Source organism: Caballeronia jiangsuensis, from assembly GCF_046030135.1.
Classification (GTDB): Bacteria; Pseudomonadota; Gammaproteobacteria; order Burkholderiales; family Burkholderiaceae; genus Caballeronia; species Caballeronia jiangsuensis.
The window spans coordinates 55,558-113,228 of sequence record NZ_JAQQDB010000009.1 but is presented as its reverse complement, the minus strand read 5'-3'; the positions used below and the strand labels follow the sequence as shown (position 1 = coordinate 113,228).

General features: G+C 64.8%; 41 protein-coding genes and 1 pseudogene (1 of these 42 running past the window's edge). 18 read left to right on the top strand and 24 right to left on the bottom strand.

Annotated elements, in window-relative coordinates; genetic code table 11:
• Positions 1–49 precede the first annotated feature (49 nt).
• Complete coding sequence (dnaE, locus tag PQR08_RS11890; protein ID WP_187609485.1) at positions 50–3,583, top strand: DNA polymerase III subunit alpha; 3,534 nt, start codon at positions 50–52, stop codon at positions 3,581–3,583.
• Between the two features lie 36 nt (positions 3,584–3,619).
• On the opposite strand, the gene PQR08_RS11885 is transcribed toward dnaE, so the two are convergent.
• A complete protein-coding gene (locus tag PQR08_RS11885) occupies positions 3,620–4,381 on the bottom strand; it encodes a glycosyltransferase family 2 protein (RefSeq protein WP_250483354.1) in 762 nt (253 codons plus the stop codon).
• 265 nt (positions 4,382–4,646) lie between these two features.
• Here PQR08_RS11885 and waaC point away from each other — a divergent pair, with 265 nt between their 5' ends.
• From waaC to PQR08_RS11860, 5 genes are all read left to right on the top strand, one after another.
• Positions 4,647–5,615, top strand: a complete 969-nt coding sequence (gene waaC, locus PQR08_RS11880) for a lipopolysaccharide heptosyltransferase I (protein ID WP_250483355.1) — start codon at positions 4,647–4,649, stop codon at positions 5,613–5,615.
• Entirely contained in the window at positions 5,612–6,739 is a 1,128-nt protein-coding gene (locus PQR08_RS11875) for a glycosyltransferase family 4 protein (protein WP_250483356.1), read from the top strand. The genes waaC and PQR08_RS11875 overlap by 4 nt, the downstream gene beginning before the upstream one ends.
• Before the next feature lie 150 nt (positions 6,740–6,889).
• Positions 6,890–8,200: an O-antigen ligase family protein gene (locus PQR08_RS11870; protein ID WP_408161308.1), complete on the top strand. Its 1,311-nt coding sequence runs from the start codon at positions 6,890–6,892 to the stop codon at positions 8,198–8,200.
• A gap of 93 nt (positions 8,201–8,293) precedes the next feature.
• The gene (gene msbA, locus PQR08_RS11865; protein WP_187609449.1) at positions 8,294–10,078 is read left to right on the top strand and encodes a lipid A export permease/ATP-binding protein MsbA; all 1,785 of its coding nucleotides are present in this window, start codon (positions 8,294–8,296) and stop codon (positions 10,076–10,078) included.
• A gap of 618 nt (positions 10,079–10,696) precedes the next feature.
• Positions 10,697–11,098 (top strand): hypothetical protein, encoded by a 402-nt coding sequence (locus PQR08_RS11860; protein WP_250483358.1) that lies wholly within the window; start codon positions 10,697–10,699, stop codon positions 11,096–11,098.
• Between the two features lie 29 nt (positions 11,099–11,127).
• On the opposite strand, the gene rng is transcribed toward PQR08_RS11860, so the two are convergent.
• From rng to upp, 9 genes are all read right to left on the bottom strand, one after another.
• Positions 11,128–12,597 carry a ribonuclease G gene (gene rng, locus PQR08_RS11855; protein WP_035510405.1) on the bottom strand — a complete coding sequence of 490 codons (1,470 nt, stop codon included), beginning with the start codon at positions 12,595–12,597 and terminating at the stop codon, positions 11,128–11,130.
• Positions 12,598–12,604: 7 nt separating this feature from the next.
• Positions 12,605–13,219, bottom strand: a complete 615-nt coding sequence (locus tag PQR08_RS11850; RefSeq protein ID WP_187609447.1) for a Maf family protein — start codon at positions 13,217–13,219, stop codon at positions 12,605–12,607.
• Between the two features lie 55 nt (positions 13,220–13,274).
• Positions 13,275–13,745 (bottom strand): 23S rRNA (pseudouridine(1915)-N(3))-methyltransferase RlmH, encoded by a 471-nt coding sequence (rlmH, locus tag PQR08_RS11845; RefSeq protein ID WP_035510408.1) that lies wholly within the window; start codon positions 13,743–13,745, stop codon positions 13,275–13,277.
• A gap of 14 nt (positions 13,746–13,759) precedes the next feature.
• Positions 13,760–14,212, bottom strand: coding sequence for a ribosome silencing factor (gene rsfS, locus PQR08_RS11840; protein ID WP_250483359.1), 453 nt, complete (start codon positions 14,210–14,212; stop codon positions 13,760–13,762).
• Between the two features lie 2 nt (positions 14,213–14,214).
• A complete protein-coding gene (locus PQR08_RS11835; RefSeq protein ID WP_250483360.1) occupies positions 14,215–14,925 on the bottom strand; it encodes a nicotinate-nucleotide adenylyltransferase in 711 nt (236 codons plus the stop codon).
• Positions 14,916–15,875 carry an oxygen-dependent coproporphyrinogen oxidase gene (gene hemF, locus PQR08_RS11830; RefSeq protein ID WP_187609444.1) on the bottom strand — a complete coding sequence of 320 codons (960 nt, stop codon included), beginning with the start codon at positions 15,873–15,875 and terminating at the stop codon, positions 14,916–14,918. Before hemF ends, PQR08_RS11835 begins: the two co-directional genes overlap by 10 nt.
• Before the next feature lie 137 nt (positions 15,876–16,012).
• A complete protein-coding gene (purD, locus tag PQR08_RS11825) occupies positions 16,013–17,314 on the bottom strand; it encodes a phosphoribosylamine--glycine ligase (protein WP_250483361.1) in 1,302 nt (433 codons plus the stop codon).
• Positions 17,315–17,571: 257 nt separating this feature from the next.
• Positions 17,572–18,300 (bottom strand): YebC/PmpR family DNA-binding transcriptional regulator, encoded by a 729-nt coding sequence (locus PQR08_RS11820; RefSeq protein ID WP_238210234.1) that lies wholly within the window; start codon positions 18,298–18,300, stop codon positions 17,572–17,574.
• A 341-nt stretch (positions 18,301–18,641) separates the two neighbouring features.
• Complete coding sequence (upp, locus tag PQR08_RS11815; RefSeq protein ID WP_035510419.1) at positions 18,642–19,295, bottom strand: uracil phosphoribosyltransferase; 654 nt, start codon at positions 19,293–19,295, stop codon at positions 18,642–18,644.
• 241 nt (positions 19,296–19,536) lie between these two features.
• Here upp and PQR08_RS11810 point away from each other — a divergent pair, with 241 nt between their 5' ends.
• The 4 genes from PQR08_RS11810 to kdpE are packed head-to-tail and all read left to right on the top strand — an operon-like array spanning position 19,537 to position 22,464.
• The gene (locus tag PQR08_RS11810; RefSeq protein WP_187609441.1) at positions 19,537–20,316 is read left to right on the top strand and encodes an SDR family oxidoreductase; all 780 of its coding nucleotides are present in this window, start codon (positions 19,537–19,539) and stop codon (positions 20,314–20,316) included.
• A gap of 15 nt (positions 20,317–20,331) precedes the next feature.
• On the top strand, positions 20,332–20,718 hold the full coding sequence (locus tag PQR08_RS11805; RefSeq protein ID WP_035510424.1) for a methylglyoxal synthase: 387 nt from the start codon (positions 20,332–20,334) through the stop codon (positions 20,716–20,718).
• 24 nt (positions 20,719–20,742) lie between these two features.
• The gene (locus tag PQR08_RS11800; protein WP_250483362.1) at positions 20,743–21,717 is read left to right on the top strand and encodes a quinone oxidoreductase family protein; all 975 of its coding nucleotides are present in this window, start codon (positions 20,743–20,745) and stop codon (positions 21,715–21,717) included.
• Between the two features lie 48 nt (positions 21,718–21,765).
• Positions 21,766–22,464, top strand: coding sequence for a two-component system response regulator KdpE (gene kdpE, locus PQR08_RS11795; protein WP_035510430.1), 699 nt, complete (start codon positions 21,766–21,768; stop codon positions 22,462–22,464).
• Here kdpE and PQR08_RS11790 read toward each other — a convergent pair.
• The 7 genes and pseudogenes from PQR08_RS11790 to PQR08_RS11760 form a co-directional block, all read right to left on the bottom strand.
• Positions 22,440–23,132, bottom strand: a complete 693-nt coding sequence (locus PQR08_RS11790; protein WP_250483363.1) for an SDR family oxidoreductase — start codon at positions 23,130–23,132, stop codon at positions 22,440–22,442. The genes kdpE and PQR08_RS11790 overlap by 25 nt on opposite strands.
• 736 nt (positions 23,133–23,868) lie before the next feature.
• Positions 23,869–27,204, bottom strand: a complete 3,336-nt coding sequence (locus tag PQR08_RS11785) for an efflux RND transporter permease subunit (protein WP_250483364.1) — start codon at positions 27,202–27,204, stop codon at positions 23,869–23,871.
• Between the two features lie 3 nt (positions 27,205–27,207).
• Positions 27,208–30,333: pseudogene (locus PQR08_RS11780) on the bottom strand (MdtB/MuxB family multidrug efflux RND transporter permease subunit); the annotation flags it as partial.
• A gap of 21 nt (positions 30,334–30,354) precedes the next feature.
• Positions 30,355–31,710 (bottom strand): MdtA/MuxA family multidrug efflux RND transporter periplasmic adaptor subunit, encoded by a 1,356-nt coding sequence (locus PQR08_RS11775; protein ID WP_035510467.1) that lies wholly within the window; start codon positions 31,708–31,710, stop codon positions 30,355–30,357.
• A gap of 324 nt (positions 31,711–32,034) precedes the next feature.
• Entirely contained in the window at positions 32,035–32,868 is an 834-nt protein-coding gene (locus PQR08_RS11770; RefSeq protein WP_250483366.1) for an IclR family transcriptional regulator, read from the bottom strand.
• 532 nt (positions 32,869–33,400) lie between these two features.
• Entirely contained in the window at positions 33,401–33,700 is a 300-nt protein-coding gene (locus PQR08_RS11765; protein WP_238210244.1) for a hypothetical protein, read from the bottom strand.
• Positions 33,701–33,902: 202 nt separating this feature from the next.
• Positions 33,903–34,484 (bottom strand): DJ-1/PfpI family protein, encoded by a 582-nt coding sequence (locus tag PQR08_RS11760; RefSeq protein ID WP_250483367.1) that lies wholly within the window; start codon positions 34,482–34,484, stop codon positions 33,903–33,905.
• A gap of 191 nt (positions 34,485–34,675) precedes the next feature.
• On the opposite strand from PQR08_RS11760, the gene PQR08_RS11755 reads away from it, so the two are divergent.
• Entirely contained in the window at positions 34,676–35,152 is a 477-nt protein-coding gene (locus tag PQR08_RS11755) for a BCAL1086 family glycoprotein (protein ID WP_250483368.1), read from the top strand.
• A 115-nt stretch (positions 35,153–35,267) separates the two neighbouring features.
• Entirely contained in the window at positions 35,268–37,901 is a 2,634-nt protein-coding gene (locus PQR08_RS11750; RefSeq protein WP_250483369.1) for a mechanosensitive ion channel family protein, read from the top strand.
• 7 nt (positions 37,902–37,908) lie between these two features.
• Here the strand turns inward: PQR08_RS11750 and PQR08_RS11745 are convergent, their stop codons facing one another.
• On the bottom strand, positions 37,909–38,508 hold the full coding sequence (locus tag PQR08_RS11745) for a cysteine dioxygenase family protein (protein ID WP_250483370.1): 600 nt from the start codon (positions 38,506–38,508) through the stop codon (positions 37,909–37,911).
• 127 nt (positions 38,509–38,635) lie between these two features.
• Here PQR08_RS11745 and PQR08_RS11740 point away from each other — a divergent pair, with 127 nt between their 5' ends.
• A complete protein-coding gene (locus PQR08_RS11740; RefSeq protein WP_014190921.1) occupies positions 38,636–39,109 on the top strand; it encodes an Lrp/AsnC family transcriptional regulator in 474 nt (157 codons plus the stop codon).
• Between the two features lie 324 nt (positions 39,110–39,433).
• A complete protein-coding gene (locus PQR08_RS11735) occupies positions 39,434–39,652 on the top strand; it encodes a hypothetical protein (protein ID WP_035510494.1) in 219 nt (72 codons plus the stop codon).
• Between the two features lie 14 nt (positions 39,653–39,666).
• On the opposite strand, the gene PQR08_RS11730 is transcribed toward PQR08_RS11735, so the two are convergent.
• A complete protein-coding gene (locus PQR08_RS11730) occupies positions 39,667–42,216 on the bottom strand; it encodes an FUSC family membrane protein (RefSeq protein ID WP_250483371.1) in 2,550 nt (849 codons plus the stop codon).
• A 193-nt stretch (positions 42,217–42,409) separates the two neighbouring features.
• On the opposite strand from PQR08_RS11730, the gene recC reads away from it, so the two are divergent.
• From recC to arfB, 4 genes are read left to right on the top strand one after another with little or no spacing between them, the layout of a single operon-like run.
• Positions 42,410–45,808 (top strand): exodeoxyribonuclease V subunit gamma, encoded by a 3,399-nt coding sequence (gene recC, locus PQR08_RS11725; protein ID WP_250483372.1) that lies wholly within the window; start codon positions 42,410–42,412, stop codon positions 45,806–45,808.
• Positions 45,805–49,509: an exodeoxyribonuclease V subunit beta gene (recB, locus tag PQR08_RS11720; protein WP_250483373.1), complete on the top strand. Its 3,705-nt coding sequence runs from the start codon at positions 45,805–45,807 to the stop codon at positions 49,507–49,509. Before recC ends, recB begins: the two co-directional genes overlap by 4 nt.
• A complete protein-coding gene (locus tag PQR08_RS11715) occupies positions 49,506–51,515 on the top strand; it encodes an AAA family ATPase (RefSeq protein WP_250483374.1) in 2,010 nt (669 codons plus the stop codon). Before recB ends, PQR08_RS11715 begins: the two co-directional genes overlap by 4 nt.
• A gap of 25 nt (positions 51,516–51,540) precedes the next feature.
• Entirely contained in the window at positions 51,541–51,954 is a 414-nt protein-coding gene (gene arfB / locus PQR08_RS11710; RefSeq protein ID WP_238210258.1) for an alternative ribosome rescue aminoacyl-tRNA hydrolase ArfB, read from the top strand.
• Positions 51,955–52,421: 467 nt separating this feature from the next.
• Here arfB and PQR08_RS11705 read toward each other — a convergent pair whose 3' ends face one another.
• The 5 genes from PQR08_RS11705 to thiC form a co-directional block, all read right to left on the bottom strand.
• The gene (locus tag PQR08_RS11705) at positions 52,422–53,354 is read right to left on the bottom strand and encodes a DMT family transporter (RefSeq protein WP_250483375.1); all 933 of its coding nucleotides are present in this window, start codon (positions 53,352–53,354) and stop codon (positions 52,422–52,424) included.
• A 115-nt stretch (positions 53,355–53,469) separates the two neighbouring features.
• Positions 53,470–55,071, bottom strand: coding sequence for an L-lactate permease (locus PQR08_RS11700; protein WP_187608971.1), 1,602 nt, complete (start codon positions 55,069–55,071; stop codon positions 53,470–53,472).
• A gap of 650 nt (positions 55,072–55,721) precedes the next feature.
• Positions 55,722–56,222: a hypothetical protein gene (locus PQR08_RS11695; RefSeq protein ID WP_250483376.1), complete on the bottom strand. Its 501-nt coding sequence runs from the start codon at positions 56,220–56,222 to the stop codon at positions 55,722–55,724.
• A 209-nt stretch (positions 56,223–56,431) separates the two neighbouring features.
• A complete protein-coding gene (locus tag PQR08_RS11690; protein WP_371881107.1) occupies positions 56,432–56,611 on the bottom strand; it encodes a YMGG-like glycine zipper-containing protein in 180 nt (59 codons plus the stop codon).
• A 294-nt stretch (positions 56,612–56,905) separates the two neighbouring features.
• Positions 56,906–57,671, bottom strand: the final stretch of a protein-coding gene (thiC, locus tag PQR08_RS11685) for a phosphomethylpyrimidine synthase ThiC (RefSeq protein ID WP_238210264.1). Its footprint extends 1,166 nt past the window's final position; the window shows 766 of its 1,932 coding nt (coding positions 1,167–1,932); its start codon lies off the right edge, out of view; it ends in the stop codon at positions 56,906–56,908.

Here is a 57,671-nt window from a genome sequence, read left to right as displayed (position 1 = left end):
ATCCGTTCGGCCAACGCGATCGCCGCGCCCGATTTCGCGTATGTCCCGCATGTACAATACCGCCATGTCAGATCCCCGTTTCGTTCATCTCCGCGTCCACTCCGAATTCTCGATCGCCGACGGCATCGTGCGGCTGGACGACGTCGTCAAGGCTGCCGCAAAAGACGGGCAAGGCGCGCTCGCGCTGACCGATCTCGGCAACGCGTTCGGTCTCGTGCGCTTCTACAAGGAAGCGCGCGACAATGGCGTCAAGCCCATCGCGGGCTGCGATGTCTGGATCACCAATCCCGCCGATCGCGACAAGCCCTCGCGCCTGCTTCTTCTCGTGCGCGACAAAGAGGGCTATCTCAATCTGTGCGAGCTGTTGAGCCGCGCGTGGCTCACGAACCAGTATCGCGGCCGCGCCGAGGTGATGGTCGAATGGCTCGAAGAAGGACTGGCCGCCGGACTGCTCGCGCTCTCGGGCGCGCAGACGGGCGACATCGGCATGGCGCTCGCGGCGGGCAATGCAGCCGCCGCGCAACGCAATGCCGAGCGCTGGGCGGCGCTCTTTCCGAACGCGTTCTATATCGAATTGCAACGCGCGGGTCAGCCGGGCGAGCAGGCTTACGTTCAGGAGGCGGTCAGGCTCGCCGCGAAGCTGAAGCTGCCCGTGGTCGCGACGCATCCGCTGCAGTTCATGACGCCCGACGACTACACCGCTCACGAAGCGCGCGTGTGCATTTCCGAAGGCGATATCCTCGCGAATCCGCGTCGTCAGAAACGCTTCACGAACGATCAGTTTTTCCGCACGCAGGACGAGATGTGCGCGCTCTTCGCGGACATTCCGTCGGCGCTTGCGAACACCGTCGAGATCGCGAAGCGCTGCAATCTGACGCTCGAACTCGGCAAGCCGAAGCTGCCGCTTTTCCCGACGCCCGATGGCATGTCGCTCGACGACTACCTCGTGCAGTTGTCGAAGGAAGGGCTCGAAGTCCGGCTGCAACAGCTTTATCCCGATGCCGCCGAACGTGAAGCGCAGCGCGAAACGTATTACGCGCGCCTCGACTTCGAGTGCGGCACGATCATCAAGATGGGCTTTCCGGGCTACTTCCTGATCGTCGCCGACTTCATCATGTGGGCGAAGAACAATGGCGTGCCGGTCGGTCCGGGCCGCGGTTCGGGCGCGGGTTCGCTGGTCGCGTACGCGCTCGGCATCACCGACCTCGATCCTTTGCGCTACAACCTGCTGTTCGAGCGCTTTCTGAATCCGGAACGTGTGTCGATGCCCGACTTCGACATCGACTTCTGTCAGGAAGGGCGCGACCGCGTCATCCAGTATGTGAAGGGCAAGTACGGCGCGGATGCCGTCTCGCAGATCGCCACCTTCGGCACGATGGCCGCGAAGGCCGCGGTGCGCGACATCGGCCGCGTGCTCGATCTCGGCTACATGTTCACGGACGGCATCGCGAAGCTGATTCCGTTCAAACCCGGCAAGCACGTGACCATCGCGGATGCGATGAAGGAAGAGCCGGCGCTGCAGGAACGCTTCGACAACGAAGACGAAGTGCATCAGTTGCTCGAACTCGCGCAGCGCGTGGAAGGGCTCACGCGTAACGTCGGCATGCACGCGGGGGGCGTGCTGATCGCGCCGGGCAAGCTCACGGATTTCTGCCCGCTCTATACGCAGGGCGAAGACGGCGGCGTCGTCAGCCAGTACGACAAGGACGACGTTGAAGCCGTCGGCCTCGTGAAGTTCGACTTTCTGGGCCTGACCACGCTCACCATTCTCGACTGGGCCGAGCGCTATATCCGCCGGCTCGATCCGTCGAAGAAGGACTGGAATCTCGCGCAGGTGCCGCTCGACGATCCGGCGTCGTTCTCGATCCTCAAGAAAGCGAACACCGTCGCCGTGTTCCAGCTCGAAAGCCGCGGCATGCAAGGCATGCTGAAGGACGCGCAGCCGGACCGCTTCGAGGACATCATCGCGCTCGTGGCGCTGTATCGTCCGGGCCCGATGGACCTGATCCCGAGCTTCTGCGCGCGCAAGCACGGACGCGAGATCGTCGAATATCCGGACCCGCGCGTCGAGCCTGTTCTGAAAGAGACCTACGGCATCATGGTCTATCAGGAGCAGGTGATGCAGATGGCGCAGATCATCGGCGGCTACTCGCTCGGCGGCGCGGACTTGCTGCGTCGCGCGATGGGCAAGAAGAAGCCCGAGGAGATGGCCAAGCATCGCGAGATTTTCGCGGAAGGCGCGGCAAAGAACGGCCTCACGCGCGAGAAGGCCGACGAAACCTTCGACCTGATGGAGAAGTTCGCCGGCTACGGCTTCAACAAGTCGCACGCGGCCGCCTATGCGTTGCTCGCGTATCACACGGCGTGGCTCAAGGCGCATCATCCGGCGGAATTCATGGCGGCCAACATGTCGCTCGCCATGGACGACACCGACAAGGTGAAAATCCTCTTCGAGGACTGCGCGACGAACGGCATGGCGGTGCTGCCGCCGGACATCAACCGCTCGGCGTATCGCTTCGAGCCGGTCGCGGAACCTGACGGCAAGCGCTCGAAAACCATTCGCTATGGCCTGGGCGCGGTAAAGGGCAGCGGGCAGAACGCGATCGAGGAAATCCTGCGCGCGCGCGAGGACGGTCCGTTCGTCGATCTGTTCGATTTCTGCGAGCGCATCGACCGTCGTGTCGTGAATCGTCGCACGGTGGAAGCGTTGATCCGCTCGGGCGCGTTCGACACGGTGCACGCGAATCGCGCGCAACTGCTCGCATCGGTGCCGCTCGCGATGGAAGCCGCCGATCAGGCCGCCGCCAACGCGATGCAAGCCGGTCTCTTCGACATGGGCGACGCGCCGCTCGCAAAACACGAGTACGTCGACGAAGCCGAGTGGTCGGACAAGAAGCGTTTGCAGGAAGAGAAGACCGCGCTCGGCTTCTATCTGTCGGGCCATCTCTTCGATGCGTACAAGGGCGAAGTGCGCCGTTTCGTACGCCAGAAAATCGGCGAGCTGAAAGAAGGGCGCGACAAGCTGGTCGCGGGCGTCATTTCGGCCATGCGCACGCAGATGACGCAGCGGGGCAAGATGCTGATCGTCAATCTCGACGATGGCAGCGGGCAGTGCGAAGTCACCGTCTTCAACGAGCAATTCGAGGCGAACAAGGCGCTCTTCAAGGAAGACGAGTTGCTCGTCGTGCAGGGTCAGGCGCGCAACGACGCGTTCACGGGGGGCATCCGCTTCACCGTAGATACGGCGATGGACCTTGAGCGCGCGCGCAGCCGCTATGCGCAGTCCGTGAAGGTCGAGATGAACGGCAACGCCGATGCGTTGCGCTTGCGCCGCGTGCTCGAAGCGCATGCGGCGGGCGCAGAAGCGCCGGCGCCCGTTGCCGCGCCGTCCGCTCGCGATAACGGCCGTTCGCGTCAAAGCGCGCCGATTCCGAACGGCCTGAACGTGAGCATCGTCTATCGCAGCGAGCATGCCGAAGGCGAAGTGCGCCTCGGCGACGCGTGGCGCGTCAAGCCAACCGACGAACTCATCACGGCGCTGCGCGGTGAATTCGCGGGCAGCGCGATCGAAATCGTCTACTGATGGGCAACGGCGTGCCTCGGCATGCCGGCGGCGGCGTCAGCGCGTGTCGTTGAGACGGGCGAGCTTCAGGAAGCGGTAATAGACGGTTTGAGCGTTGAACACCGCGATCATGAAGCCTGTCCGGCCGTCTAGAAACCCGCGACGCAGAAAGTAGGTGCGCACGAACGCCCATAGTCCGCGCGTCACGGCAATCCCCAGACTGCCGCGCTTGCCAGCCGAATGACGTTGCAGCGCGCCTGCGCTGGAATACGCATCGAGCTTGCGCAGAACGGTCTCGAAGTCTTCGTACGAGTAGTGAAGCAGCTTGCCTTCGAGTCGCGCAACGGGCGTCGCCGGGTCGAAGACCAGCCGCTCGTGCACGAGGTCATCCGAGAAGCGCGCCGCGCCGCGTCGAAAAAGCCTCGCCAGACGGTCGGGATACCAGCCGCTATGTCTGACCCATTCGCCGCAGAAGCTCGAAAGCCGGTCGACCGTGCAGACATCGGCGCGCGGCGTATCGATGGCCGTTCGAATGGCCGCCGCGAGCTCCGGCGTGACGATTTCGTCCGCGTCGATGGACAGAATCCAGTCGGTGGAAAGCGCGTCGAGCGCGCGATTTTTCTGCGGCCCGAAGCCGGGCCAGTCGCGCTCGATCCGTACGCGCGCGCCATGCGCCTGCGCGATCTCGGCCGTACCGTCGGTGCTGCCGCCGTCGATCACGACGATATCGTCCGCGAATGCGACCGATTGCAGGCACTGCGCGAGCCGCGCAGACGCGTTGTAGGTGATGAGAGCGATGCCGAGTGTGGGTCGGTTCATTTTGCTGGGCGGTATGCCTGACGCGGGCGGCAGCGAGACGAGTTTCGCCGCGGCGACCCGCCGATTGGCCCCGTGATAGCCGGTTTCAGGAGAACGGGGACTGTATAATGTCACACATCAGTCTTGTCGCAAGAGCCCGGACGGGAAATGCGCGAGACGGTCATAGCGCTTGCTATCGCATATATCTCGTGGCGCCACGTTCCGGATTCACTTTCCGAGAGCAACTCTCACAACGGTCGCAACGGGCTTTCCCGCAATTTTCTGAATGAAGCGAATCTTAGTAGTCAAGGTCACTTCGATGGGCGACGTGATCCAGGCACAGGCTGTCGTCGCGGACCTGCATCGCGCGTTTCCGGGCGTGCAGATCGATTGGGCCGTCGATGAGGCATTCGCGGACATATTGCGCTGGAATCCCGGGATTTCGCGTGTGCTGTATGCGCCGTTGCGGCGCTTCAAGAAAACCCGCAGCGCGAAAGATTTTGCGGCGATCTGGGCGTCGATCAAGGAACTGCGCCGCGAACGCTACGATGCGGTCTTCGATCTTCACGGCGTCTACAAGAGCGCCATCATCTCGTTTCTCGCGCGCGCGAAACGCCGCTTCGGTTACGACAACGTCAATCTCGGCGAACGCGGCGCCGCATTCGCCTATTCCGACCGCTTTGCGCCGCGCCACGACAGGAACGCGTGGGACGGCATGCGCCGCGCGCTGAGCGAAGCGCTCGATTATCCGATCGAACCCGTTCCGTCGATCGTTCTCACCGTGCCTCAACCCGCCGTGCCGCCCGAGACGGTCAGGCACGCGCCGTACGCGCTGCTGTTTCATGCGACGTCGAAGGAAGAGAAGAAGTGGCCCGTCGCGAACTGGATCGCGGTGGGACAGTCGCTCGTCGAACGTGGCGTGACGCCTTTGCTGCCGTGGGGCACCGATGCCGAGCGCGACAACGCCGAAGCCATCGCGCGAGGCGTGCCCGGCGCGCATGTGCTGCCGAAGATGTCGGTCGTCGAGCTCGCGCAGTGTATCCAGTTGAGCGCGCTCGTCGTTGGAACCGATACCGGCCTCGTGCATCTCGCGAGCGCGCTGCGCCGGCCGACCGTGATGATTTTCAGCGCGACGTCGCGTCCGCATTTCGGCATCGACATTCCGGACTTGTGCATTTCGATCGGCGACGATGGCAGGCCGCCCTCCGTCGCCGAAGCACTCGGCGCCATCGAGCATGTACGGAAACCGGCTTGAAAATTCTTCTGACTAACTTCCACCGCGACCGGGGCGGCGGTCACGATACCTATATCCTCGCGATCGCGCAGGCGTTGTCGCTGCAGCATCGGATCTTTGTTGCGGCGCCGGCCACGAGCCGTCTCTTCATGCAGGCGGGCGCATTGCCCTGCGTCACGACCATCGTGATCGACTTTTCCGCGAAGTTCAAGGATCTCGCGAAGCTGCCCGGAGAATATCGCGCGCTGCCGGGTCTGCTCGAACGCGAGCGCTTCGACGTCATTCACGTGAATGGATCGCCGGATCATTGGCTGGTGAAACTCGTCATGCTCGCGTGGAAGGGGGCGCGTCCGCGAATCGTCCTGACAAATCACGATTCGATTCGAATCAAGACTGCGAGGGCGACGCGCGCCACCTACGACGTCATCGCCGTCTCGGACTCGACCGCGCAACTGATGCGCGAGTCGGTGTACGGGCGTTGTCCCGTCACGGTCATCAAGAACGGCATCGATACGGTCGGCCGCTATGCGCCGCGCGATCCGCAGGCGGCGGCGCAACAGCGCGGCGCATTTCTCGGGCCGCGCGCAGGCGACCGGCTCGTGATCGGCACCGTGACCGGCTTCGACTGGTACAAAGGCACCATGGGCATGATCGAGGCAGTGGCGGCGCTGCCCGAATCGCTGCGCGATGAGGTGGTGGTGGTCGTGGCGGGCGTCGAGCCGAACGCCGAGCAGCGTCAGCAGATCGAGGCGCTCGGCATGAGCGGGCGCGTGCATGTCGCGGGATTCGTCGAGGATGTGCCGAGTGTGATCGCGTCGTTCGACATCGGTTTCGTGCTGTCCTATGCGATCGAAACCGTATCCTTCGCGTGCCGGGAAATGATGGCGATGGGCAAGCCCGTGATCGTGTCGCGCTACGCCGGCTTGCCGGAAAATATCGACGACGGCGTGGATGGCTGGATCGTGGAACCGCGCGACACCGCGGGCCTTTCTTCGCTGCTGCAGACGATCATCGCCGGGCGCGATCGATTGCCGGCCATCGGAGCACGAGCGCGCGAGCGAGCCGTCCACGAGTTTTCGGACGAGCGCTTCATCGCGGACACTGAAGAAGTCTATCGGCAGGGCGGCGCGGCGCGCGGCGCCTGACGGCGTACGCGTACACTGCATCCCAATATTGCTTTTCTGCGCGGAGTCAGGTATTTCGCGAACGGCCTGAGCGGCAGCGACTGAACAACGGCGCGCATCGAGGCGCAACGAAAACGCTCGGACGAGCGCGCACGGCATCTTTACGACACTATGGAAATCACACGGATCTGGAATACGAGCTTGTCGGGTCCTGACTCTTACCAGTTGATCGCGGCGAAATGGTTCGCGGTCGTCACGCTCTGGCTCGTGCCAATCTCGACGGCGGGCGTCAATCTGGGCTCGGCGGCGTGCGCCGTGTTCGCGCTGACGTCGCCGGAAGTATGGCGGCGGGCGGGCGGGCTGTGGAAGCGCTCGCGTGCGGCGGTTATCGCGCTTGCGCTCTTCGTCGCGCTGGCGTTGAGCGTCGCGTACACGGCCGCCCCGACGAGCGAGGCAATCGACTTCCTGATGAAGTATCGGAAGCTGCTGTTCATTCCGCTGCTGATTCTGGTCTTCGCCGACAGCGAGCGCACGAAATGGTCGGCCCTGGCGACGTGGGGTCTGTTCGCCGCGCTCGTCCTCTCGATGGTGCTGACTTACACCAATTTTCTTGGCTGGACCGCGGTCGGGCCGCGACACGGCACGGACCCCGTCTCGAAACCGTGGGTGTTCAAGGACCACATTTCCGGCGGCCTGATGATGGCGTTTCTCGTGTGTCAGTCATGGTCGCTGGCCGGCACGACGCGCAACCGGACTGCGAGGATCCTGCTAGCGCTGGTCTCGCTGCTTGCGATGGGCAATGTCCTCTTCGTCCTGCAAGGCCGCACGGGCCAGGTCGTCGCGATCTTCTACATGGCGATCTTCCTCGTCATGCAGGCCGTTCAGTTCCGCAAACACGACAAGGTCTCGCGCTGGATCGCCGGCCTGGGTGCGATCATGATCGCGCTGTGCATCGCGGCGTTCGTGCTGTACGCGAAAGACTCGCGCCTCGCCGGCACCGCGCAGGAAATCACCCAGTTCGAGACGCAGAACAAAGTCACGTCGATGGGCCTGCGATACGAGTACTATCGGCGCAGCATCGAGTTGATCGCGCACAGACCCTTTTACGGATACGGCGCCGGCAGCGTGCGCACGGAGTTCGAGCGTCTCCAGAGCGCGAACGCAGGCGCGAATTTCGTCATGATCGGCAATCCTCACAACGAGTTCCTGCTGATGGGCGTTCAACTGGGCGTCGTCGGCGTGGCGCTGCTCGTCGCGCTGTTCATCACGCTCGCGCTAGAATGCAGCCAGCTTGCCGAGCCCGAGCGAGGCGTCGCAATCGGCTATCTGTTCGCGTTCGCGCTGGGATGTTGCGCGAATTCGCTGCTGCTCAATTTCACGGAAGGAAACTTGCTGGTCTTTCTCGTTGGAATACTGATTGCCGCGGCGCCCCGCCGCGAGAGCCAGCCCCGCGCGTCGAGCGCGGGCGCGGCTTCAAACTGACTATCTGTAGCCGCCGGGCGCCCGCGCGATGAGCGAGCGAGACTGCTCGACGCGCAGGGCAGCCGACGAGTGCGGCGAGTAGGAGATCACCTCTTGAATAAACAGGCAACCTTGCGCAAGACGATCGGCGGCACCGACGTCTCGTCGCCAATGGCCGTTTTGAAGCGGCTCTGGCCGTACATTCGTCCGCTGCTCGGCATGGCGTTGCTCGGCATCGCGACGATGGGCATCGTTGCCGCGAGCGAGGCCGGCATTCCGATGCTGCTCAAACCGCTGCTCGATCACGGCTTCGGCTCGAAAGGCAGCGATCACGCGCGCTGGCTCGTGCCGCTCGCCGTCGTGGGGCTCGCGCTCGTGCGCGGTGCGGCGCAGTACGCGTCCGGCTATTTCCTCTCCTACGTGACGAACAAGATCCTGCTGCAGCTGCGGCTCGAAATGTTCCACCGCATGATCCACACGAGCGCGGGCTTCTTTCAGCGCGAGACCGCGAGCACGGTCATCAACGCGATCGTCTTCGAGGTGAATCAGATACTGAACGTGCTGTCGAGCGTGGTTGTGACGCTCGTGCGCGATTCGCTCACGGTCGTGTTCCTGCTCGGCTATCTGTTCATTCTCAACTGGCGCCTCACGCTGATCGTCGCGGTGATCCTGCCCGCGATCGGCTGGCTCGTCAGCAAGATCAACCGCCGTCTGCGGCGTCTGAACCGCGAGCATCAGGCGCTGACGAACGAACTGTCGTACGTCGTCGAGGAGACGGTCGGCGGCTACAAGGTCGTGAAGGTGCATAACGGCGAGCGCTACGAGATCGACCGCTTTTCGGAGATGAGCCATCGCCTGCGCGGCTACTCGATGCGCATGCAGGTGTCCGGCGGGCTCGCGCAGCCGCTCACGCAGTTTCTCGCGTCGATCGCGCTGGCTATCGTGCTGACGATCGCGGTCGTGCAGTCGGCGCACGATCAGACGACCGTCGGCGGCTTCGTCGCGTTCGTCACGTCGATGCTGCTCGTGATTTCGCCGCTCAAGCATCTCATCGACATCAATCAGCCGATGCAGCGCGGCGTGACCGCGGCGGAACTGATCTTCGGCCTGATCGACGAACCGGCCGAGCCCGAGGGCGGCGGTCGCCGTCTTCCGCGCGCACGCGGCGAAGTCGAATTCCGCGACGTGACGTTCAGCTACGGCTCGATCGACCGGCCGACGCTCGATCGCGTGTCGTTCAAGGTTGCACCGGGCGAGATGGTCGCGCTTGCGGGCCCGTCGGGCAGCGGCAAGACGACGCTCGTGAATCTGCTGCCGCGCTTCTTCGATCCGCGTGCCGGTCAGGTGCTCGTCGATGGCGTGCCGGTCAACGAATACAGCCTGCACGATCTGCGCGGCCAGCTCGCGATGGTCAGCCAGGACGTCGTGCTGTTCAACGATACGATCGCGGCGAACGTGGCGTACGGTCAGACGCCGGATCGCGAGCGGGTGATGTCGGCGCTCGTTGCGGCAAATCTGTCGGATGTGGTGGCGTCGCTACCGGACGGCATCGATACGCTTATCGGCGGCAATGGCATGCGGCTGTCGGGTGGGCAGCGTCAGCGTCTCGCGATCGCGCGCGCGATTTATAAAGACGCACCGATCCTGATTCTCGACGAAGCGACCTCGGCGCTGGATTCGGAATCGGAGCGACATGTGCAGTCGGCGCTCGAAACGCTGATGAAGGGACGCACGACGCTTGTCATCGCGCATCGGTTGTCGACGATCGAGCGCGCGGACCGCATCCTCGTGATGGAGGCGGGCAAGATCGCGGAGCAGGGCAGTCATGCCGAGTTGCTGCGCAAGGATGGGTTGTATGCCCACTTGCATCGGATTCAGTATCAGCAACAGGCGGCGTGACGCGGGGGCAGGACGAGGAATTTCTTTGCGTGAAGATATAGGAAATTCCTTGTTCACGCACATTGCGCCAAACGGGATCATGTCCTCTCTGAACCGAGGCGGACGATTCCGATGGCCTACCACAGATATCCCCGATTTATCGAGCAAATCGATCACGCAGCGTTCGACGCACTTGCCGATCCCGGACAAGCGACGCCGCATTCAGGAATCTACCGATGCGAAGCGTGTGGCAAGAGTATCGTGTCCACGCCTGGTCATCCATTGCCGCCGCAAAACCATCATCAGCATTCGACCAGGGAAGCCATTCGTTGGCGACTGATCGTGGCAACGCATTAACGAAAGACGCGGTTCGGAGAAGAGATGCCGGTGCGATGCGAACGTCGCCGAGCGTCATAATTTAAACACGACGTCGTACGTGTTCAAACCGTCCGCACATACGAACGACCCATACATTTCGTTATGCTATCAATCTCGGCCCTCGGCACAGCACGAGGAATCATGCCTGTGAAGCTCGGCGTGCAGGACCACCACGATGGGGGCGGTGGATGCAGAGCGTAGAGTTGGAAGAGTGTATAGAACGACGCTGCACCTGTTTCCCTTCTACCTTGGTAGATCAAGATGAACGATGAGGCTTTGCAGACGTGGAATTACTTCCACGACTGGTATTTGGATAGCTTGAGCATCGGCCCGAATATCGAACCTCGGACGTTCGCGCTCGGACTGCACCTCGGAAGCCGGCGCGCAGTGGTGACCTTCAATGGCGCGACGTGCGTAGCGGTTGACCGTCTCGGTTTGCTGAATATCCTTTATGGGATTCATGTCATCTCGCCGGAGGACGCGAAGTATGAGCGCGCCTGTAGGGTGCTTGCCACCGGCGAACGTCTTACTAACAGGAAGGCAAACACGCTCACCTTCGTGTACTCGACACTGGGCGCGGAATTCGCCATTGAATGCGATTCGGTTGACGCGCGCGTGTTCGAAGAGGACATCGCCGATCCGGGTTCGACGTCGCGCCGATGAATCAAAAACGAATCGACCCGGCTCAATCCTCACATCAACACAATGTCATACTGCTCCTGACTAAGATTACTCTCCACCTGCAACGAAACCGGCTTCCCGATGAAGTCCATCAGCATGGCCAGATGCTGCGACTCTTCTTCGAGAAATAAATCGATCACCTGCTGCGAAGCCACGACCCGAAACTCGCGCGGATTGAACTGCCGCGACTCGCGCATGATTTCACGCAGCACGTCATAGCACACGGTCCGCGGCGTCTTCACCTGACCCTTGCCCTCGCATATCGGGCACGGTTCGCACAACACATGAGCGAGTGACTCGCGCGTGCGCTTTCGCGTCATCTCCACGAGCCCCAACTGCGAGAACCCGTTCACCGTCACTCGCGTCCGGTCCCGCGACAAAGCCTTCTTCAGTTCCCACAGAACCTGATCGCGGTGTTCGACATTCTCCATGTCGATGAAATCGATGATGATGATCCCGCCGAGATTCCTGAGCCGCAGTTGCCGCGCGATCGTATGCGCCGCTTCGAGGTTCGTCTTGAAGATCGTGTCGTCGAAATTGCGCGCGCCGACATAGCCGCCCGTATTGACGTCGATGGTCGTCATCGCCTCGGTCTGGTCGATCATCAAATAACCGCCGGACTTGAGATCGACGCGCCGCGACAGCGCCCGCTGAATCTCCGCCTCGATGTTGTACAGATCGAATAGCGGACGCTCGCCGGTGTAGTGGTGAAGACGCGGCGCAACCGCGGGCGTGAACTCCGCCGCGAAGTCGGCGAGCATCTGATACGTTTCGCGCGAATCGACCTGCATGCGCGTGGTCTCGTCGTTGACGAAATCGCGCAATACGCGTTGCGCGAGGTTCAGATCCTGATAGAGCAGCGTAGTGGGCGGCACGCGCTGCGCCTGAGCCACGATCGTCGCCCAGGTCTTGCGCAGGTACGCGACATCGGCCGCGAGCTCTTCGCTCGTCGCGTCTTCGGCGATGGTCCGCACGATATAGCCGCCTTTCTCGTCGGCGGGCAGCACGGCCGTCAGGCGCGCACGCACGGCCTCGCGCTCCGCCTCGCTTTCGATCTTCTGCGAGATGCCGATATGCGGCTCCTGCGGCAGATACACGAGCGTGCGGCCCGCGATGCTCACCTGCGTCGACAGCCGCGCGCCCTTCGTGCCGATCGGGTCCTTCACGACCTGCACCATCAGCGACTGCCCTTCGAAGACGATCTTCTCGATCGGCACATGCGGCGCCGACGAATGCGGCTCGCCCGCGATACGTGGATGCCAGATATCGGCGACATGGAGGAACGCGGCGCGTTCGAGGCCGATATCGATGAACGCGGACTGCATGCCCGGCAGCACACGCACGACACGGCCAAGATAGACATTGCCGACGCGTCCGCGCGAAAGCGTGCGCTCGACGTGAAGTTCCTGAACGGCGCCTTGCTGAACCAGTGCGACGCGGGTTTCCTGCGGTGTGACGTTGATCAGGATTTCTTCGTTCATGGCCTGTTTAGAATGCGACGCGCGCCACGCGCAAGAGTGCTGCTGTTTCGAAAAGGGGCAAACCCATGATACCCGAATAGGACCCGTCGATTCGCTCGATGAACTCCGCCGCGCGTCCCTGTATGCCGTACGCGCCCGCCTTGCCGAGCGGCTCGCCCGACGCCGCATAGCGTTGCAGCGCAGCACGATCGGCGCGCGCGAAGCGCACCGTCGAGCGCGAGAGCGCGGGTTCGAGCAGTGCGCCTTCCGCATCGACGACGGCAAGCGCAGTCAGCACTTCGTGCTCGCGGCCCGCGAGGCGTTCGAGCATCGCGACGGCGTCTTCCTCATGCTGCGGCTTGCCGAGGATCAGGCCGTCGATGGTCACGGTGGTATCGGCGACGAGAACCGGCGCGCTCGCATGGCCGCCCGCAACGAGCCGCGCGCGCGCCGCGTGCGCCTTCAACGCGCAGACGCGCACGACATACGCATCGGCGGATTCGCCCGGCAGCTCGGCTTCGAGCGCTTCGGCGTCTTCATCGGGACGGGGAAGAAGGAGTTCGTAGCGCACGCCGAGCTGACGCAGCAGCTCCTGACGGCGCGGGCTTTGAGACGCGAGATAAACGAAGGGATGAGTCGGCATCTTGAAGTCGGGTTCGAATTGCGCGCACGGCATTCGATCCGACATCGAAAAAGCCTCACGCGCGATGATAGGGATGATTCTGCGTGATGCTCCACGCGCGGTAAAGCTGTTCGGCAAGCAGCACGCGCACCATGCCGTGCGGCAGCGTGAGACTCGATATGCGCAGCATCAGCTCGGCGCGCGCTTTCACGGCCGGATCCAGCCCGTCCGCGCCGCCGATCACGAACGCTACATCGCGCCCATCCTGCTGCCAGCCGGGCAGGGCGTTCGCGAGTTGCATCGTGGTCCAGTCGCGGCCGCGTTCGTCGAGTGCGACGACGCGCGCGTTCTTCGGCAAGGCGGCTTCGATGCGCTGCTTCTCGGCCGCCATCACGCTTTCTGCATTGCGTCCCGACGAGCGCTGCTCGGGCTTGATTTCCTTCAACTCGATGCGCAGTTCGGGCGGCATGCGCTTCGCGTACTCGTCGAAGCCATTCGTGATCCAGTCGGGCATCTTGTGTCCGACGGCGAGGATGACCAGCTTCATCGAACGAAGCGGCTTCAGTGCTTGCGCGTGGTCTTGCGCGCGGGACGTTTGACCGCGGATGCGTCGTCTTCCTCGTCCTCGTCTTCGTCGGCGGTGACGTTCGCGCCGCCGAACATGCTCGGCTTTTGCAGCTTCACGCGCACGGGTTTGTCGCCCCAGACTTCCTCGAGGTTGTAGTACTGGCGCAGCGCGGGTTGCAGGATATGGACGACCGCGTCGCCGCAATCGACCAGCACCCATTCGCCGATCTCTTCGCCTTCCGTGCTGATGATATCGCCGCCGGCTTCCTTGACCTTCTCGCGCACGCTATTCGCGATTGCCTTGGTCTGCCGGTTCGACGTGCCGCTCGCCACGACCACGCGGTCGAACAGCGACGTCAGATGGGTGGTGTTGAACACCTTGATGTCTTGCGCCTTGACGTCTTCGAGACCGTCGATGATCGCGCGTTGAAGCTTCTGAAGTTCCATGGTTACCGTGTCTGGTACAGGTGATGTTGAACAATATAGTCCCATACAGCCGATGGGACGTGATCGCGGGCCTGCGCGCGGGCATCGTGTTCGTCTGTCATCGTGCGCGCTTCGTCGCGGATCGCCGTGGCGGATACGTCGATGAGAAGCGTCTCGTCGATGAGCACGTGCCCGTGCGGGCTCGCCTGCAATGTTTCGGGTGACGCGGCGCGCTTTTGCACTTGCGCCGCGACCACCGCCGGCAGCGTCGCGACATCGAAGCCGGGGCGCGTCTCCACGCAGACATGCGCGTAGTCGAAGAGCCGCATCCATTGATGCCACGAGTCGAGCTTGACGAGCTGATCCGCGCCCATCAGCAACGAAAGCGATGCGTCCGCGCCTTCGCGCTCGCGCCAGCGGGCGAGCGTGTCGACGGTATAGGTGTCGCCCTGGCGATCGATTTCATCCGTGGCGACGATGACCTGCACGCCGTCGAGTTCGAGCGATGCCGCCGCCGCGCGCGTCATCGCCAGCCGATGCTCCGGCGCCGATACGCCCGCCTTCTGCCACGGCTGACCCGCGGGCAGCAGCACGAGATCGGTCAGTCGCAGCAACTCGACGAAACGCCGCGCGAGCGCGAGATGCCCGTTGTGGATCGGATCGAAGGTGCCGCCGAACAGGCCGACGCGCTTGGCGCACGACGCGCGAGCCAATGCAGCCTGGGTCACAGCCATTCCCGCCGCACCAGAAAATCTTCGTAAAGCCGGGCTTCCGGCGTGCCGGGCTCGGGTTGCCAGTCGTAGCGCCAGTTCGCGACGGGCGGCATCGACATCAGAATCGATTCCGTGCGTCCGCCGCTTTGCAGACCGAAGTGCGTGCCGCGATCGAACACGAGGTTGAATTCGACGTAGCGCCCGCGCCGATACGCCTGAAACTCGCGCTCGTGCGCCGAATACGGCGTATCGCGGCGGCGTTCGATGACCGGCAGATACGCTTTCAGAAACGCATCGCCGACGCTTCGCATCATCGCGAACGAGCGCTCGAAGCCGGGCTCCGAGAAGTCGTCGAAGAAAATGCCGCCGATGCCGCGCTGCTCGTTGCGGTGCTTCAGATAGAAATACTCGTCGCACCACGTCTTGAAGCGCGGATACAGGTCCGCGCCGAACGGATCGAGCGCGTCGCGGCAGACCCGATGGAAATGCCGCGCGTCGTCTTCGTAGCCGTAGACCGGCGTGAGATCCATGCCGCCGCCGAACCAGAAGATCGGCGCTTCGCCCGGTTTCGTCGCGGTGAGCATGCGCACGTTCATGTGCACGGTCGGGCAGTGCGGATTGCGCGGATGCATCACGAGCGACACGCCGAGCGCTTCGAAGCCACGTCCCGCGAGCTGCGGACGCGCCGCGCTCGCGGAAGGCGGAAGCGCGTCGCCCTGCACGTCCGAAAAGCCGATGCCGCCGCGCTCGAAAAACCCGCCGCCTTCCAGAATGCGTGTGACGCCGCCGCCGCGCAGATGCGCGCCGGGCTCGCGGGTCCAGGCATCAGTGGCGAAGGCGGTGCCGTCGAAGGCGCCGAGGGCATCGGCGATGCGCGTCTGCAGGCCCGTCAGATAATCGCGGACGGCTGCGATATCGTGGGCTGCGTCGTGTTCGTTGTGTTGTTCCGCGCTGCGGTTCGGTTCACTCATCGATTGCTGCGTGCGCCCTGTAGGCGGCCATGAATGGGCGGGGTTAACCCTTCGTCTCGAAACTCTGAAAAGCACGCTGCCGGACACGAGGTCCGGCAGTGCGTCGGCTCATGCGGCACCAGCCGCGCGGTGCCGCTTCAGTGCTTGTCGGCAGGCTTGTCCGCCGACTGCTTGCGGTTCACCGCCCGATAGCCGATGTCCCGGCGGTACTGCATGCCGTCGAAGGAAATCTGGTTGACTGTATCGTAGACCACGGATTGCGCGCCGCGCACGGAATCCGCCAGACCGACGACGCACAGCACGCGTCCGCCCGAGGTCGTGAGTTTCCCGTCGGTAAGCGTGGTGCCCGCGTGGAAAGTGACGGAATTCTCGGTTTCCGCCGGAATGCCGTTGATGCGGTCGCCCTTGCGCGGCGTCTCCGGATAGTTGTGCGCCGCGAGCACGACACCGAGCGCCGTGCGGCGGTCCCAGTCGAGATCGACGGTATCGAGCTTGCCGTCGATCGCCATTTCCACGACCTTCGAGAAGTCGCCCTTCAGGCGCGCCATGATCGGCTGCGTCTCCGGATCGCCCATGCGGCAGTTGAATTCGAGCGTTTTCGGATTGCCGTTCGCGTCGACCATCAGGCCAGCGTACAGGAAGCCGGTGAAGCGGATGCCTTCGCTTTCCATGCCGCGCACCGTCGGCTGGATGATTTCGCGCATCACGCGCGCGTGCAGTTGCGGCGTGACGATCGGCGCGGGCGAGTAGGCGCCCATGCCGCCCGTGTTCGGACCCTTGTCGCCGTCGAGCAGGCGCTTGTGGTCCTGGCTGGACGCGAGCGCGAGCACGTGCTTGCCGTCCACCATCACGATGAAGCTCGCTTCCTCGCCCGCGAGAAATTCCTCGATCACGACGCGCGCGCCCGCGTCGCCGAGCTTGTTGTCGGCGAGCATGGAATCGACGGCGGCGTGCGCTTCTTCCAGCGTCATCGCCACGACGACGCCCTTGCCGGCCGCGAGCCCGTCCGCCTTGACGACGATCGGCGCGCCTTTCGCGTCGATATACGCGTGCGCGGCGGCGGTGTCGGAGAAGGTTTCGTACTCGGCCGTCGGGATGTTGTGGCGCTTCATGAACGCCTTCGCGAAGTCCTTCGAGCTTTCGAGCTGCGCGGCTTCCCGGCTCGGCCCGAAGATTTTCAGGCCGCGCGAGCGGAACAGATTGACGATGCCCGCGGCGAGCGGCTGCTCCGGCCCGACGAGCGTGAACGCGACATGCTCCTTCTCGACGAAATCGGCGAGTTCCGCCGGGTCCGTGATGTCGACGTTGCGCAGACGCTCGTCCTGCGCGGTGCCGCCGTTGCCCGGCGCCACATAGACGATCTGCACGCGCGGCGATTGCGCGAGCTTCCAGGCCAGCGCGTGTTCGCGGCCGCCGGAACCGACGACGAGTAACTTCATTTGAATCCCCGAAATCCTGACAAAAAGCGGCTTGAGAAAAAGCGGCGGGCGCACGGCCCCTGACTTGCGCGCATGACGACGGTCGATGCGTCGCGAAGGCGGCTCGCGCTGACATCGGCTGCGTCACGCGCCTTCCAGGGGCGATGCCGCGCCGCAAAGATCGCGCGGCGCTGCTCCGGCATGCGAGCCGAAGCGAAAGATGTTCCATGCGGGGGCGGGGCGGCTTTCGTTGCGCCGCGCCCCGCGCGATACGAAGCTCAGTCTTCGTTGATCGCGGCGTTTGTATAGACTTCCTGCACGTCGTCGAGATTTTCGAGCGCGTCGAGCAGTTTTTGCATCTTCGCTGCGTCGTCGCCGCTGAACTCGACTTCCGTCTGCGGTTTCATCGTCACTTCGGCGAGTTCCGCCTTGAAGCCCGCGGCTTCGAGCGCGTCCTTCACCTTCTGGAAATCGTTCGGCGGGCAGATCACTTCGATGCTACCGTCGTCGTTCGTCACCACGTCGTCCGCGCCGGCTTCGAGCGCGGCATCCATCAGCTTGTCTTCCGGCGTGCCGGGCGCGAACAGGAACTGGCCGACGTGATCGAACATGAACGACACCGAGCCGTCCGTGCCCATGTTGCCGCCGAACTTCGAGAACGCGTGGCGCACTTCCGCGACGGTGCGGGTGCGGTTGTCCGTCATCGTGTCGACGATGATCGCCGCGCCGCCGATGCCATAGCCTTCGTAACGGATTTCTTCGTAGTTCGCGCCATCGACGCCGCCGACGCCGCGCTGGATCGCGCGGTTGATGTTGTCCTTCGGCATGTTGGCGTCGTAAGCCTTGTCGACGGCCAGACGCAGGCGCGGGTTCGAATCGGCCTCGCCGCCGCCCATGCGTGCCGCGACCTGGATTTCCTTGATGAGGCGCGTCCAGACCTTGCCCTTCTTCGCGTCGGCCGCGGCTTTCTTATGCTTGATGTTGGCCCATTTGGAATGACCCGCCATTACCTTTCTCCATCGCGCTCGGGCGTCGAGCCGTGCGCCTAGTGTGCTGTCGTGCTTGCTTTGATGCCGAATGTGTCTGTCCGCGCCGCGGCTCTCCGGCGGCTGCGGGTTCGCTCGCGGATCGTCGGATCCGGCGTTACCCGAATAGGAGCAGACCGAAATTTTAGCATGGCGGCGCGCGCTCCCTGAACCGCTGCGCGCCGACTGAAACGGGAAAAATGATGCAAACCGCGTGAAATTCCCACGAATCGCGGCGAAATCGTGCAAAGGCGGCGGTAAACGCAAACCGCCGCGCGGATGGCGCGGCGGTCGAAGGCGAAAACGCGGAACGAAACGGACGCTCAGTTCTTCGTGCCGAACAGGCGGTCGCCCGCGTCGCCGAGGCCCGGAACGATATACGCATGCTCGTTCAGATGCGAATCGAGCGACGCCACGTAGAGCTTCACATCCGGATGCGCGTCCTGGAACACCTTGACGCCTTCGGGCGCCGCGACCAGCGCGACGAACACGATGTTCTCGCTCAGCACGTTGCGGCGCTTCATCACGTCGACGGCGTGCACCGCCGAGTAGCCCGTCGCGACCATCGGATCGCACAGGATGAAGACGCGCTCTTCCAGATCGGGCGGCAGGCGCACGAGATACTCGACCGGGCGATGATCCTCCGCCCGATACACGCCGATATGCCCGACGCGCGCCGACGGCACCAGATCGAGCAGGCCGTCCGACATGCCGATGCCCGCGCGCAGCACCGGCACGATCGCAAGCTTCTTGCCGGCGATCACGGGCGCGTCGATATCGACGAGCGGCGTTTCCACGCGTTTGGTCGTGAGCGGCAGGTTGCGCGTGATTTCGTATCCCATCAGCAGCGTGATTTCCCGCAGCAGCTCGCGGAACGTGCGCGTCGATGTGTCCTTGTCGCGCATGTGGGTGAGCTTGTGCTGGATCAGCGGGTGATCGAGGATGAAGAGATTGGGAAAGCGGCTGTCTTGTTTCATGGGTCTCGCGCGCGCGGCGCGTCCTGCTCGTGTGATGTTCTGCCTGCGACGCTCGGGGAGCGACAGTGGCGACAGTTTACCCAAAAGCCCGCCCGCGCCTAAGAAGAATCGCGCGCCTCGTCCCATACGGCCGCCGACGTTGCCGCCCCGATTCTTCTAGAATTGCGCGATAGACATGAGACCCGCGTGCGCCACGGCGCGCATGTTCGACCAACGCATAAACAAAACTGGAGGATCGACGATGGATATGGGAATCGCGGGCCGCACCGCGCTGGTGTGCGCGGCGAGCAAGGGCCTCGGACGAGGCTGCGCCGAAGCGCTCGCCGCCGAGGGCGTGAATCTGGTCATCACCGCGCGCACGGCGGAGACGCTCGAAGCGACGGCCGCGCACATCCGCGCGCAATACGGCGTGACCGTCACGACGGTCGCGGGCGACATCACGACGCCCGAAGGCCACGCCGCCGCGCTCGCCGCGTGCCCGTCGCCCGACATTCTGGTCAACAACGCGGGCGGGCCGCCGCCGGGCGACTTCCGCACTTTCACGCACGACATGTGGATCAAGGCGCTCGAAGGCAACATGCTGACGCCGATCGAGCTGATCAAGGCGACCATCGACGGCATGATCGGGCGCGGCTTCGGGCGTATCGTGAATATCACGAGTTCGTCGGTGAAAGCGCCGATCGATGTGCTCGGCCTGTCCAACGGCGCGCGTTCCGGGCTCACGGGCTTCGTCGCGGGCGTCGCGCGCAAGGTGGCGTCCACCGGCGTCACGATCAACAATCTGCTGCCGGGCACCTTCGACACCGACCGCATCGCCGTGACGATGGAAGCGCAGGCGAAGGCGCAGAACATCTCGATCGAGGACATGCGCGCGCGCCGTGCGCAGAGTCTGCCTGCCGGACGGTTCGGCACGTCGGAGGAATTCGGCCGTGCGTGCGCGTTTCTATGCAGCGTTCACGCGGGCTACATCACCGGTCAGAACCTGCTGATCGACGGCGGCGCTTACCCCGGCACGTACTGACCAAGGACCACGCACATGACCACACGCGTCGCGCTGATCGCGCACGACATGAAGAAGGACGACATCGTCACGCTCGCGGGCGAGTTCGTCGACACGCTCGCGCAATGCGATCTCGTTGCGACGGGCACGACCGGCGGACGCATCGCGGCGGCGCACGGGCTGGAGATCGAGCGCAAGCTCTCCGGTCCGCACGGCGGCGACTTGCAGATCGGGGCGGAACTGGCGGAAGGCCGCGTGAATATCGTGATCTTCCTGCGCGACCCGATGACCCCGCAGCCGCACGAGCCGGACATCAACGCGCTCGTGCGCGCTTGCGACGTGCACAACGTGCCGTGCGCGACCAACATCGCGACGGCGCGCATGATTCTCGACGACCTGCGCCTGCGTTTTGCGCGGGCCTGACGAACCGATGGAGACGAACGAGCGATGACCAAGGCAATCCGATTCGACAAGGCAGGCGGCCCGGAAGTCATGAAATGGGTCGACGTGGACGTGGGCGCGCCGGGCAAGGGCGAGATTCGCGTGAAGCACCATGCGGTGGGGCTGAATTTCATCGACGTGTACTTCCGCACCGGCCTCTATCCGATGCCGCTGCCCGGCGGCCTCGGCATGGAAGGCGCCGGCGAGGTGACGGCGGTGGGCGAGGGCGTCACGCAGTTCAAGCCAGGCGATCGCGTCGCGTATGCGTCGCGTCCGCCGGGCGCGTATGCCGAAGAGCGTGTGATGTCGGCGGAATACGTAGTCAAGTTGCCCGATGCGATCGGCTACGATGACGCCGCGTCGATCATGCTGCAAGGCCTGACCGCGCAGTATCTGCTGCGGCGGACATATCGCGTGAAAGCGGGCGATACCGTGCTGATCCACGCGGCGGCGGGCGGCGTCGGCATGCTTGCGTGCCAGTGGGCGAAGGCGCTCGGCGCGACGGTGATCGGCACGGTCGGTTCGGACGAGAAAGCCGAACTGGCGAAGGCGCACGGCTGCGATTACCCGATCGTCTACACGCGCGAGAACTTCACGCAGCGCGTGCGCGAAATCACCAACGGCGCGGGCGTGCCGGTGGTCTACGATTCGATCGGCAAGGACACTTACATCGCGTCGCTCGATTGCCTCGCGCCGCTCGGCCTCTTTGTCAGCTTCGGCAATTCGTCGGGGCCGCTGCCGCCGCTCGATTCGTCGGAGCTTGCGGGACGTGGCTCGCTGTATTTCACGCGGCCGACGCTCTTCAGCTACATCGCCAAACGCAGCGATCTCGATGCGATGGCGGCGGAACTGTTCGAAGTCGTTTCGTCGGGCAAGGTGAAGACGAACGTGCGCCAGCGCTATCCCTTGTCCGATGCGGCGCGCGCCCACGAAGACCTCGAAGCGCGCAAGACGACCGGCTCGACGATTCTCCTGCCCTGAAGTCGCGCCGAGGGGCGGTTCGTCACCATAACGAGCAACTAAAAAACCATGAGCGAGCCGTCCTTCACCGTCGTCCTGATCGAGGACGACAAGCAGATTCGCCGCTTCGTGCGCGTGTCGCTCGAAGCGCAGGGCATGACGGTCCATGAAGCGGAGACGGGGCAGAAGGGTCTCGTCGAAGCGGCGACGCGCAAGCCCGATCTCGTGATCGTCGATCTCGGTTTGCCCGATACCGACGGCATCGACGTGATCCGCGAGCTGCGCGGCTGGACGGAGTTGCCGATCATCGTGCTGTCGGCGCGCACGCAGGAAGAAGAGAAAGTGGCCGCGCTCGACGCCGGCGCCGACGATTACCTGACGAAGCCTTTCGGCGTTTCGGAACTGATGGCGCGGATTCGCGCGCATCTGCGGCGGCGCAATCAGGCGCAGGCGTCGGAGACGCCGGTCGTCGCGTTCGGCGACGTGAGCGTCGATCTCGCGCTGCGTCGTGTCGTGAAGAACGGCGAGAATGTGCATCTGACGCCGATCGAATATCGTCTGCTATCGACGCTCGTGCGGCACGCGGGGCGCGTGCTGACGCATCGGCAATTGCTGGTGGAGGTGTGGGGGCCGTCGCATGTGGAAAGCCCGCACTACTTGCGCATCTACATGGCGCATCTGCGCCAGAAGCTGGAGCGCGATCCCGCGCAGCCCGAGCATATCGTGACGGAAACGGGCGTGGGCTACAGGCTTGTCGGCGCGGCGTGACGGATCGTGTGCGCGGGTTCGAGCCTGAGCGAATCGAGCAGGATATCGATGGGCTCGTCGCCGCCGACGAACGCGATCATCCGGTTGTTGATGCCGCATGTCACGCATTGCAGCGCGATGCGCGCGACGTCGGCGCGCGAGACCTCGGGCTTGTGCTTCGTGAGCTCGCCGGCGAGTGCGATGGCGCCGTGCGCCGGTTCGTCCGATAGCGGTCCGGGCCGGAGAATCGCGTAAGGCACGCCGCGATGCGCGACGTATTCATCGGCTTCGCGCTTCATGCGCGAATAGTGGCGCAGTGCGAACCCGCTGCGCTCCGGGTAGAACGCTGACAGCGCGCTGATGACGATGAGTTGCTGCACGCGGCGGCGTTTTGCGGAGTCGGCGGTGCGCATGACGGCATCGCGGTCGATCGCGCGTTGCTCGTGCACGCTGTCCGTTTCCGACGATCCGGCTGCGTAGATCACATGCGTGATGTCGTCGAAGGCGTGGGAGAAGTCGTTGGTGAGATCGCCGAGGAGGATTTCGGCGCCCATCGCGGCGAGTTCGCTCTTGTGGGCGGATTTGCGCAGCATGGCGCGGAAGGGCATGGCTTCGGCGTGGAGACGCTGCGCGATCAGTCGGCCCGTGCGGCCGTGGGCGCCGATCAGCAGAACCTTTGGCGTTTTCATGCGGGGATGCGTCCTTTGCCACGGTGTCTGTGGCTAGCCTTTACCCGACAAAGTAGGCGATTTTTGCGCTGCGCGCTGGGGGTTGTATTTGCGTTTGCAGCAATTTTGGTTTTTCGCTGAGTCCCGGTTTCGTGTCGGTCTATTAGCACTGCCCCTGTGCGGGGCGGCAGTCACTTTCTTTGCTGCTGCAAAGAAAGTAACCAAAGAAACAGCTCGTTCAGGCCCGCGGTCACACGCAGTTTGGCCATGCTTGCCAGCCCGCGGTGGCCCTCGCCTAAGTGTCGTCCTCGAAGGACTTCCCGGGCTTGGCTCGCGCACGGTCTGCCGCTCCAAATGTTTTAGGGCGCTGGTTCAGCACGAAAGAGCTTCGGCACAGCGCTACGCGCTGCCGTTGGGTATGCGAAGGAAACCGTCGAAGAAGAAGTGCACGCGGACCCGATTGACCGGTCGGCCGCGAAGCAGGCCGGAGCTATTTGGTGCTGAACCAGTGAGGCAAGTGGCGCGATGTGACAGACCGTGCGCGAGCCAAGCCCGGTTGGTCCTTTGGGGGCGACACTTAGGCGAGTGCCGCCTGCGGCTGGCAAGCATGGCCAACGTGCGTGTGACCGCGGGCGGTGAGAAGCTGCTTTCTTTGGTCACTTTCTTTGCAGCAGCAAAGAAAGTGACCCCCGCCCCGGGGAGGGGCAGTGCTAATAGACCACCGCGATACCGGGATCCGGCGAAGAAAAACCGCAATTCACTCCGCCGCATTCGCGTGCCGCGCGCCCCCCTGCCTCCGAGCGCGCCGCGCCTCGGAGCGAATACGAAACCGATCCATATAAAGATAAACAACAGGCGTCGTATAAAGCGTCAACATCTGACTAACGATCAACCCGCCGACAATCGCAATCCCAAGCGGCGCGCGCATCTCCGACCCTTCTCCGGTACCGAACGCGAGCGGCAACGCGCCGAGCAACGCGGCGGCGGTCGTCATCATGATCGGGCGAAAGCGCAAGAGACACGCTTCGCGAATCGCGTCCTGCGGCGTTTGCGCACCATGCCGCGTCGCCTCGATCGCGAAATCGACCATCATGATCGCGTTCTTCTTCACGATCCCGATCAGCAGAATCACCGCGATCAACGCAATGATGCTGAACTCCGTCTTGAACAGCAGCAGCGCGAGCAGCGCGCCGATACCCGCGGACGGCAGCGTCGAAAGAATCGTGATCGGATGGATGTAGCTCTCGTACAAAATGCCGAGCACGATATAGACCGCCGCCAGCGCCGCGAGAATCAAAAGCGGCTGGTCGTTGAGCGATTGCTGGAAAGCCTGCGCCGTGCCCTGGAAACTGCCGTGAATGGTCTGCGGCACGCCGATCTCCGCCATCGTTTCGTAGATCGCGGCGGTCGCGTCGGACAGGGACTTGCCCGGCGGCAGGTTGAACGAGATCGTCGACGCGACGAACTGGCTCTGGTGATTCACCGAAAGCGGCGTATTGCCCGGCCCGAACTTCGCGATGGCCGACAGCGGGACCATCGTTTCCTTCGATGTCGATACCGCCGCGCCCGACGACGAACCGTTCTTGCCCGTCGCCGCAATCGCGTTCGTGGCGGAGTTCTTCACCGCGGCGAGCGCGAGGGCGGCCGTGGTGTCGCTCGTGCTCGTCGATGCTCCGCCCGCGCCGGTCGATCCGGTCGCGGCAGTGGATGCGGTCGAGGTCGTGCCGGAGGTCGTGGTCGATTGCGTCGATGCCGAACCGCTCGCCGTGCCGCCCGACGTGCTGATGTAGAGCTGCTTGAGCGTCTCCGGGTCCTGCCAGTACTTCGGCGCGAGCTCCATCACCACGTGATACTGCGACAGCGGGTTGTAGATGGTCGAGACCTGACGCTGGCCGAACGCGTCGTAGAGCGTGTTGTCGATCTGCGCGGGCTTGATGCCGAGACGCGCGGCCGTCGAGCGGTCGAACGTGACCATCGCTTCGAGGCCGCCCTGTTGCTGGTCGGAGTTGACGTCGGTGAGCTCGGGGCGCTTTTGCAGCGCATCGGTGAGGAGCGGCCCCCACTTGTAGAGATCGGATGTGGTGTCGGACAACAGCGTGAACTGATATTGCGCGTTCGACTGCCGCCCGCCCACGCGAATGTCCTGCACCGCCTGCAGGAACGTGCGCGCCCCCGCGACGTCCGCGAGCGGCTTACGCAATCGGTTGATCACCTGATCGGCGGACACCTTGCGCTCGCTCTTCGGCTTGAGCGAGATGAACATGAAGCCCGAATTGGTCGAACGCCCGCCGGTGAAGCCCGCGACGCTATCGACGGCCGGGTCCGCCTCGACGATCTTCATCATCTCCGCGAACTTGACCTTCATCGCCTGAAACGACGTGCTCTGGTCCGCTTGAATGCCGCCGATGATGCGCCCCGTGTCCTGCTGCGGAAAAAAGCCCTTCGGCACAATCACGTACAGATAAATGTTCAGCCCGATGGTCGCGAGCAAAACCAGGAGAATTGTGCGCGGATGCGCGAGCGCCCAGCCGAGCGTGCGCGCGTAGGCGCGCTGCATGCGATCGAACTGACGTTCAAGCCAGCGCGCGACGCGGCCTTCTTCCTTGCGGTCGTGCGGTTCCTGAAGAAGGCGCGAGCACATCATCGGCGTGACGGTCAGCGACACGACGAGCGACACCGCGATCGCGAGCGAAAGCGTCAGCGCGAACTCGCGGAACAGCCGCCCGACGATGCCGCCCATCAGCAGGATCGGCAGGAACACCGCGACAAGCGACACGCTGATCGACAACACCGTGAAGCCGACTTCGCGTGCGCCGAGTATGGCGGCCTCCATGCGCGGCACGCCTTTCTCCACATGCCGCGTGATGTTCTCCAGCACGACGATGGCGTCATCGACGACGAAGCCCGTCGCGATGGTCAGCGCCATCAGCGAGAGGTTGTCGAGCGAGAAGCCGAGCAGATACATCGCCGCGAAGGTGCCGATGATCGAAATCGGCACGGCGACGCTCGGTATCAATGTGGCGCGCCAGTTGCGCAGAAACAGGAACACGACCATCACGACGAGCGCCACCGCGATCACGAGCGTCAACTCGGTATCGTGCAGCGACGAGCGGATGGTGGTCGAGCGGTCGGCGGTCGGCGTGATCTGCACGTCGGCGGGCAGCGCGGCCTGAAGTTGCGGCAGCATCGACTTCACCCGGTCGATGGTTTCGATGATGTTCGCGCCCGGCTGGCGATACAGAATCACGAGCACCGCGCGCTTGTTGTTGATGAGGCCGAGGTTGCGCAGGTCTTCGACCGAATCGACCACTTCGCCGACATCCGAGAGCTTCACCGCCGAGCCGTTGCGGTACGCGACGACGAGATCCTTGTATTGCGAGGCCTTGCTCGCCTGATCGTTGGTGTAGAGCTGAACCCGGGTGCCCTTGAACTCGATCGCGCCCTTCGGGCTGTTCGCGTTCGCCGACGCGAGCGCGGCGCGCACGTCCTCCAGCCCGATGCCGTAGTGAAAGAGCGCGCCCGGCTCCAGTTCGACGCGCACCGCCGGATTCGCGGAGCCGCTCACGTCGACTTCGCCGACGCCCGGCACCGTCGATAGCGTCTGCTGCAGCACGGTCGCGGCGGAGTCGTAAAGCGAGCCCGCCGTGCGCGTCGGCGACGAGAGCGCGAGCACGAGAATGGGCGCGTCGGCGGGATTGACCTTGTGATACGTCGGATTCTGGCGCAGCGAGGTCGGCAGATCGGCGCGCGCGGCGTTGATCGCGGCCTGCACGTCGCGCGCGGCGCCGTCGATATCGCGATTGAGGCCGAATTGCAGCGTGATGCGCGTCGAGCCGACCGAGCTCATCGACGTCATCTCGCTCACGTCGGCGATGGTGCCGAGATGCCGCTCCAGCGGGCTCGCGACGCTCGTCGCAACGGTTTCCGGGCTCGCGCCGGGCAGCGATGCCTGCACGGAGATCGTCGGGAAATCGACCTGCGGCAACGGCGCCACGGGCAGCCGCACGAACGCGAACATGCCCGCGAGCGCGATGCCGACGGCGAGCAGCGTCGTCGCGACCGGCCGGGCGATGAAGATGCGCGACAGGTTCATGGCTCAGCGTCCCTCACTCGCCGGCGCCGGGGGCGTGCTTCGATGAAAACGCGCGCGCAGCTTGCGGGCGAGCGAATCGAAGCCGAGATAGATCACCGGCGTCGTGAAGAGCGTGAGCAATTGCGACACAATCAGACCGCCGACGATCGCAATGCCGAGCGGATGCCGCAGCTCCGAGCCCGCGCCCCAGCCGAGCATCAGCGGCAGCGCGCCGAGCAGCGCCGCCATCGTGGTCATGAGAATCGGGCGGAAGCGCAACAGCGACGCCTGGAAGATCGCCTCGCGCGGCGACTTGCCCTGGTCGCGTTCGGCTTCGAGCGCGAAGTCGATCATCATGATCGCGTTCTTCTTCACGATGCCGATCAGAAGCACGATGCCGATGATCCCGATGATGTCGAGATCGTGCCCGGTGATCATCAGCGAGAGCAGCGCGCCGACGCCCGCGGACGGCAGCGTCGAAAGAATGGTGATCGGATGGATGAAGCTCTCGTACAGCACGCCGAGCACGATGTACATCGTCACGATGGCCGCGAGAATCAGGAACAGTTCGTTCGACAGCGACGCCTGGAACGCGAGCGCCGCGCCCTGGAAGCGGATCTGGAACGACGCGGGCAGGCCGATGTCCTCTTTCGCCTGCTCGATCGCCTTCACCGCTTCGCCGAGCGACGCGCCCTTGGCGAGATTGAAGGAAACGGTCGTCGCCGGGAACTGGCCGAGGTGCGTGACGAGCAGCGGCGCTGCGCGTTCATGGAACTTCGCAATCGCCGAGAGCGGCACCTGCCCGTTGCTCGCGGTGGAAGAGGGCAGGTAGATGCCGTTGAGCGTGTCGCTGTAGTGGGCGTCGGAAGGTTCCGCTTCGAGAATCACGCGGTACTGGTTCGACTGCGTGAAGATGGTCGAGATGATCCGCTGGCCGAATGCGTCGTAGAGCGCGTTGTCGACGGTCGCGGGCGTGATGCCGAAGCGCGCGGCGGTCGCGCGGTCGATCTCGATATACACCGACTGGCCGTTCTGCTGCAGGTCGGTGGCGACATCGGTGAGGACCGACGTGTGCTGCAGGCGCTCGACCAGCTTCGGCACCCATTCGGCGAATTCGGACGGATTCGGGTCCGTCAGCATGAACTGGTATTGCGTCGGGCTGACGGTCGAATCGATCGTCAGGTCCTGCACCGGCTGCATGTAGAGCTTGATGCCGGGAATGTCCGCGACTTCGCCCTGAATGTTGCGGATGATGTCGCTCGACGTGTTGCTGCGGTCGTCGCGCGGCTTCAGGTTGATGAGCATGCGGCCGCTGTTGAGCGTGATGTTCGTGCCATCGACACCGACGAACGAGGTCAGACTTTCCACATCCGGGTTCTGCAGGACTTTCTGCGCGAGCGCCTGCTGCTGCTCCGCGACGGCCTGATACGACGCCGCCTGCGGCGCCTGCGTGATCGCCTGGATCACGCCCGTGTCCTGCGTGGGAAAGAAGCCCTTCGGAATGTACACGTACAGCACGGCCGTGAAAACGAGCGTGAGCACGAACACGAAGAGCGTCGCGCGCTGACGCTCCAGCACCCAGGTCAGCGCGACCGCATAACGCCCGATCACGTAATCGATGAACTGGTGCGCGCGCGCCTCGAAGCGCTTGCTCTCCTTCGGCGGCGTGTGGCGCAGAAGCTTGGCGCACATCATCGGCACGAGCGTGAGCGAGACGATCGCAGAAATGACGATGGTCACCGCGAGCGTGATCGCGAATTCGTGGAACAGGCGGCCGACCACGTCGCCCATGAAGAGCAGCGGAATCAGCACGGCGATGAGCGAAACCGTCAGCGAGATGATGGTGAAGCCGATCTGCTTCGATCCCTTCAACGCGGCTTCGAGCGGCGGTTCGCCTTCCTCGACGTAGCGCGCGATGTTCTCGATCATCACGATGGCGTCGTCGACGACGAAGCCTGTCGCGATGGTCAGCGCCATCAGCGAGAGGTTGTCGAGCGAGAAGCCGCACAGATACATGATCGCGAGCGTGCCGACGAGCGAGAGTGGCACCGACAAGCTGGGGATGATGGTCGCGTAGACGTTCGCGAGGAAGAGATAGATCACCAGCACGACCAGCACGACGGAGAGCGCGAGCTCGAACTGCACGTCGCGCACCGATGCGCGGATGGTCGTGGTGCGGTCAGTGACGACGCGCACGTCGAGCGCCGCCGGCAGCGCCTGTTGCAACTGCGGCAGGATTTTCTTGATGCCGTCGACGACCGCGATCACGTTCGCGCCCGGCTGGCGCTGCACGTTCAGGATGATCGCGGGTGTCGCATCGACCCACGCGCCGAGCTTCGTGTTCTCCGGGCCCTGCACGATGGTCGCGACGTCCGTCAGCATGACCGGGCGGCCGTTGCGATAGGCGACCACCGCGCTCTTGTAGGCGTCGGCGTCGGTGAGCTGGTCGTTCGCGTTGATCGTGTAGGCGCGCGTCGGGCCGTCGAAGTTGCCCTTCGGCGTGTTGACGTTGAGGTTCGAAATCGTCGTGCGCAGGTCGTCGATGTTGAGTCCGTACGATGCGAGCGCGCGCGTGTTCGCCCGGATGCGCACGGCGGGACGATTGCCGCCGCTCACAGACACGAGGCCCACGCCCGCGACCTGCGAAATTTTCTGCGCGAGGCGCGTGTCGGCGAGATCCTGCACCTGCGTGAGCGGCAATGTTTTCGAGCTCACCGCGAGCGTCATGATCGGCGCGTCTGCCGGGTTCACCTTCGCGTAGATCGGCGGCGCGGGAAGATCGGACGGCAGCAGGTTGCCCGCTGCGTTGATCGCCGCCTGCACTTCCTGCTCGGCGATATCGAGCGGCAAGTCGAGGCTGAACTGCAGCGTGATTACCGATGCGCCCGCCGAGCTTTGCGACGACATCTGGTTCAGGCTCGCCATCTGCCCGAACTGCTTTTCGAGCGGCGCGGTGACGCTCGATGTCATCACGTCCGGCGACGCGCCCGGATAGAACGTCTGGACCTGGATCGTCGGATAGTCGACGGCGGGCAGCGCCGAGAGCGGCAAAAAGCGCAACGCGACGAGGCCGACCAGCATGATCGCCGCCATCAGGAGCGCCGTGCCGACCGGACGCAGAATAAAAATACGAGATGGGTTCATGCCGGATTCATTACGTGATGCCTGCGATTACTGCTGCTGCGACTGCTGACGTCGATGCCCGCCATGCCGTGCGCCCGATGCCGCCGAAGCCGGCGCGGCCGCCGACGCACCGGAAGCACCGGAAGCAGCCGACGCCGCCTTCGCCTTTTCGGCCGGGATCGTGATCTTCGCGCCTTCCTTCAGGCGGTCGGAGCCGTCGATCACCACGCGCTCGCCCGTTTGCAGCCCGGACTTGATGCTGGTGCGCTCGCCATCGACCGGACCGGTCTTCACGTTGCGCACCGTGACGGTGTTGTCCGGCTTCACGACATAGACGAACGCACCGGACGAGCCGTTCAGCACCGCGGAAGTGGGCACGATGGTCGCGTTTTTGATCACATCGACGAGCAGCTTCGTGTTCACGAACTGATTCGGGAAGAGCATGCTTTCCTTGTTGTCGAAGGTGGCGCGCAGCTTCACGGTACCGGTGGTCGTATCGATCTGGTTGTCGACGGTTTCGAGGAAGCCCGCTTCGAGCGGCGTCGTGTTCGCGCGGTCGTACGCGGTCACCGACATCTTCGTGCCCGCGTGCAGCGGCTTGAGAATGGCGGCGAGGTTGTCCTCGGAGGTCGTGAAGATCACGCTGATCGGCTGCAACTGCGTGATGACGACGACGCCGTTGGTGTCGCCCGTCGTCACGTAGTTGCCCGGATCGACCTGACGCAGACCCACGCGCCCCGATACCGGCGCGGTGATGCGCGCGTAGGTCAGATCGAGCTTGTAGGTATCGACATTCGCCTGATCGGACTTCACCGCGCCTTCGTATTGCTTGACGAGTGACGCTTGCGTGTCGACCTGTTGCTTCGCGATGGAGTCCTGCGAAAGCAGCGTCTGATAGCGCTGCAAGTCGAGGCGCGCGGTCTGCAGCAACGCCTGATCTTTCGCGAGCGCGCCTTCCGCGTTGCGCAGCGAGATTTCATAGGGACGCGGATCGATCTGCGCGAGCACGTCGCCCTTCTTGACCATCTGGCCTTCCCTGAAGGCGACATCGACGAGCGTGCCGTTCAGCTGCGTCTTGACCGTGACGTTCGCGAGCGGCGTGACGGTGCCGAGCGAATTGATGACGACGGGCATTTCGCCTTGTGTGACGGTCGCCACATGCACCGGTTGCGGCTGGTTCGCCGCTTGCGCGCCGCGCCGTCCGCCCTGACGCGCGTCCTGCGGAGCGTTCGTGCCGCCGGTGCTGCCGCGATTCCACGGATGCCACCATGCGATCGCGCCGGCGACGATCAGCATCGCGACGATGAGCGGAACGATCCGGCGCCGCCGCTGCGCGGGTTCGTAGGCGGCGGGCGTTGGAGGCGTCGGGCGCGGTTGCGCGGAAGGATTCTTTTGGTCGTCCATCGGTTCGGTGGCTGGGTCTTTCAAATCTGTACGGAGCGCGGACGGGCGGCGGTCGCGGTTCGGACGCGCAAGGCGATGCGCCGCGCGCATGAACCGTGACCGAAGCGGAGGCCGTGAGAATGCGGGGGCCGTCGAAAGCGGCTGGAAAGCCTGCCTGTCGATCAGGCCGGGAATCCGGCGCGGCCCCGGTGCGCGCGAAGCATGATGCTACGTCCCGCACCCGAGGCCGTCTACCGGCCATTCTTTCTGTTGATTACGACTGTTACACGCGCGCCGACCCGAGCTTTCGATGGGCTTCGCTTGCGCGCCGTGCAGCCGCGTAGTCTACCCGGCGGCGCGTATCGCGTTCGACGCGCGCGAGCCGCCGATCTCGCGGGTGATCTGCTCGATGCAATCGAGCAGGGCCGGCGCGACTTCGCCGGTGAGTATGTCCTGCGGGCACTGATGCGCGGCCCCGCCGCAATTGACCGAATACCGTTCCTCCGACGGCCCCACGAAGCCCGCCGCGACCGCGTTCAGCCCATGGTGCCATTCGCCGACGGAGGTCGCGAAGCCGAGGCGCAGGGCATCGTCGAGGCCGCGCTGCAAACCGCCCGCGACGGCCGGCCAGTCGTCGCCCGATGCGGTCTGCAAACTGCCGATGAGCGCGCGCCGATCCGGCTCCGAGAGCACCGCGAGATACGCGCGGCCGACCGCCGTGCGGCACAGGTCCATCCTTCCGCCGACTTCGAGCCGCGAAACCAGGACGGCCGAGCGTGGCCGGATGGCATCGATTACAACCATCTCAAGACGATCGCGCACGGCGAGGTGGACGGACAGGCCGGTACGTTCCGCGAGCCGGATGAGGAACGGGCGTGCTCGTGCACGAATATCGAAGTTGCGTAAGAATCCGTTGCTCAGTTCGAGAACCGATGCGGTCAGCACGAACCGCTCGCTGTCGGGCAGTCGCAGCAACAGGCCGGCGCCGACGAGCGTCGCGGTGATGCGCGAGATCGTCGGCTTGGGGATGCCGGTCCAGTCCGTCAGTTCGCGATTGCTCACGGGCGCATCGGCGGCGGCAATCCGGCGCAACACATCGAGCCCGCGGGCGAGAGCCGTGACTTCTTCGCCGTCTTTTTCCCGGGCGCGTTCCCGGCCTGGCGACCGTTCATTTTGCATAGGCATTCGTTTTGTGAAACATTGTTTTATTTGATGATAGGTCGCGATTCTACAGGGCGACACCGCGAAACTTGCAAACGATGCAAGCCTTCACGATAAGCTGCATACACGATGAAACTTTTCCCGCAACGGTCGCACCTTGAACGAAGTTTGGGCAGTTGCCCGGACCGTGAAGTTTTGCTTGACTTAGGCAGCGATCCCGGAAAAAATGGAACCGAATTTCGAAACCGGGGTGATGTGCGCATCGGCGCTTTCCGCTCAGGGCTCGAAATACAGGCTCTCAGGTTCTAGCACGGCCCTCGGAATGGCTAGAACTTTTAAGGCGCTACGGCAACGTAGCGCCTTTTTTTTCGTACTCGCTTAGTCGAAGCCGTTGGCGAATATACCTGAACGGGCACGAGTCGCCTGGATGCCGCGTGCGGTCGCTGGATCGGGATGCCGGAGGGAAGGGTGGTGCGAGGCGGGAAATCGGCGGCGAAGACCTTCACCGCGCGATGGCAAACGGGGCGCACAGGGCGCCGCGTCGTGGAAATCAGTACATGTTGTTGAACACGCGAGGCTGCTTGAGCAGGCGCTTGCCGCGCGCAATCCAGTAGACGCTCGCGCATACCAGCAGCAGCGCGACGGCCAGCACCAGGAGCGGGGAAATGCGTTCCGGCGCGGGCGGGCTCGTCGCGATGAACAACGCCGTCAGGAATGCCACGCCCGCCTGGTAGAACGAGCGGCTGGCGAGATTGCGGCGCATGCGGGGCGTGGTGAAGCGGGAGACGGGGGCGCGGGTAAACGGCTCGAACAGGATCAACCCTGCGACCAGGGCGACAGCGAAATTCATGAGAAGCATGGAGCGAGACTGTGTGGGGAGGCGGGACGCCGGCGAATATATGTCAGCCCGGTACGCTCCAAAACCAGAAGTCTCTTAAATGTAGAGGGAAAATTCTATTTGCCGCTTTTCACGGGCGGCACTTCCGTTGGCAGGTATTCGTAAGGACTGGCGCGGCCTTCGCGCCAGTCAGGTTCCCCTGCGATGCAAGGTTTCAGAGTTCGATTCGCGTGCCGAGCAGCGTAAGAAACTGCCTGATCCACGCCGGATGCGCGGGCCACGCGGGCGCGGTCACGAAATTCGCATCGGTCACGGCGTCGTCCACGGCGATATCGGCGAAAGTCGCGCCAGCGAGACGCACTTCCGGCGCGCAAGCCGGATAGGCGGAAATGCGCCGTCCCTCGATCACGCCCGCCGCCGCGAGCACCTGAGCGCCGTGGCAGACAGCGGCGATCGGCTTGTTCGACTGCGCGAAATGGCGCACCAGTTCCAGCACGCGATCGTCGAGCCTCAGATATTCCGGCGCGCGGCCGCCCGCGATCGCGAGCGCGTCGTAACGGGCCGGATCGACATCATCGAAGCTCGCGTTGAGCGTGAAGCGATGCCCGGGCTTCTCCGTGTAGGTCTGGTCGCCCTCGAAATCGTGGATCGCCGTCTTCACGTAGTCGCCGCGCCGCTTGCCCGGGCAGACTGCATCGACCGTATGGCCGACGGCCTGCAGCGCCTGAAACGGGACCATCGTTTCATAGTCCTCGGCAAAATCGCCGGTAAGGAAAAGAATCTTCTTCGCAGCCATCGCTAGACCTCGTCAGGGAATGGGTTGTCGGATGCACCGTGCCGCGCGCAAGGCGCGCAACGCGGACCAGTCTACTATTCATGTCACGCTTCGCATGTGACACGCCGGAACTGCATTCCGGAGCGGTATCGCAGCGGCAGCGTATGATGTGCGCGACTTTTGAGATCACGAATCGGGCAGAAGGTAACACCATGCAAATGAATCCCATGAGCCGCATCGCCGTGGCGCTCGCCGCGCTCGGCGTGCTGGCCGCGTGCGAGAAGCACGACGCAACCGCGGGACAGGCCGCGGGCGCATTCAACAACCTCGCGAGCCAGACGAGCCAGAAGTTCGATCAGGCCGCGAGCTATGTCGGCGCGAAGGTCGATGCGGCGAAGCAGTCGGCGCAACAGAATGTCGATAACGCCGGTTCGATGCCCGACGTGTCGGCGAGCAGCGTCGCCGCGTCGGCGCGATCGAATTTCGACGGCGCCGCGAGCGCGACGAACGCCGCCATCAACAATGCCGCGAGCGCGACCGGCGCGGGCCTGCAATCGGCGGGACGCAAGCTGCAGGAATGGTCCGCGACGAGCGGCGGCGCGTCGAATCCGCAGGCGAGTGCGCAGGGTTCGGTCGCGAGCCCGGCAGCCGACGGCAGCAGCGGCACCCGCACGGAGATGGATAAATAGCGCTCATTCGTCTGAGAAAACGGGGCGAATCGGCTTAACATTCGGTTACGTCCCGATTGGGCGGCGTTCCGGTCGCAGCCGCTAAACTGGCGGTCTTTCAGAAATCGAGACCGTTATGAAGTTACGCAAGCTCGCGCCCGTGCGCGCGGCGGCGTCTGTCGCGATGTCCTGGATGGGGGCGTTCGCGCTTTCTTGCGCCGCGCTCGTGCGCCACGCGTCGCGCGGTTTTTCGCAGGTCATGTCGTCGGTGCTTGCCGTGCTCGTCGCGTCGATCGCGCTCGCGACGCCTGCCGCCCACGCCGCTTCCGCGCTCACGCTGCCCACCTTTCAGGAACTGATCACGCCGGCCGCGCCCGCGTCCGCGCCGGATGCCGCGTCCGCGCCCGCCATGTCCGATGCCGACATGGTGCGCTCGCTCGACAACATCATCGCAACGCTCGACAGCGACAAGCAGCGCGCCGCGCTCATTTCGCAACTGAAGCATCTGCGCGACGCGAAACGCGCGGCCGACGCCACGGTTCCCGCATCCGGCGCGGCGGCGGCTTCCGCGACGACGGACGTAACCGCGAGCGGCACGGCCGCGGCAGGCGCGACGCCGACATCCGGCTCGACGGCATCGTCGGTGGTGGCGACCATCGCGCAGAACGCGGGGCTGCTCGGCGCGATCGCGTCGGCGCTCACCAATATCGAAGCGGACGTGAAGCGCGGCAAGACGCCGATCGCCTATTGGATCGGACGCTTCAACGCGGCCGGCAACGAGCTTTTCACGATCGTCACGAGCCAGAGCCGCGAGACGTTCGGCCGCACGCTCTTCAACTTCTTTGCGATGCTCGCTGGCTGGGCCGCGTGCGCGCTGACGCTCGTTTATCTGCAGCGGCGCGTGCAGGCGCGTTACGGCATCGACACCGGCCTGCACTCGAATCCGACGACGCGCGAACTGCTGCTCTTCACGCTGCGCCGCGTGGCGCCGTACCTGTTCGCGTTTCTCGCGGCGCTGACCTTTACGCATTACATGCCGCTGTCGCTCGGCCGCACGCTCGCGATGGTCACCGCGTACGCAATCGTCGCGGGCGCGGTGTTCTCGGCGATCTGTCTCATCATGTTCTCGCTGTTCGGTTCGGCGCACCGCCGCGTCGCGGTGAACCTGCTGATCATCCGCGCGCGGCGGCTCCTGTTCCTGATCGGCACGCTCGGCGCGCTCGGCGACGCCGCCGCCAATTACGACGTCGCGCAGCAACTGGGCACCAATCTCGCCGGCCTCATTTCGACCTGCGCGAACATGGGCGCGGCGGGCCTCACCGCGTATTTCGCGCTCGCGTTCCAGCGGCCCGTCGCGCATCTGATCCGAAGCCGGAGCTACGAGCAGCGCAACACGCGCAAGGCCGCGACCGAAACCTTCGAAGTGGTCGCGTCGCTGTGGCAACTGCCGCTCTTGCTGCTCGCGTCGGCGTCGGTGGTGGCGACGCTGATGGGCATCGGCACGTCGGAGAACGTGTTGCAGATGGCGATCGCGACGGCGGGCCTGCTCGTCATCGCGTTCTTTCTTTCCGCGATCATCGTGCGCATCACGCGGCCCAAGTCGCGCAAACCGCGCCGGCAATCGGCGTATGTGCGCAGACTCGTCAAGTTCGTCGGCACGATGATCGTGGTCGGCGTGTGGCTCGTGTTCCTCGAACTGTCGTCGCGGTTCTGGGGCTTTTCGCTCGCCCACATGGCCGAGGAGAGCGTCGCCGCGCGCGGCATCACGCACGCCGTCGCGATGATCGTGCTGACGTTCTTCGTCGTGTGGCTGATCTGGATTCTCATCGACACGGGCATTCAGGAGGCGCTCAGGCCGGACGCGGCGCGGCGCGGCGGACGCGGCCCGAGCATGCGCGCCCGCACGATGCTGCCGCTCGTGCGCAACGTCGTGTTCGTGTTCCTGCTGACGGTCGCGGCGATCGTCACCGCCGCGAATCTCGGCCTCAACGTGACGCCGCTGCTCGCGGGCGCGGGCGTGATCGGCCTTGCGGTCGGCTTCGGCGCGCAGTCGCTCGTCGCGGATCTGATCACGGGACTCTTCATCATCATCGAGGACACGATCTCGGTCGGCGATTCGATCGAGGTCGAGGGCGGTCACGCGGGCATCGTCGAAAGCCTGACGATTCGCACCGTGCGCCTGCGCGACGGTCAGGGCGCGATCCACGCCATTCCGTTCTCGCAGATCAAGACGGTCAAGAACCTGTCGCGCGATTTCGCCTATGCGGTGTTCGAGGTGCGCGTGCCGTTTTCGGCCGACGTCGATGAAGTCACGCAGATGATCCGCGAAGTCGGCGCCGAGCTGATGGACGATTTCCGCTATCGGCTGGAGATGCTGGGGCCGGTCGAAGTGTGGGGGCTGGACCGTTTCGATCCGAACTGGATGGTCGTGAAAGGGCAGATCAAGACGCGGCCGCTGCAGCAATGGAGCGTCGCGCGGGCGTTCAATCTGCGCATCAAGCGCAAGATGGACGAAGCCGGCATGGAGATTCCGGTGCCGCAGATGCACGTGCAGATGACGCGCGACGCGATGCTCGGCGCCGACGCCGCCGAAGGGCGCGAGCGCGCGCGGCGCATCTGGACGGGCGGGGCGCCGCCCGCGGTGGAAGAAGAGGCGACAGCCGCGGCGCGCGATGTGTCGCACGAGCCGCAGCCCGCGCCCCCGCCGACCGATCAGTCCGTGCCGATTCCGCCGCAGATTCCGACGGCGTCCGAGCCCGGAAAAGGCTGAGCCTGCTTCAGGCTGCGAGCAGATCGTTGACGTGCGTGGCGATCTGCTCGCCCGCGACGCCGTAGACGTGCAGCGACACGGCGCGCGCGGCGGCATCGGCGCAAAGGCCGAGCTGATGAATTGCGCCGCGTCCCGCGCCCACATACGACACCGCGCCCGGCGGGCGTGGATGACGCCGCGTTTCGATCGCGCGATGCTCCACTGCGTCCCAGCGATACAGCGTTTCCTCGAGCGTGCCTTCGATCACCGCATAGCCGCACCACGTCCGATGACCATGCACCGGGCTCGCCTGCCCCGGCGCCCAGACGAGCGCGGCGATTGCATAGCGGTTGAGCGGATCGGCGGCGAGCAGATGGCGGCAATAGGTCTGCGGATTGCCCGCGCGCTGATCGGGGCGCAGCACGGCCGGATCGGCGATCGCCCGTTGCAGCGCAAGTCGCACGCGCTGCCCGAACGCAGCCTGCGAACCCGTTTCGGCGGCCGCGAAAGCCGCATCGAGCTCGCGGCACAATTGGTCGAGCGCCGGGCTTATGCAGGCAGCGGATTCGGACGCCGGCGAAGCCGGAGGGAAGGGCCGCGCCGGGCGGCTGACATGTTCGAGTTGCATAGTGGATGAGCCGTCTTTTCGTTGTTACCTGATCCACTCATTTATACCGGCTTGCCTCCAGAATTAGTTTCCATATAATTTCGCTCGACCATCGAGAAATAGAATAATTTCCTATAAGGGGTGCAGCATGGGAATGGACCTCATCGACCGCAAACTGCTCGAATTGCTGCAGAACGACGTGACGATGCCCATCGCGGAACTCGCGCAACGAGTGAATTTGTCGCAGACGCCTTGCTGGAAGCGCGTGCAGCGTCTGAAAGAGACGGGCGTGATCCGCGCGCAGGTGGCGCTATGCGATCCGAAGAAACTGGGCGTCGGTACGACGGTATTCGTCGCGGTGCGCACGAATCAGCACACGCAGACGTGGGCCGAGGATTTCACGCGCGCGGTCCGCGATATTCCGGAAGTCGTCGAGGTGTATCGGATGAGCGGCGAAACCGACTATCTGCTGCGGGTCGTGGTGTCGGATATCGACGATTACGACCGCGTGTACAAGCAGCTCATTCGAGCGGTGCCTTTGTACGACGTGAGTTCCAGTTTCGCGATGGAGCAGATCAAGTATTCGACGGCGCTGCCTGTGCGGCCGACGCTTGCGCCTTGAGCGTTCGCGAGCGCATTAACTTAGGATGATGAAACAAAAAAGGCCGCCCGGGCGGGCGGCTCAACACGTCCGGTCACAGATCATCCCGGCACCTGCACCTGCCACCCGCGCCGGGATCGGACGCGCATCGAATCGCATTCAGTATCGTCGTCCGGACGGGCTTTCTTCAAGCGGCGCGGTGCAGTAGAGAATTTCGCGACCGGCGCGCGCGTATCGAAACGACATGAGTGCAAGTGCCGCGAATCGTCGCGCCCCGCAATCCAACTGAAACCCGATACGGGTACCATGTCGGGTCATTCCCGAAACGTCGCCACGAACCTTTTCATGAACCACGACCCCCGCGATTCTCGCCGCCCGGACGGTAAGCCGAAGAACCCGACCCGCGCGGTCAGCGTGTTCATCGTTGTCGTGGTGCTGCTCGTGATCGGCACGATCCTCTTCAACGCGATTCGCGAAAAGCGCGAGTTCGATCAGCAAAACGCGCAACCGTCCGCCGCGAGCGACGTGCGTCCCGCGGTCCCTGCGATCGGCGCATCGCAGTAGCGCCTAAGCGGCGTTCACACTGGCAGGCGAATCTGCGCGGCGTCCTTGCCGATGAGCGACGACGCCGTCAGCATCTGCTTGCATTGATGCGCGAGCAGCTTGAGATCGTGAAGCGCATCGGCGGACAGCGATTGCGCGCGCTCGGCATCGACGACCATTTTGTCCAGATCGCGCCGCAGCTCCTTGAGCGCGTCCGCTTGTGCGGGCGGCGCATCGGGCTTCGGCGCGGCGGGCAGTTCGCCCACGGCGTCGGCGAGGTTGTCGCGCACGATGCCGAAGGTGCGCTGCACCGGTTCGAACGGCTGGCCGCCCGCTTCGTTGAGCGACTGCAAAAGCGGCGCGGCAGCCGTGATCTGCGAGGCGAGCACATGGCTTTGCACGAGCAGATCGTTCAATTCAGCGACGTACCGTTGCTGCGCCTTCGGTTCGAGCATCATGCGCTGGAACGCCTGCGCGAGATTGGCGAAAGCGATATGCACGTTCTTGCGCGCGAGCCGGTAACGGAAGTCGCGGTCGAGCGCGGTGGCGGCGACCGTCGCCGCTGCGGACGCGCCCTTGCTCGCCGTGGCCGCCGTGCTTTCCCCGATACTCACCGACGACAAGCGTTGGGCAGTCGCGCTCGCGGCTTTCATTGCCGAATCGGCGACCACTGCCGGATCGAGCGGCGGCGTGGCGGTGTTCGGCTCGTTGGCCGCGACTGCCGTGATGGTCACCGTTTGCACGGGCGCCTCGACAACCGATGACGACGCCACCGCGCCCGCGTTGGCATCGGCGAACACCGCGCGCTCGACGGGCGTTTCCACCGCCGATGAAGAAGCCGCGCGCGCCTTTTCCGCCGGCGTGGCCGGCTTCGCACGCCACCACCAGCTTGCTTCCAGATAATTGCGTGTCGCGGCGAGCAGATCCTTCACGAGCTTGCCCATCAACCGGTATTCCCAATAGGGGAAAAGATGGCTCGCCGCGATGGCGATCGCGCAGCCGACCACGGTATCGATCGCGCGCTCGCCGATGAGCCGCAAGCTGCCGGGCGCGAGCAGGTGGAACATCAGCAGCACATACGACGAGGTGAACACGACGCTCGCCGCGTAGTTGAAGAGCAGGAGGCTATAGCTCATGACCATCGACGCGAACATCACGACGAGCAGGATATGCGGCTCCTTCACGAACAGAATCAGCGCGATGGTCACCGCGCAGCCGATCGCCGTGCCGATGATCCGCTGCGTGTTGCGCTGCTTCGTGAGCGAATAGCCGGGCTTCAGGATGATGACGGTCGTCATCACGATCCAGTACGCGTTCGTGAGCGGCAGCAGACGTCCGAGCCAGAAGCCGATGCCCACAGCGATCGTCACGCGCAGCGCGTGACGGAAGCTCGGCGAAGACATCGTGAGATTCGAAAAGATCTGCATGAACGGCACGCGCCGGCTCGATATGAAGCGCGACAACGCGTGATCGATCTGCACTTCGGTTTCGATCGCACTCGCGCCGTCGCGCGTGCGGCGGCGCATCTTGTCGATGAGGCGCGTCGCGCTCCAGAGCCGCCTGAACACCGCCGCCGCCGCCGTATACGCTTCCGGATTCTTCTCCGGCAGACCGTGCTTGCGCATCAGTTCGAGTTCGTATTCGATCGCGCGCAATTCGGCCTTCATGCTGATCTGCCGTCCGGCCGGATTGTTCTGCAGCACCGCGAGTCCGATTTCTTCGAGATCCGCGCTCGCCTTGCGCATCAGGTCGCGATAGAAGATGAGCACGTCCGAACCCGCGAACGTCTTTCTGACAAGCGGATAATCCGTATGCGCGCCGACGAAGAACTCGTGCAGATCCACCACGTTGATGAAAAGATTGAAGAGCCGTGCGCGCCGCGCGTCGAGCTTGCCGCTCTTCACTTTCGGCAGGTTGCGCAGCACGATGTCGCGCGCCGCTTCCTGCCGCTCGACGGCCGCGATCTGCTTTTCGATGAGCACGCGGTAGCACTCGTCGAGATCGGCGTCGCCGTCATAAAACTCGGCGCGCGCGAGCAGATACTCCGCGCAACTGAAAATGCTTTCGGCGAGCGCCTGCTGCTCGATGCGATACACGAGCAGGCGGGAGACGAGCGTCGCCCAGTAGGTGTACCAGAGGCCACCCAGCAGAATCCACGAAGCGTTGATGAGCGCCTGCATCGGCGTGAAATGCTCTTCGAGCGTGACGACCATCATGAAGAGCGTTGCGAAGCTGATCTGCGGCCAGCGATTGCCATACACGACGATCAGCGACAGCACGAAAGTCAGCGGCACGATGGTCAGCCAGAGCGCGATCGGATGCGCGGTCGCGATACCCGTCGCGAGCGCCGCGAGGAAGCCGATCGACGTGCAGGCGAGCATCTCGTTGTGCTTGTGCCTGAGCGGGCCGGGCATGTCGACGACGCATGCGCCGAGCGCGCCGGTCGCGATCGTGAAGCCGAGCTCGCGATTATGAAAGACGATGAGCATCAGGACGGCGGGCAGCGACACGCCCAAAGCGATGCGCAAGCCGCCGAAGAAATACTGGCTGTAAATAAACTTCCTGATTTCGAACGAATAGCGCATCGACTTCCTGTTTTGACGCTCGTTGATGTTCTGGGGACGAGGCGAGAAACGAGTCTAACCCAACTCTACCGGGCTTCTGACCTCGGCCATTCGGCCAGGTTCTCGTCACCGCGCCCGCTTTGCTATGCTGGCGCCTGGACTTACAAAGCTTTTCGAATCCCGCCATTTCAGGCCGCATAGCAACGGCGCTTCCATGCTCGAACTCTTTTATTCGAATCGTCACGAGACGCTCGCCGCTGCGCTTTTCGAGGACCTCGACGCGTTCGCGATGCGCGAGAGCGATCCCTTCGCGCGCGAAGCCGTCATCGTGCCGAGCGCGGCCGTGCGGCGGCGGCTCGAACTCGACATGGCCGAGCGCTTCGGCATCTGCGCGAACGTCGATTTTTGCTATCTCGCGCAGTGGCTCTGGGCGCAGATCGGGCGCGTGCTGCCCGTGGCCGTGCATTCGCCGTTCGCGCCGGACCGGCTTGCGTGGCGCTGCTACCGGCTGTTCGAAGACCCGTCGATCGGCGATTCGGCGCGGCTATCGACATATCTCGACGCCGCCGACGATTCGATGCGCTACGAGCTCGCGCGCCGCATCGCGACGGTCTTCGATCACTATCTGACATATCGGCCCGAGTGGCTCACGCACTGGCAGGCGGGCGGCTCGATTCTCGCGGGCAGTGGTGTCGAGACCGATGCGCGCGGCCCGCGTCTTGCGGGCGCGAACGATATCCAGCGCGAGGACGAGCGCTGGCAGGCGGCGCTGTGGCGCGCGCTGCTCGCGGACCTCGCACACGATGCAAACGGCGCCGAAAGAGATCCGACGCCGCCCGCGTACCGCTTTCTCGCCGATGCGCCCCGCCTCGATCTCGATGCCGTGATGCATGCGCAATGGCCGCGCCGCATCAGCGTGTTCGCCTTGCCGACGATGCCGCCGCTGCATATCGCGCTGTTGCGCGAGCTGTCGCGCTGGATCGACGTGCGCGTCTATGCGCAGAATCCTTGCCGCGAGTTCTGGTACGACATCGTGAGCGAGGCGCGCGTCGAGCAACTCGAACTGAAGGGCGAAGCCGACTATCAGGAAGTCGGCCATCCGCTGCTCGCGGAATGGGGCCGACAGACGCAGGCGCAACTGCACATGCTGCACGAGCTGACCGAAAGCGCGGCGTCGAGCGAGCGGCAACTCTTCGAGGACAATCCCGCGCCGACGTGGCTCGCGCGCGTGCAGAACGGCATCCTCGCGCTCGATGAAGAAAGTGTCGAGCCGCAGCCCGAAACGATCGTCGGGAACGGCATCGAAGTGCATGTCTGTCATAGCCTGTCGCGCCAGCTCGAAGTGCTGCACGATCGTCTGCTCGACTGGTTCGACGAGATCGAAGGCCTGGAGCCGTCGGACGTGCTCGTTGCGTTTCCGGATCTCGCGGTGGCGGGGCCGCTCATCGACGGCATCTTCGGCACCGCGCCCGCGGGCGCGAGCAACGAGCGGCGGCGCATTCCGTATCGCATCACGGGCCTGCCGCCGTCGCAGGCGAATCCGGTCGCACGCGCGCTCATCGACTGGCTCGCGCTCACCGAGCGCAGCGTCGGCGCGCCCGAACTCGTCGAATGGCTGCGCGTGGATGCGATCGCGGCGCGCTACGGCATCGACGCCATCGCGCTCGAAACCGCGCAGGCGTGGCTCGCCGCGGCGGGCGCGCGTCGCGGATTGCGGCCCGACGAAGTCACCGCCGCCGACGTGCCCGCCGCGCGCCACACGTTCGCCGACGCCCTCACGCGCCTCTATCTCGGTTACGCGCTGCCGGGTGGCGGCGCGCCTGTCGACGAATGGCTGCCGATCGAAGGCGCGAACGGCTCCGACGCCGAGTTGCTCGGCCGTCTGACGCGCTTCGTCGACGACATCGACGCGTTCGCCGAACGCATCGCCACGTCGCGCACCGCGCGCGCCTGGGGCGATCTGCTGCTCGACGCGCTGGAACGTTTCTTCGACGCGGGCGTCGCGTTCACCGACGCCATCGGCGACGTGCGCCGCGCGATCGATTCGCTCGTCATCGCGATGGACGAAGGCGCGGGCGAGACCGACGTATCGGCTGCCGTGATCCGCACCGCGCTCACCGATACGCTCGACGATCCAGCACGCGGCGGGGTGCCGTGGGGCGGCGTCACGTTCTCGTCGTTGACGAGCCTGCGCGGCCTGCCGTATCGCGTGGTGTGCCTGCTCGGCATGGACGACGGCATGCTGCCGAGCCTCACGCGCGCCGACGAGTTCGATCTGATGGCGCGTTTCGGCAAGCTCGGCGACCGTCAGCGCCGCGACGACGAGCGCAATCTGTTCCTCGATCTCATGCTCGCCGCGCGCGATCGGTTCATGATCGCGTACACGGGGCGCAGTATCCGCGACAACGCGGTGCTGCCGCCCGCCGCGCTCATCGACGAACTGCTCGACTATCTCGCGCAGTCCGTCGCGGGCAAACATGCCGCGCCCGACGAGCTCGAAGCGGCGCGCGCGCGTTTCGTGTTCGAGCATCCGTTGCAGCCGTATGCGCCGGAATATTTTCACGCGGACGGCAGGCTCTTCACCTACGAGCCCGAGCGCGCCGAACTCGCTCGCGCGCTGGAATCGGGCAAGTCGCAGTCCGTCGCGCGGTTTTTCTCCGCGCCCTTGCCGCCGGAGGAGGACGTCCAGACCGTCGGGTTCGACGACTTCGTGCGCTTCTGGCGCCATCCCGCGCGCGCGCTGTTGCGTGACCGCCTTGGCATTGCGCTCGTCGATGCCGAAGCCGAACTCGACGAAACCGAGCCGTTCGAACTGGGCTTCGCGGGCCGCGATGCGCTCGCCGCGCGCGTACTGCCCGCGCTGCTCGAAGCCGCCGACGACGGCGAGCGCGCCGCACGCGAACGCGCGAGACGCGTCGCGCGCGCGAGTCCGGAAATGCCCGGCGGCGCGACGGGCGGCGTGTGGCAGGCGCGCGAGCTTCACGCGCTCGGGCAACTGGCCGAACGCGTGCGCGCTTCGACATCGGCGGGTGTCGAGCGCCTGCCGTTCTCGCTTGATCTCAAGCCGCGCTGGCCCGACACCGCGGGCATCGCGCTCTTCGGCGCATATGACGACACGCTCATCGACGTTCGTCCGATGACGCTCGTCGGCACGCTCAACGCGCTGACGCCGCAAGGCCAGGTGATCTATCGCTACGATGCGCCGCGCGCGCGAGATTATCTGTCCGCGTGGCTCGCGCATCTCGCGTATTGCGCGGCGCTGCCCGATGGCCCGCGCCGCACGATCTGGCACGGGCGCGGGTCGCAATCGGCGGATTTCGAGCTGATGCCCGTCGCCGATCCGCTCGCGCATCTCGCCGCGCTGGCGTCGCTCTATCGCGCAGGACGGCGCATGCCGCTCAGGTTCTTTCCGAAGAGCGCATGGCTCAAGGTGAAAGAGGGTGACTCGAAAGCGCAGGCCGCGTGGGAGTCCGAACGCACGCGCGCCGAATCCGACGATCCGGTGTTTCGCATCGCGTTTCGCGGCGCGGACCTCGAGCTCGACGACACCTTCGCCGAGCTCGCGCGCATCGTGTTCGATCCGCTCGTACAACATCTGCGGAGCGGCGCATGACGAACCTCACGACATTCATGGATGACACCGGCGTGCAGGAACTCGACGTATTCTCCTGCGCGCTCGATGGCGTGAATCAGATCGAGGCTTCCGCCGGCACGGGCAAGACCTGGAACATCTGCGCGCTGTACGTGCGGCTGCTGCTCGAAAAGCGCCTGTCTGTCGAGCAGATTCTCGTCGTGACCTTCACGAAGGCGGCGACCGCCGAGTTGCACGAGCGCATCCGCTCGCGGCTCGCGGGCGTCGCGCATGCGATCGAAAATGGCGATGCGGCCGGCGATCCGTTCATCGAGCAGCTCTTCGAAACGACGCTCGCAGAGATCGACGCGGACGAGGCCGCGAAGCGCTTGCGCATCGCCGTGTCCACCTTCGATCAGGCCGCGATCCACACGATTCACGCGTTCTGCCAGCGCGCGCTGCAAGAGGCGCCGTTCGCCGCCGCGATGCCGTTCGCGTTCGAGATGGAAGCCGACGACAGCGCGCTGCGTTTCGAGCTCGCGGCGGATTTCTGGCGCGAGCGCGTGGAGCCGGTCGCGGCGCGCACGCCGTCGTTCGCGTCGTGGCTCGTCGCGAAGGGCGCGGGGCCGGCGTCGCTCGATGCGCAGCTCGCCCGGCGTCTGAAAAAGCCGCTCGCGGCGCTGCGCTTCGGCGATACGAATGCCGCCGAAGCGGCCGACATGCAGGCGCTGTTCGACCAGGCCTGCGCGTTGTGGAACGCCGAACGCGACGGCATCGCGAAGCTGCTCTGCGACGCCGAAGCCATCCTCAACAAGACGACGCACAAGCGCACGATCCTCGACGCGGCCATCGACGCGTGGGCTGACTACTTCGCCAATGCCGACTGTCACGCGCCGCCGCCGAAGGAGGCGCTCAAGCTCACCGCGACCGCGCTCGCGAAGGGCACCAAGGGCAAGAACACGCCGCCCGCGCACGCGTTTTTCGATCAGGCCGATGCGCTCGCCGCGTCCGCCGCCGCAGCCGAGGCGTCGCAGCGCGCGATGTGGCTCGACATCGTGCGCGAGTGGCTCGATCACGCGCCCGCGGAACTCGCCGCGAGAAAGCGCGCGCGCCGCGTCGTATCGTTCGACGATCTGCTGTCGAACCTGCATCACGCGCTCGTCAGGCACGCGTGGCTCGCCGAGGCGTTGCGCGCGCGCTATCCGGCGGCGCTCATCGACGAATTCCAGGACACCGATCCCCTGCAATACGCGATCTTCAACCGCGTGTTCGCGCCGCACGGGCCGCTCTTTCTCGTCGGCGATCCGAAGCAGGCGATCTACAGCTTTCGCGCCGCCGATCTGCACACGTATCTCGCGGCGCGCGAGGGCGCGAGCGCGCGCTATACGCTCGCGGTCAATCAGCGCTCGACGCCGCAGATCATCGAGGCGTGCAATCGCGTGTTTGAAGCGAATCCGGCGGCGTTCATTCTCGATGGTCTCGACTATCAGCCGGTGCGCGCCGGCACTCGCAAACGCGGGCCGTTCGTCGACGGCACGCCAGCCGCGGCCTATGCCGATATCGCCGATTTCTGCGTGTGGATGCTGCCGCACGGCGAGTCGGCGCTCCTGAAAACCACCGCGCAGCGCGATGCCGCCGAAGCCTGCGCCGCCGAGATCGCGCGGCTCTTGCGCGGCGCGCAGCGCGGCGAGGTGACCATCGGCCGCGCGCCGCTTTCGGCGGGCGATATCGCCGTGCTCGTGCAGACGCACCGGCAGGGCAGTCTCGTGAAGCGCGTGCTCGCGGCGTGGGGCATCGGCAGCGTCGAGCTCGCGCAGGCGTCGGTGTTCGGCTCGCCCGACGCCGAGCAGATCGAGCGCGTGCTCGCCGCCATTGACACGCCGGGCGATTTGCGCCGTTTGCGCGCGGCGCTCGCGACCGACTGGTTCGGCCTCGACGCCGCCGCGCTCTGGCGGCTGGAGCACGCGGACGCGGCCGATCCGCACGGCGAGCCGATCGATTCGACGAGCTGGGTCGAGCGCTTCTCGCGTTATCGCACGATCTGGCATGAGCGCGGCTTCGCGGTGATGTGGCGCACGCTCGCGCGCGAATTGTCGATCGCGACGCGTCTCGTCGCACGGCCCGACGGCGAGCGCAGGCTCACCAACGTGAATCATCTGGCGGAGCTGCTGCAGGCGCGTTCGGCCGAACAGCCCGGCATCGCGCCGACGCTGCGCTGGCTCGCAGCGCAACGCGAGCAGCAAGGCGGCGGCGAGGAAGCGCAATTGCGCCTCGAATCGGACCGCAATCTCGTGCAGATCGTGACCGTTCACAAGTCGAAGGGACTGGAATACGCGGTCGTGTTCTGTCCGTTCCTGAACGACGGCGCGTCGCGCGAGCGGTCGAAATCGGGCTTGCCCGACGCGCGCGAGTATCACGACGACGCGGGCGAAGCCGTGCTCCATTACGGCATCGAAGGCGATGAAGACGATCACGTAAGCGCGGCGATCGCGCGTGAGCAGGCGGCCGAGCGCGCGCGTCTCGTCTACGTCGCGTTGACGCGTGCGGTGTTCCGCTGCTATGTCGTGGCGGGTTTCTATGTGTCGAACCGATCGACGAAGGAATCGCGTCGCAGCGTGCTCAACTGGCTCGTCGCGGGCAGCGGGAAAGATTTCGATGCGTTCTGCGACGGGCCGCCCGAGGAAGCGGATATCGTCGCGGCGTGGAATGCGGTCGCGGCGCGCTCGGACGGCGCGATCGGCGTCGCGCCGCTGCCTGTGATCGAGATGCGCGAACCACTCGTCGCGGATGCGACGGATCAACACGAGATCGCCGCGCGCGTGAATCAGCGCATTCTGCGCGATCGCTGGCGCATGGCGAGTTTCAGCTCGCTGATCGCGGCTGGTGCGCGCGACGAGGCGAATCAGGCGCAGCCAGCCGAAGCGCGTCCCGATCACGACGAACTCGCCGCGCTCGATGACGCCGCACGAACAGCGCCATCCGCGCGCGACGAATCGCAACTCGCTCCCGACGACATACTCGCGTTCCCGCGCGGCGCGGCGGCGGGCGAGTGCCTGCATCGCATGTTCGAGCTCGCGGATTTCACCGAGCCGTCCGGCTGGCCCGCGGCCGTCGAGCGCGCGCTGCACGAGCATCCGACGCCCGCGCCGGACGCGCTCGCCCCGCGCCTGCGGCCGATGATGCTGCGTCTGCTCGCCGATACGGTCGCCGCCGAGATCGCGCCCGCCATGCGGCTTCAGACTATCGCGATGACGCGTCGCATGAACGAGCTGGAGTTTCTGTTTCCGGCGCATGCGCTCGATTTCACCGCGATGCGGCGTTTGCTCGCCGCGCACGGCTTTCCCGACGTCGCCCTCGAAAACGGCGCGTTGCGCGGGTTCATCAAGGGATTCATCGACATGATCGTCGAGCATGAAGGCCGCTACTGGATCATCGACTGGAAGTCGAATCATCTGGGCGATGCCGCTTCCGACTACGCCGCCGCGCCGCTCGCCGTGGCGATGGCGGAACATGCATATCACCTTCAGGCGCTCATCTATGTGGTGGCGCTGCATCGTTACCTGCGCGCGCGCCTGTCGGACTATGTGTACGACAAGCATATCGGCGGATATCTGTATCTGTTCGTGCGCGGCGTTCGTCCCGACTGGCGAGATGGCGAATCCGCAAGCGGCGTGCATCGCGGACGGCCGTCGCTGGAACTGGTCGAGGCGCTCGATCGATTGATGTCGGGAGGCGTCGCATGAGCACGCTCGATTTGATGGAAGCGGCGCGCCCCGTGCCCGCGCCCGCGGACGAAAGCGCGGCGCTCGCCGAAGGCTTCGCGCGGCGTCTGAGCGCGCTCGCCGCGCGGCTGGGCGCTTACGAGCGAAGCGTGCTGTGGGCCGAGCGCGCCGCGCTCGCGATGAGCCGCGCGACCGCGCAAGGGCACGTGTGCCTGCCGCTCGGCGCGCTCGCCCGGCGTCACGACGCGCACTTCAATGAAGCGCGCGACGCGCTGCTCGCAAGCGGCGTCGTGTGCCTCGCGCGCAGTAACGCTCGCGGCAACGCCGCTGATCTTTTGCCGCTCGTCATCGACGAAGATGGGCGGCTTTATCTCGCGCGTTACTTCGACTACGAGCGGCGGCTCGCGGAGGCGCTCGTCGAACGCTCGCGCGATGCGCGCGTGCCGGTCTCGCGGGAGGACATCGCGCAGCAGGCCGGGCGCATCGCGCGTTACTTCGGTCCGCGCGAGGGCGATGACATCGACTGGCAGCGTGTTGCCGCACTGGTCGCGCTGGCGGGGAGGCTTACGATCGTGAGCGGCGGCCCGGGCACCGGCAAAACGACGACGGTGGTCGGCGTGCTCGCGTGCCTGCTCGATACCGATCCGGATGTGCGCATCGCGCTCGCCGCGCCGACCGGCAAGGCCGCGCAACGCATGCAGGAGGCGCTCATCGAGCGCGCGGACAAGCTGCCGCCGGAACTCGCGGAGCGCCTGCCGCGCACGTCGTTCACCTTGCAGCGGCTGCTCGGCGTGCAGTCGGACGGGCGCTTCCGGCATCATCGCGACAATCCCTTGCCGTATGACGTGATCGTCGTCGATGAAGCTTCGATGATCGACGTCGCGCTCGCGGCGCATCTGCTCGAAGCGGTCGCGCCGGCGAGCCGTCTCGTGATGCTCGGCGACAAGGATCAGTTGTCGGCCGTGGAAGCCGGCGCGGTGTTCGCGGAACTGAGCGCGCAGCCGTCGTTCAGTGTATCGGGCAAGGCGCGCATCGCGGCGGCGCTCTCGATCGATGCGAAGCGGCTCGAAGCCGCGTTGCCGCACGCCCGCACGCCAAAGAGCGAGCCGCAACTGGGACTCTTCGACATCGCGCCCGCCGACGATTCCGAAGGCTACGGCGCGCTCTTCGATACGCTGCCCGATGACTGGAGCGGGCGAAGCAAGGAAGGCGAAGGCGCGCTGACCGATTGCGTCGTGTGGCTGCAGAAGAATTATCGGTTCGGGCTCGACTCGGACATCGGCCGTCTGTCGATCGCGATCCGCAACGGCGACGAACAGGCCGCGCTCGATGCGCTCGATCCATCCGGCGCGCGCGCGGCCGTGCTCTTCGACGACGGCGACGCGGCGCTGTCCGAGCGCACGCTCGCGCGCCTCGCCAAAGGCTTCGCGCCGTATGCCGAAGCGCTGTCGGCTGTGCTCGACGGCACGCAGGCCGATCACGCCCGGCTCTTCGACGCGCTCAATCGCTTCCGTGTGCTGTGCGCGACGCGCAAAGGACCGCGCGGCGTCGATGAAGTGAACGCGCGCATCGCCGCGAAAGTGCGCGAGCAGGCGGGCATCGCGCTTGCCCTCGGTGCACAGTGGTTCGCGGGACGGCCGGTGATCGTCACGCGCAACGACTACGCGCTCGGGCTGTTCAACGGCGATATCGGGATTGCGCTGCCGGGCGTGGACGGATCGCTGCGCGTCGCGTTCCGCATGGCCGATGGTGCGCTGCGCTACGTGTCGCCCGCCGCGCTGCCGCCGCACGACACCGCGTTCGCGCTGACGGTGCACAAGTCGCAGGGATCGGAATTCGAGCACGCGGCGCTTGTGTTGCCCGGCGCGTTCGTGCGCGTGCTGTCGCGCGAACTCGTGTACACGGCGATCACGCGGGCGAAGCGCAGGGTGGAGGTCATCGGCTCGGCGGCGATTTTCGCGCAGGCCGTGAGGGAACCGACGCGGCGAGATTCCGGACTTGCGGCGAGAATACGGCGTCTCACATGAGTGCAGGACAAGAAGGAGCCGACCGATGACGATGACCGACAGCCTCGCCGTGCCGCCGAATGAAATCGAGCTGACGGCCGTGCGCGCGCAAGGCGCGGGCGGTCAGAACGTCAACAAGGTGTCGAGCGCGATCCATCTGCGTTTCGACATCCGCGCGTCGTCGCTGCCGGAGCACATCAAGGATCGCCTGCTCGCGCTCACCGACAGCCGCGTCACGCGCGAGGGCGTGATCGTCATCAAGGCGCAGGAGCATCGCACGCAGGACATGAATCGCGCGGCGGCGCTGGCGCGGCTGGATGAGCTCATTCGGAGTGTCGCCGTCACGCGGCGCAAGCGGATCGCGACGAAGCCGACGCGCGCATCGCAACGGCGTCGCGTGGAGGGGAAGGTGAAGCGCGGTGCGATCAAGGCGGGAAGGGGGCCGGTGCGGGGGGATTGAGTTGGGCAGCCTTGTTGCGGCTTCGGGGGCGCATCGATGCGTGGGGCGCGAAAGTATGACTTCAGGACATCGCGGCCGATCATCGAAGCAGCGAGATCTGGATAGATCAGTGCGTGATGCGCCGAGGCCAGGTCATGCGTGTCCTTCCAGTGGTCGAACAGCCGACGACCGTGTAGATAAGCGTCTTTTATCTCGCATTCCAGATTAGCGGAGGAAGCTGTGCCGGAGCAGTTCGGTGCTGAACCAATTCGCTTGAATCACAAGCTTGTCAGAATGCGCGAGTCTCTTGTCGGCGATCTCAGCCGAGGGCCAAGGGCGGCTGGCAAGCATGGCCAACGTGCGTGTGACCGCGGGCCTGAGCGAGCTGCTTTCTTTGGTTACTTTCTTTGCAGCAGCAAAGAAAGTGACTGCCGCCCCGCACAGGGGCAATGCTAATAGACCGACACGAATACAAGTTCTCCGAAACCTCAAGGCGCAAGCTTACGCCGCCCAACAAACGGCACACGCTTCACGGCACCGGTAGCAAGCGCAGTCCCCGCAAGCACGATCCCACACCCCGCGATCATCGCAACCGACACATGTTCGCCGAGAAACACCGCGCCCCAAAGAATGCCGAAGAGCGGAATGACGAAGGTGACGGTCATCGCGCGGGCGGGCCCCGCGACCGCGACCAGATGGAAATAGATGAAGTACGCGATGCCCGTGCAGCCGATGCCGAGCGCGAGCACCGCGCCCCACGCATGCGCTGAAACCGGCACGGCGGGCCAGGTGAAAAACGCAATCGGCGCGAGCGTGAGAGTCGCGCCGATCATGCTGCCGGCGGCGTTGGTCATCGCGTCGACGTCCATCAGATACTTCTTCGCGAAGTTGCCCGCGACGCCGTACAGCGCCGAAGCCGCGAGCGCCGCAGCCGCCGCCAGCATGCCCTGCACCGGCAGCGCCGCATCATGGCCGCCGTGATCCGGTGCGATCTGATTCCACACCAGCACGAGCACGCCCGCGAAGCCGATCGCCATGCCGATCGAGCGTGCCGTCGTCAGGCGGTCCCTGAGCCACAGGAAGGCGACGAGCGCGCCGAAGAGCGGCGTCGTCGCGTTGATGACGGACGTCGCGCCGGCCGAAAGCGTCAGTTCGGCATACGCGAAAAGACAGAACGGTGCCGCGGAGTTGAGAATGCCGACGGCGAGCAACTGTAGCCAGCGCGTGCGCAGCGTCTTGACGGTGGCGGCGAACGGGCGGCGCGCAAGCAGCATCGCGATCAGAAACACCGCGCCGATGCCCACGCGCAAGGCCATCAGCGGCGCGACGCCGAACTCGGCCACGCCGACGCGGATAAAGAGAAACGATGCGCCCCACAGGGCGGCGAGCACGATCAGTTGCAGCAGATTGGCGGGTGACATGGCGAGGCGGACTTCGGGATGCTGATTGAAAGTCCGCGCATGTTAGCACCGCGCCCGTACCGATAAAACGCCCGCCGAACGAAAGCGCAAGAAGCGGGAGAAACGCGCCGGGTTTTCAGTGCGGCGGAATCATCCACGTCAGAACGTTCTGCTGCAGCCACACGAGCACGCCGAGCACGATCGTGAGCAGGATCGAATGTTTGAAGGTGCGCACGAACACGACACCTTCCTTCCCTTTGAGCTCGGTCGTCGCCACGCCGGTCGAGATGTTCTGCGGCGAGATCATCTTGCCCATCACGCCGCCCGACGAGTTGGTCGCCGCCATCAGCACCGGATTCAGGTTCAGCTGATTCGCCGCGACCACCTGCAGATTGCCGAAGAGCGCGTTACCCGACGTGTCGCTGCCGGAGAGGAACACGGCCACCCAGCCGAGGAACGCGGACACGAGCGGGAAGAACGGCCCGACCGACGCCACGCCCAGACCCAGCGTGTAGTTCATGCCCGAATAGTTCATCAGATACGCAAGACCGACGATCGTCGCGACCGTCAGAATCGCGATGCGCGTCTGCACCCACGTGTCCGCGATCGCCGCGCCGTACTCGCGCGCGGGCAGCTTCACGAGCAGCGCCGTGATGATCGACGCCACCAGGATCGCGGTGCCGGTCGCGAGCGGCTGGAAGTCCCAGATCGCGCCGTACGGCTGGTTATAGAGCGTAATGTAAACAGCCTTGTCGAGACCTGGCCACGGCACCTTGACGTCGCCGATCAGGAAAATCTTGAGCACCGTCCACACGATCACCACCACCGACACGACGATCCACGGCACCCAGCCGTGGCCGCCCGAGAGCGTCGCGCCCGTGTTGCCGAGGCGCTCGACGTTCACGGCGAAGCGCTCGTCGGCGACGGGCTTCCACACGCGCAGGAACGCGATCGTCAGAATCAGCGAGACGAGCGACGAAAGCACGTCGGTCAGCGCATAGCTGATGTAGTTCGACGTCACGAACTGCGTGAGCGCGAACGCGCCGCCGGAGACGAGCAGCACGGGCCACACGCGCATCATGTTGCGAAAGCCCGCGTAAATGCCGATCACGTAAAACGGCAGGAAGAACGCGAAGAACGGCAACTGGCGGCCGACCATTTTCGCGAGCGCATCGGTCGGCAGGTGTGTGACCGCGCCGAGCACGGTGATCGGCACGCCGAGCGCGCCGAAGGCGACCGGCGCCGTGTTGAAGATCAGTGTGAAGGTAAGCGCTTCGAGCGTCGGGAAACCGAGCAGGATCAAGAGCGAACTCGTGATCGCGATCGGCGTGCCGAAACCCGAGATCCCTTCGAGGAGCGCGCCGAACGAGAAGCCGATCACGACGAGCACGATGCGCCGGTCGTTCGGGAGGTTATCGACCATCCACAGGCGGAACGCCTCGAAACGCCCCGAGCGTTGCGCGACGTTGTAGAGCAGGATCGCGGCGAAGACGATCCACATGACCGGCCACAGCGCGAACACGGCGCCGGCCGCGACCGAATCGAGCGCGAGCGCGACCGGGAAATGCCAGCCCGCCACGGCGATGACGAGCGCGAGAATCAAGCCCGCGAGCGATGCCTGCCACGCGGGGCGGCGCGCCCAGCCCAGCAGCACGAGCACGAGGATGATCGGCAGCGCGGCGACGATGAACGATGCGAACAGGGAATTGGCGATCGGGGTGAGTAGCTGGTGGAACATCGGGTCTCCTTCTCTTTGTCATGAGCCGAAGCGGCGCGAAGCGAAGCCGCGATGCGCGTGGAGTTCGATGTTTAGCAGGAGCCGGCCGCGGGCTTAAGCAAACGCATAACGCGCACACTAAGAATAGGGCGCGAACGGCCTGCGTCAAGGCGTGAATGCCCGCCCATTGCGGCATCGGCGTGACGGGACGCGCGCTTGCGGGCGCGTCGTCGATGCGGGAGTTGCGCGGAAGTGGAGAGCGTCAGCCTTTGGCGACCGCGTCCGGCGCGCGTTCGTCATGGCGGACAGATGGCGTCTGGCGGAACACCCACACGGTCAAAAGGCCGAGCGAGGCGAGCATCCACAGCAGGAAAAACATAAAGGCCATCATGTCCGATCCCCCGATACGGAAAGTGCGCCAGCGATGCGCGCGAGGTTTGCTACCTGGGTCGCCGTTGCGACGTGTCGAATAGGGGAGCTATGTAGCCAGAACTGTGCCAATCGTCTGGCGAATTGTGTCGAAGCCTTGTCGGATAAGGAAAGTGTCTCAGCGCACAGTTGCGTAATGTGTGCGTAAGTGCGCGAGTCGATCAGAAAATGTTGCAGCTTTGTTACGCAGGCGTGCGCCGGACGGCTTTTCTGTGTCATCCGACGCGATCGCGACACGGCGCTCAGTGTCCGTGGCCGCCGCCCCCGCCACCGTGCCAGCTGCTGCCGCCACCGTGCCAGCCGCCTCCGCCGCCGTGCCATCCGCCGTTGCCGTGCCAGCCGCCGCCGTGCCATCCGTGACCCCAGCAGCAACCGCCGCCGCCCCAGTAGCCGAAGCCGATCGAGACCGCCGGATAGCCGTAGCCATATCCATAGCCGTAATACGCCGGATATCCCGCATACGGATAGTACGGATACGGATAAGGGTACGGATAGGTCTGGTAGTAGTCGGAATAGGGCGAGCCGACGGCGTACTCGTACTGCGGCGGCAGCGTGGCAGGCGAGGCCGCTACCGCCGCTCCCGATGCGGGAACGACGAACTCACGCTGCGCGTAGGTCGCACTCGTGACGGGATAGGGTGGATAAGCCGGATACCCGTAAGGGTAATAGCACCCGCTGAGAAGCAGCCCGGCGGCGAGCGCGGCGGCGGCCGTTCTGGGTCCGGGAATAAAGGCGGAAATCATGATGCTGCTCCTTGCGCTACGGCTTGCCGGACTCTTCTCGATGAAAATCGAACGGTCCGTTAGAAACAGCTTAGACGAACGATGGCGCGCAAGCGTCCGATGTCATGTGACAAAGCATTACCAAAGCGCCTTTCTGTAACAAACATGAAACAGCGAATCGGTTTGACGCGGCGAAGCGCAACGCTTCGCCGCCTAAAACGGCCACCTCCTTACTTGCCGACCTGATTGCCGATGACGCCGCCGACCGCAGCGCCGCCCAACGTCGAAAGTGCGCTGCCGCCGATCACCGCTCCGCCGGCCGCGCCCACGCCTGCGCCGATCGCGGTATCCCGTTGACGCGTGGTCATGTCGCTGCAAGCGGTCAATCCTCCCAGAAACGCGATGACCATTGCAGCGGCGCCGATCTGTTTGATGTTTTTCATGTCGACTCTCCAATTCGATGATGAGATGAATCGGCTCCGGTTCACACGCGGCTACGCGAGCCGCGCAGTGACCGTTTTCGGCGTCGACCAACAAGGGCCGCCATGTTTTCGCCGGTTCGTTCGCTTTTTCAGCAGGAAAAGTGCCCGAATCGTCAGATTGATCGCTCATTCAGACGCGACAAGGCTTTGCGCCCGATTCCGATAAAAAAACGGCCTGCCGCACGCGCTGTGCGACAGGCCGTTGTCAGCCAAAAACAAGCATCAAGTCGGCTGGTAGATTTCCGAGCCCTTCTTGACGAACTCGATCGCCTTCGTCTCCATGCCCTTCGCGAGCGCTTCGTTTTCGCTCACGCCTTGCTTCGCGGCGAAATCGCGGACGTCCTGCGTGATTTTCATCGAGCAGAAATGCGGGCCGCACATCGAGCAGAAGTGCGCGACCTTGGCCGAATCCTTCGGCAGGGTTTCGTCGTGGAATTCGCGCGCCTTGTCGGGATCGAGGCCGAGGTTGAACTGGTCCTCCCAGCGGAACTCGAAGCGCGCTTTCGACAACGCGTTGTCGCGAACCTGCGCGCCCGGATGACCCTTCGCCAGATCCGCCGCGTGCGCCGCCAGCTTGTAGGTGATGATGCCTACCTTGACGTCGTCCTTGTTCGGCAGGCCGAGGTGCTCCTTCGGCGTGACGTAGCAGAGCATCGCGGTGCCGAACCAGCCGATCATCGCGGCGCCGATGCCCGACGTGATGTGGTCGTAGCCCGGCGCGATGTCCGTCGTGAGCGGCCCGAGCGTGTAGAACGGCGCTTCGTCGCACCATTCCAGTTGCAGGTCCATGTTCTCCTTGATGAGCTGCATCGGCACGTGGCCGGGGCCTTCGATCATCACCTGCACGTCGTGCTTCCACGCGATCTGCGTGAGTTCGCCTAGCGTCTTGAGTTCGCCGAGCTGCGCTTCGTCGTTGGCGTCGTAGATGGAGCCGGGGCGCAGACCATCGCCGAGCGAGAACGAGACATCGTATTGCTTCATGATTTCG

Bases quoted from the DNA above. Each gene is read 5' to 3' on its own strand.
- dnaE (WP_187609485.1), top strand. From the start codon at position 50: ATGTACAATACCGCCATGTCAGATCCCCGTTTCGTTCATCTCCGCGTC.
- PQR08_RS11885 (WP_250483354.1), bottom strand. From the start codon at position 4,381: ATGAACCGACCCACACTCGGCATCGCTCTCATCACCTACAACGCGTCT.
- waaC (WP_250483355.1), top strand. From the start codon at position 4,647: ATGAAGCGAATCTTAGTAGTCAAGGTCACTTCGATGGGCGACGTGATC.
- PQR08_RS11870 (WP_408161308.1), top strand. From the start codon at position 6,890: ATGGAAATCACACGGATCTGGAATACGAGCTTGTCGGGTCCTGACTCT.
- PQR08_RS11860 (WP_250483358.1), top strand. From the start codon at position 10,697: ATGAACGATGAGGCTTTGCAGACGTGGAATTACTTCCACGACTGGTAT.
- rng (WP_035510405.1), bottom strand. From the start codon at position 12,597: ATGAACGAAGAAATCCTGATCAACGTCACACCGCAGGAAACCCGCGTC.
- PQR08_RS11850 (WP_187609447.1), bottom strand. From the start codon at position 13,219: ATGCCGACTCATCCCTTCGTTTATCTCGCGTCTCAAAGCCCGCGCCGT.
- rlmH (WP_035510408.1), bottom strand. From the start codon at position 13,745: ATGAAGCTGGTCATCCTCGCCGTCGGACACAAGATGCCCGACTGGATC.
- rsfS (WP_250483359.1), bottom strand. From the start codon at position 14,212: ATGGAACTTCAGAAGCTTCAACGCGCGATCATCGACGGTCTCGAAGAC.
- PQR08_RS11835 (WP_250483360.1), bottom strand. From the start codon at position 14,925: ATGGCTGTGACCCAGGCTGCATTGGCTCGCGCGTCGTGCGCCAAGCGC.
- hemF (WP_187609444.1), bottom strand. From the start codon at position 15,875: ATGAGTGAACCGAACCGCAGCGCGGAACAACACAACGAACACGACGCA.
- purD (WP_250483361.1), bottom strand. From the start codon at position 17,314: ATGAAGTTACTCGTCGTCGGTTCCGGCGGCCGCGAACACGCGCTGGCC.
- PQR08_RS11820 (WP_238210234.1), bottom strand. From the start codon at position 18,300: ATGGCGGGTCATTCCAAATGGGCCAACATCAAGCATAAGAAAGCCGCG.
- upp (WP_035510419.1), bottom strand. From the start codon at position 19,295: ATGAAACAAGACAGCCGCTTTCCCAATCTCTTCATCCTCGATCACCCG.
- PQR08_RS11810 (WP_187609441.1), top strand. From the start codon at position 19,537: ATGGATATGGGAATCGCGGGCCGCACCGCGCTGGTGTGCGCGGCGAGC.
- PQR08_RS11805 (WP_035510424.1), top strand. From the start codon at position 20,332: ATGACCACACGCGTCGCGCTGATCGCGCACGACATGAAGAAGGACGAC.
- PQR08_RS11800 (WP_250483362.1), top strand. From the start codon at position 20,743: ATGACCAAGGCAATCCGATTCGACAAGGCAGGCGGCCCGGAAGTCATG.
- kdpE (WP_035510430.1), top strand. From the start codon at position 21,766: ATGAGCGAGCCGTCCTTCACCGTCGTCCTGATCGAGGACGACAAGCAG.
- PQR08_RS11790 (WP_250483363.1), bottom strand. From the start codon at position 23,132: ATGAAAACGCCAAAGGTTCTGCTGATCGGCGCCCACGGCCGCACGGGC.
- PQR08_RS11785 (WP_250483364.1), bottom strand. From the start codon at position 27,204: ATGAACCTGTCGCGCATCTTCATCGCCCGGCCGGTCGCGACGACGCTG.
- PQR08_RS11775 (WP_035510467.1), bottom strand. From the start codon at position 31,710: ATGGACGACCAAAAGAATCCTTCCGCGCAACCGCGCCCGACGCCTCCA.
- PQR08_RS11770 (WP_250483366.1), bottom strand. From the start codon at position 32,868: ATGCAAAATGAACGGTCGCCAGGCCGGGAACGCGCCCGGGAAAAAGAC.
- PQR08_RS11765 (WP_238210244.1), bottom strand. From the start codon at position 33,700: ATGAATTTCGCTGTCGCCCTGGTCGCAGGGTTGATCCTGTTCGAGCCG.
- PQR08_RS11760 (WP_250483367.1), bottom strand. From the start codon at position 34,484: ATGGCTGCGAAGAAGATTCTTTTCCTTACCGGCGATTTTGCCGAGGAC.
- PQR08_RS11755 (WP_250483368.1), top strand. From the start codon at position 34,676: ATGCAAATGAATCCCATGAGCCGCATCGCCGTGGCGCTCGCCGCGCTC.
- PQR08_RS11750 (WP_250483369.1), top strand. From the start codon at position 35,268: ATGAAGTTACGCAAGCTCGCGCCCGTGCGCGCGGCGGCGTCTGTCGCG.
- PQR08_RS11745 (WP_250483370.1), bottom strand. From the start codon at position 38,508: ATGCAACTCGAACATGTCAGCCGCCCGGCGCGGCCCTTCCCTCCGGCT.
- PQR08_RS11740 (WP_014190921.1), top strand. From the start codon at position 38,636: ATGGGAATGGACCTCATCGACCGCAAACTGCTCGAATTGCTGCAGAAC.
- PQR08_RS11735 (WP_035510494.1), top strand. From the start codon at position 39,434: ATGAACCACGACCCCCGCGATTCTCGCCGCCCGGACGGTAAGCCGAAG.
- PQR08_RS11730 (WP_250483371.1), bottom strand. From the start codon at position 42,216: ATGCGCTATTCGTTCGAAATCAGGAAGTTTATTTACAGCCAGTATTTC.
- recC (WP_250483372.1), top strand. From the start codon at position 42,410: ATGCTCGAACTCTTTTATTCGAATCGTCACGAGACGCTCGCCGCTGCG.
- recB (WP_250483373.1), top strand. From the start codon at position 45,805: ATGACGAACCTCACGACATTCATGGATGACACCGGCGTGCAGGAACTC.
- PQR08_RS11715 (WP_250483374.1), top strand. From the start codon at position 49,506: ATGAGCACGCTCGATTTGATGGAAGCGGCGCGCCCCGTGCCCGCGCCC.
- arfB (WP_238210258.1), top strand. From the start codon at position 51,541: ATGACGATGACCGACAGCCTCGCCGTGCCGCCGAATGAAATCGAGCTG.
- PQR08_RS11705 (WP_250483375.1), bottom strand. From the start codon at position 53,354: ATGTCACCCGCCAATCTGCTGCAACTGATCGTGCTCGCCGCCCTGTGG.
- PQR08_RS11700 (WP_187608971.1), bottom strand. From the start codon at position 55,071: ATGTTCCACCAGCTACTCACCCCGATCGCCAATTCCCTGTTCGCATCG.
- PQR08_RS11695 (WP_250483376.1), bottom strand. From the start codon at position 56,222: ATGATTTCCGCCTTTATTCCCGGACCCAGAACGGCCGCCGCCGCGCTC.
- PQR08_RS11690 (WP_371881107.1), bottom strand. From the start codon at position 56,611: ATGGTCATCGCGTTTCTGGGAGGATTGACCGCTTGCAGCGACATGACC.